The sequence below is a fragment of the Streptomyces canarius genome (assembly GCF_014650735.1).
GTDB lineage: Bacteria > Actinomycetota > Actinomycetes > Streptomycetales > Streptomycetaceae > Streptomyces > Streptomyces olivaceoviridis.
This window is the reverse complement of the sequence record NZ_BMVN01000008.1, coordinates 1-57,671: the sequence shown is the minus strand read 5'-3', so window position 1 is coordinate 57,671 and position 57,671 is coordinate 1. Positions and strand designations below refer to the sequence as shown.

At 73.8% G+C, this 57,671-nt stretch carries 41 protein-coding genes (1 of these 41 running past the window's edge); 30 read left to right on the top strand and 11 right to left on the bottom strand.

Features of this window, described 5'->3' with window-relative positions; genetic code table 11:
* The 4 genes from IE294_RS13870 to IE294_RS13855 form a co-directional block, all read left to right on the top strand.
* On the top strand, positions 1 to 2,236 hold the 3' portion of the coding sequence (locus IE294_RS13870; RefSeq protein ID WP_229917157.1) for a CHAT domain-containing protein. It extends 773 nt beyond the left edge of the window; the window shows 2,236 of its 3,009 coding nt (coding positions 774-3,009); its start codon lies beyond the left edge, outside the window; its stop codon occupies positions 2,234 to 2,236.
* 11 nt (positions 2,237 to 2,247) lie between these two features.
* Positions 2,248 to 2,613 carry a hypothetical protein gene (locus tag IE294_RS13865; RefSeq protein WP_014674449.1) on the top strand — a complete coding sequence of 122 codons (366 nt, stop codon included), beginning with the start codon at positions 2,248 to 2,250 and terminating at the stop codon, positions 2,611 to 2,613.
* Between the two features lie 3 nt (positions 2,614 to 2,616).
* Positions 2,617 to 3,525 (top strand): hypothetical protein, encoded by a 909-nt coding sequence (locus IE294_RS13860; protein WP_189885789.1) that lies wholly within the window; start codon positions 2,617 to 2,619, stop codon positions 3,523 to 3,525.
* A gap of 153 nt (positions 3,526 to 3,678) precedes the next feature.
* Positions 3,679 to 4,206 (top strand): DoxX family protein, encoded by a 528-nt coding sequence (locus IE294_RS13855; RefSeq protein WP_189885787.1) that lies wholly within the window; start codon positions 3,679 to 3,681, stop codon positions 4,204 to 4,206.
* Here IE294_RS13855 and IE294_RS13850 read toward each other — a convergent pair.
* Together IE294_RS13850 and IE294_RS13845 are read right to left on the bottom strand one after the other, a co-directional pair.
* On the bottom strand, positions 4,197 to 4,412 hold the full coding sequence (locus IE294_RS13850; RefSeq protein ID WP_189885785.1) for a hypothetical protein: 216 nt from the start codon (positions 4,410 to 4,412) through the stop codon (positions 4,197 to 4,199). The genes IE294_RS13855 and IE294_RS13850 overlap by 10 nt on opposite strands.
* Positions 4,399 to 5,841 (bottom strand): PspC domain-containing protein, encoded by a 1,443-nt coding sequence (locus tag IE294_RS13845; RefSeq protein ID WP_189885783.1) that lies wholly within the window; start codon positions 5,839 to 5,841, stop codon positions 4,399 to 4,401. The genes IE294_RS13850 and IE294_RS13845 overlap by 14 nt, the downstream gene beginning before the upstream one ends.
* A gap of 221 nt (positions 5,842 to 6,062) precedes the next feature.
* On the opposite strand from IE294_RS13845, the gene IE294_RS13840 reads away from it, so the two are divergent.
* Positions 6,063 to 7,352, top strand: a complete 1,290-nt coding sequence (locus IE294_RS13840) for an ATP-binding protein (RefSeq protein WP_189885781.1) — start codon at positions 6,063 to 6,065, stop codon at positions 7,350 to 7,352.
* Positions 7,349 to 8,089, top strand: a complete 741-nt coding sequence (locus tag IE294_RS13835; RefSeq protein WP_189885779.1) for a LuxR C-terminal-related transcriptional regulator — start codon at positions 7,349 to 7,351, stop codon at positions 8,087 to 8,089. Before IE294_RS13840 ends, IE294_RS13835 begins: the two co-directional genes overlap by 4 nt.
* Before the next feature lie 50 nt (positions 8,090 to 8,139).
* On the opposite strand, the gene IE294_RS13830 is transcribed toward IE294_RS13835, so the two are convergent.
* Positions 8,140 to 9,204, bottom strand: coding sequence for a C40 family peptidase (locus IE294_RS13830; protein WP_189885777.1), 1,065 nt, complete (start codon positions 9,202 to 9,204; stop codon positions 8,140 to 8,142).
* A gap of 579 nt (positions 9,205 to 9,783) precedes the next feature.
* Between IE294_RS13830 and IE294_RS13825 the strand changes: the two genes are divergently transcribed.
* Positions 9,784 to 10,137 (top strand): hypothetical protein, encoded by a 354-nt coding sequence (locus tag IE294_RS13825; RefSeq protein ID WP_014674457.1) that lies wholly within the window; start codon positions 9,784 to 9,786, stop codon positions 10,135 to 10,137.
* A gap of 43 nt (positions 10,138 to 10,180) precedes the next feature.
* Here the strand turns inward: IE294_RS13825 and IE294_RS47545 are convergent, their stop codons facing one another.
* Entirely contained in the window at positions 10,181 to 11,569 is a 1,389-nt protein-coding gene (locus IE294_RS47545; RefSeq protein ID WP_229917156.1) for a C40 family peptidase, read from the bottom strand.
* A gap of 481 nt (positions 11,570 to 12,050) precedes the next feature.
* Between IE294_RS47545 and pcrA the strand changes: the two genes are divergently transcribed.
* A complete protein-coding gene (pcrA, locus tag IE294_RS13810) occupies positions 12,051 to 14,531 on the top strand; it encodes a DNA helicase PcrA (RefSeq protein ID WP_189885775.1) in 2,481 nt (826 codons plus the stop codon).
* A gap of 54 nt (positions 14,532 to 14,585) precedes the next feature.
* Here the strand turns inward: pcrA and IE294_RS13805 are convergent, their stop codons facing one another.
* Both IE294_RS13805 and IE294_RS13800 read right to left on the bottom strand, forming a co-directional pair.
* Positions 14,586 to 16,118, bottom strand: coding sequence for a M23 family metallopeptidase (locus IE294_RS13805; protein WP_189885772.1), 1,533 nt, complete (start codon positions 16,116 to 16,118; stop codon positions 14,586 to 14,588).
* Between the two features lie 308 nt (positions 16,119 to 16,426).
* The gene (locus IE294_RS13800) at positions 16,427 to 17,278 is read right to left on the bottom strand and encodes an esterase/lipase family protein (protein WP_189885770.1); all 852 of its coding nucleotides are present in this window, start codon (positions 17,276 to 17,278) and stop codon (positions 16,427 to 16,429) included.
* A gap of 220 nt (positions 17,279 to 17,498) precedes the next feature.
* Here IE294_RS13800 and icmB point away from each other — a divergent pair, with 220 nt between their 5' ends.
* Positions 17,499 to 17,921: a coenzyme B12-dependent isobutyryl CoA mutase small subunit gene (icmB, locus tag IE294_RS13795; RefSeq protein ID WP_189816521.1), complete on the top strand. Its 423-nt coding sequence runs from the start codon at positions 17,499 to 17,501 to the stop codon at positions 17,919 to 17,921.
* Positions 17,922 to 18,260: 339 nt separating this feature from the next.
* Here the strand turns inward: icmB and IE294_RS13790 are convergent, their stop codons facing one another.
* Positions 18,261 to 20,054 carry a DUF5691 domain-containing protein gene (locus tag IE294_RS13790; protein ID WP_373315818.1) on the bottom strand — a complete coding sequence of 598 codons (1,794 nt, stop codon included), beginning with the start codon at positions 20,052 to 20,054 and terminating at the stop codon, positions 18,261 to 18,263.
* A 62-nt stretch (positions 20,055 to 20,116) separates the two neighbouring features.
* Positions 20,117 to 21,472 carry an SWIM zinc finger family protein gene (locus IE294_RS13785; RefSeq protein WP_189885766.1) on the bottom strand — a complete coding sequence of 452 codons (1,356 nt, stop codon included), beginning with the start codon at positions 21,470 to 21,472 and terminating at the stop codon, positions 20,117 to 20,119.
* Between the two features lie 132 nt (positions 21,473 to 21,604).
* On the opposite strand from IE294_RS13785, the gene IE294_RS13780 reads away from it, so the two are divergent.
* From IE294_RS13780 to sucD, 5 genes are all read left to right on the top strand, one after another.
* Positions 21,605 to 22,735 (top strand): ATP-binding protein, encoded by a 1,131-nt coding sequence (locus tag IE294_RS13780; protein ID WP_103817654.1) that lies wholly within the window; start codon positions 21,605 to 21,607, stop codon positions 22,733 to 22,735.
* Positions 22,732 to 25,323: a DUF5682 family protein gene (locus IE294_RS13775; protein ID WP_189885764.1), complete on the top strand. Its 2,592-nt coding sequence runs from the start codon at positions 22,732 to 22,734 to the stop codon at positions 25,321 to 25,323. Before IE294_RS13780 ends, IE294_RS13775 begins: the two co-directional genes overlap by 4 nt.
* A 161-nt stretch (positions 25,324 to 25,484) precedes the next feature.
* On the top strand, positions 25,485 to 26,597 hold the full coding sequence (locus IE294_RS13770) for a VWA domain-containing protein (RefSeq protein WP_189816554.1): 1,113 nt from the start codon (positions 25,485 to 25,487) through the stop codon (positions 26,595 to 26,597).
* Positions 26,598 to 27,129: 532 nt separating this feature from the next.
* A complete protein-coding gene (sucC, locus tag IE294_RS13765; protein WP_189816526.1) occupies positions 27,130 to 28,308 on the top strand; it encodes an ADP-forming succinate--CoA ligase subunit beta in 1,179 nt (392 codons plus the stop codon).
* Between the two features lie 26 nt (positions 28,309 to 28,334).
* Positions 28,335 to 29,219 carry a succinate--CoA ligase subunit alpha gene (gene sucD, locus IE294_RS13760; RefSeq protein WP_103817658.1) on the top strand — a complete coding sequence of 295 codons (885 nt, stop codon included), beginning with the start codon at positions 28,335 to 28,337 and terminating at the stop codon, positions 29,217 to 29,219.
* A 76-nt stretch (positions 29,220 to 29,295) separates the two neighbouring features.
* On the opposite strand, the gene IE294_RS13755 is transcribed toward sucD, so the two are convergent.
* Positions 29,296 to 30,171 carry a SigE family RNA polymerase sigma factor gene (locus IE294_RS13755; RefSeq protein ID WP_189885762.1) on the bottom strand — a complete coding sequence of 292 codons (876 nt, stop codon included), beginning with the start codon at positions 30,169 to 30,171 and terminating at the stop codon, positions 29,296 to 29,298.
* 96 nt (positions 30,172 to 30,267) lie between these two features.
* Between IE294_RS13755 and IE294_RS50120 the strand changes: the two genes are divergently transcribed.
* Positions 30,268 to 32,433 carry a cell division protein PerM gene (locus IE294_RS50120; protein ID WP_229917155.1) on the top strand — a complete coding sequence of 722 codons (2,166 nt, stop codon included), beginning with the start codon at positions 30,268 to 30,270 and terminating at the stop codon, positions 32,431 to 32,433.
* Between the two features lie 6 nt (positions 32,434 to 32,439).
* Here the strand turns inward: IE294_RS50120 and IE294_RS13745 are convergent, their stop codons facing one another.
* A complete protein-coding gene (locus IE294_RS13745) occupies positions 32,440 to 33,378 on the bottom strand; it encodes a hypothetical protein (protein ID WP_189885760.1) in 939 nt (312 codons plus the stop codon).
* A gap of 295 nt (positions 33,379 to 33,673) precedes the next feature.
* Between IE294_RS13745 and purN the strand changes: the two genes are divergently transcribed.
* From purN to IE294_RS13680, 13 genes are all read left to right on the top strand, one after another.
* On the top strand, positions 33,674 to 34,312 hold the full coding sequence (purN, locus tag IE294_RS13740; RefSeq protein ID WP_189816529.1) for a phosphoribosylglycinamide formyltransferase: 639 nt from the start codon (positions 33,674 to 33,676) through the stop codon (positions 34,310 to 34,312).
* On the top strand, positions 34,309 to 35,871 hold the full coding sequence (gene purH, locus IE294_RS13735) for a bifunctional phosphoribosylaminoimidazolecarboxamide formyltransferase/IMP cyclohydrolase (RefSeq protein WP_189885758.1): 1,563 nt from the start codon (positions 34,309 to 34,311) through the stop codon (positions 35,869 to 35,871). Before purN ends, purH begins: the two co-directional genes overlap by 4 nt.
* A gap of 149 nt (positions 35,872 to 36,020) precedes the next feature.
* Positions 36,021 to 36,962 (top strand): 3-oxoacyl-[acyl-carrier-protein] synthase III C-terminal domain-containing protein, encoded by a 942-nt coding sequence (locus IE294_RS13730; RefSeq protein ID WP_014674478.1) that lies wholly within the window; start codon positions 36,021 to 36,023, stop codon positions 36,960 to 36,962.
* Positions 36,963 to 37,042: 80 nt separating this feature from the next.
* Positions 37,043 to 38,443: a preATP grasp domain-containing protein gene (locus tag IE294_RS13725; RefSeq protein WP_189885756.1), complete on the top strand. Its 1,401-nt coding sequence runs from the start codon at positions 37,043 to 37,045 to the stop codon at positions 38,441 to 38,443.
* 2 nt (positions 38,444 to 38,445) lie between these two features.
* Positions 38,446 to 39,729 (top strand): type III PLP-dependent enzyme, encoded by a 1,284-nt coding sequence (locus IE294_RS13720; protein WP_189885754.1) that lies wholly within the window; start codon positions 38,446 to 38,448, stop codon positions 39,727 to 39,729.
* Between the two features lie 27 nt (positions 39,730 to 39,756).
* On the top strand, positions 39,757 to 40,026 hold the full coding sequence (locus IE294_RS13715) for an acyl carrier protein (RefSeq protein WP_189885752.1): 270 nt from the start codon (positions 39,757 to 39,759) through the stop codon (positions 40,024 to 40,026).
* Between the two features lie 2 nt (positions 40,027 to 40,028).
* Positions 40,029 to 40,907 carry a hypothetical protein gene (locus tag IE294_RS13710; RefSeq protein WP_189885750.1) on the top strand — a complete coding sequence of 293 codons (879 nt, stop codon included), beginning with the start codon at positions 40,029 to 40,031 and terminating at the stop codon, positions 40,905 to 40,907.
* Between the two features lie 7 nt (positions 40,908 to 40,914).
* Complete coding sequence (locus tag IE294_RS13705; RefSeq protein ID WP_189885748.1) at positions 40,915 to 41,643, top strand: hypothetical protein; 729 nt, start codon at positions 40,915 to 40,917, stop codon at positions 41,641 to 41,643.
* Positions 41,640 to 42,800 carry an acyl-CoA dehydrogenase family protein gene (locus tag IE294_RS13700; protein WP_189885746.1) on the top strand — a complete coding sequence of 387 codons (1,161 nt, stop codon included), beginning with the start codon at positions 41,640 to 41,642 and terminating at the stop codon, positions 42,798 to 42,800. Before IE294_RS13705 ends, IE294_RS13700 begins: the two co-directional genes overlap by 4 nt.
* A 2-nt stretch (positions 42,801 to 42,802) precedes the next feature.
* Positions 42,803 to 43,579, top strand: coding sequence for a 4'-phosphopantetheinyl transferase family protein (locus IE294_RS13695; RefSeq protein ID WP_189885744.1), 777 nt, complete (start codon positions 42,803 to 42,805; stop codon positions 43,577 to 43,579).
* 158 nt (positions 43,580 to 43,737) lie between these two features.
* Positions 43,738 to 45,933 carry an MMPL family transporter gene (locus IE294_RS13690; protein WP_189885742.1) on the top strand — a complete coding sequence of 732 codons (2,196 nt, stop codon included), beginning with the start codon at positions 43,738 to 43,740 and terminating at the stop codon, positions 45,931 to 45,933.
* Positions 45,934 to 46,178: 245 nt separating this feature from the next.
* Positions 46,179 to 46,469: a helix-turn-helix domain-containing protein gene (locus IE294_RS13685; RefSeq protein ID WP_189885739.1), complete on the top strand. Its 291-nt coding sequence runs from the start codon at positions 46,179 to 46,181 to the stop codon at positions 46,467 to 46,469.
* Between the two features lie 212 nt (positions 46,470 to 46,681).
* Positions 46,682 to 47,362, top strand: a complete 681-nt coding sequence (locus IE294_RS13680) for an AfsR/SARP family transcriptional regulator (protein ID WP_189886161.1) — start codon at positions 46,682 to 46,684, stop codon at positions 47,360 to 47,362.
* Positions 47,363 to 47,446: 84 nt separating this feature from the next.
* Here IE294_RS13680 and IE294_RS13675 read toward each other — a convergent pair whose 3' ends face one another.
* Complete coding sequence (locus tag IE294_RS13675; protein WP_189885737.1) at positions 47,447 to 54,637, bottom strand: non-ribosomal peptide synthetase; 7,191 nt, start codon at positions 54,635 to 54,637, stop codon at positions 47,447 to 47,449.
* 230 nt (positions 54,638 to 54,867) lie between these two features.
* Here IE294_RS13675 and sbnA point away from each other — a divergent pair, with 230 nt between their 5' ends.
* Together sbnA and IE294_RS13665 are read left to right on the top strand one after the other, a co-directional pair.
* Positions 54,868 to 55,917: a 2,3-diaminopropionate biosynthesis protein SbnA gene (gene sbnA, locus IE294_RS13670; RefSeq protein WP_189885735.1), complete on the top strand. Its 1,050-nt coding sequence runs from the start codon at positions 54,868 to 54,870 to the stop codon at positions 55,915 to 55,917.
* Positions 55,918 to 55,962: 45 nt separating this feature from the next.
* On the top strand, positions 55,963 to 57,671 hold a 1,709-nt coding region (locus tag IE294_RS13665), incomplete at its 3' end, for a condensation domain-containing protein (protein ID WP_189885733.1).

The following is a 57,671-nucleotide window of genomic DNA, read 5'->3' as shown; positions in this document are numbered from 1 at the left end:
GGAACCGGAGCGCAGTCTGCGCCGCGCCGAACTGGGGCAGGTGCTGCGGATGCGGTTCGAGAGCACGGGCGAGCTGACGGACCTCGACGCCTCGGTCACCGAGCTGCGGGCCGCACTCGCGAGCGGGGCACTGGACGCCGAGAGCCGGGCGTCGGTCGCCTCCTTCCTCGGCCTCGCCCAGCTCGACCGGTACGTCCACTCCCAGGACCCCGCCGACCTCGACGCGGCCACGAGCGCCGTCCGGGACGGCTGCGACCCCGCCGTGGCCGCCTCGCCGGCCCACCCCCAGCGGCTGACCAACCTGGCCGCCGTCCTCACCGCGCGATTCGACCGCTACGAGCGCGAGGCCGACCTCGACGAGGCCGTCGAGCACCTGACCTACGCCGTGACCGCCACGCCGCCGGCCCAGCACGACCATCCCGTGATGGCGGTCAAGCTGGCCGTCGCGCTGCGCAGACGCGGCACCCACCAGCGACAGCCCGCGGATCTGCGCCGGGCCGAGGCGCTCCTGCGGCAGATCGCGGACGGCTCCCCGGGCACCGGCCCCACCCCTCAGCTCGCGCGGATGGAGCTGGCGGAGCTGCTGGCGGAGCGGGGCACGCTCTTCGACGACGAGCGGGACATCGCCGACGCCATCGACCAGTACCGCGCCACCGCTCTCACACCCACCGAGGACATCCGCACCCGTCTGCGCTCCGCCTACGGGTGGGGCGTCCACGCGCTCACACTGGGTGACGTGGACCTCGCCCGCGAGGGCTTCCGCCTGGCGCTGACCGACCTGCTGCCCAAGCTGACCGGTCCCGCGCTGGGCCGGGAGTCGCAGGAGACCCGGCTGCGCGAGGTGTCCTCGTTGGCCACCGTCGCCGCGACCGCCTCCGTCATGGCCGGACGGCCCGGGGAAGCACTCGTCCGGCTGGAACAGGGCCGCGGTGTGCTGCTGGCCCAGGCCCTGCGGCTGCGCGGCCGGCACGACGACCTCTCCGCCGCCTCACCCGAGCTCGCCGAACGGTTCGAGCGGGTCTGTGCCGAGCTGGTCGCGCGACGACGCGGCCCCGAGGAACGCAAGGCGGCGGCGGCCGAGTTCGACCAGGTGGTCAGGGACATCCGCACCCTGGAGAAGTGGGAGGACTTCCAGGAGCCGCTCGGCTGGGAGCGGCTGAGCGAGGCCGCGGCAGACGGTCCCGTGGCCGTGGTCAACGTGTCCGCGTGGGGCTGCTTCGTGCTGCTCGTGACCCGGCCGCCCGGCCGACCCGGCCGCGTGGAGACGCTGACGCTCGACGTCACCCAGGACGACATCGACCGACGCGCCGGGGCCTTCCGCACCGCCGTGACCCGGCTGCGGGAAACGACGGGCCGCGAGCGCCTGCGGGCGGACAGGGAACTGAAGGACACGCTGCGCTGGCTGGGGGCCCGCATCGTGTGTCCCGTCCTCGCCCACCTGGACCTGGCCGGACCGGCGGACCCCGGCGTGCCCCCGCCGCGGCTGTGGTGGTGCCCGACCGGGGTGCTGTCCCTCCTCCCGCTGCACGCCGCCGTGCTGGAGGAGGGGCCCGACGGGCCGGTGTACACCCACGACCGGGTCGTCTCCTCCTTCACCCCGACCCTGGGTGCCCTGCTGCACGCCCGCTCCCAGCCGGTCACCGGCGAGAACCCCGCCTCCCTCCTGGCCGTGGCCGTGGACGCCGGCGGCGCGCACCCCCCGCTGGCCGCCCTGGACGACGAACTGGCCGTCACCGGCGGACTGCCGGGCCGCCGGGACGTGCTGCACGGCACCGAGGCCACGCCCCGGGCGGTGCTGGCCGCGCTGCGCGGACACACCCACGCCCACCTGGCCTGCCACGGCGTACGGGACCCCGGGGACCCCGCGCGCAGCCGACTGCTCCTGCACGGCGGGGAACTCACCCTGCGCGAACTGGCGGGGGAACGGCTGACGGACGCCCGATTCGCCTACCTCTCCGCCTGCCACAGCGCCGCACCCGGCGAGGAACTGGCCGACGAGGTCATCTCGGTGGCCTCCGCCTTCCAGCTCTGCGGCTACCGGCAGGTGATCGGAAGCCTGTGGACCGTCGACGACCGGATGGGCCCCCTGCTCGCCGCAGAGGTGTACCGCCATCTCGCCGCCCCCGGCACCCCGCCCGCCGCCGTCGCCCTGCACCGGGCCATCGGTGTGCTGCGGGAGCACCCCCGCTACCGCGATCCGCTGTTCTGGGGCTCGGTCATTCACCACGGACTGTGAGGAGTTGCCCGGTGGACGACGAACGCAGACTCCGCGCCGACTTCTGCGCGGCGCTCGAATGGCTGCCCGAGGAGCAGGAAGCAGCCGCACTCCGCGCCGCCGTGCGGTCCGTGCTCGACGGCACGGCCACGGTACGGCAGGCGATCGACGCCTTGGGCGTGCCGGAGCACGTCCTGACCGGGCCGGAGAGCGCGGTACGCGGCTGGGAACCGGGCGACTCCCTCCTCCCCGGTGCCGTGGCCCGCGCCGGCGGTGAGGTCTACCGCTGCCCCGAAGGCTGGTGCGGGCTGAACGAGCCCCGGCGGCCGAGCGGCACCATCCCGGCCGGCGGGCGCTGCTGGCTGCACGACAGACCGCTGCGCGTCGTGGAGGCATGACCGGTGGCCCCGGTCCTCGACGGACTCGGCGAGAAGCTGGCCGAGAAGTGGCTGACCGCGCTGGCGGCCCCCGGCCTGCTGTTCGTGGGAGCCACCGTCACCGCCGCCGTCCTCGGCCACGCCCACGCACTCGACTGGTCCCTGCTCCGCAGGCGAGTCGGCCACTGGGCGACGACGGCGGGGCACTGGTCCACCGGCGAACAACTCGCCGCCGCGGCGGTCCTCATCCTCGCCGCCGTGGCCGTCGGCACGCTGGTACGGACGTGCGGCGACGGCGCCGTACGGATCTGGACGGGAGACTGGCCCGGCCCGCTCCGACCGCCGGCCCACCGGCTGACCGCCCGCCGCGCACGGCACTGGGACGATCTCCAGACGGACATCGAGCGACTGCGCACCCCCCGTCCCGCCCGCGACCGGACAGCGGACGTCCGCCAGGAGATCGACGCGTTGACCGTCCGCCGTGACCGCATCGCGCTCGCGCGGCCGACGCGCCCCACGTACACCGGCGACCGCCTCGCGGCCACCGTCGTCCGCGTGGACACCCAGTACGGCATCGACCTCGCCGCCTGCTGGCCCCGGCTGTGGATGGTGCTGCCGGAGGACGTGCGGACCGAGCTGCGCACCGTGCGGACCCGCTTCGACACCGCCGTCGTGGGCTCCGTCTGGGCCGCCTGCTACGCCGTGCTCGGGTGCTTCTGGTGGCCGGCCGCCGTGGCCGCCGTCGTGACGGGGCTCCTGGCGCGGCAGCGGGTGTCGCAGGCCGCGGCGGCACTCGCCGAGCACGTGGAGTCCGCGGTCGACGTCCACCTGCGACGACTGGCGGAGGAGATCGGGTTCACCGCACTGGCCGACGGGCCGCCCGACCGCCGCCTGGGCCTCGCCCTGAACCGCATCGCCCGCAAGGCCACGTGAGACCGGTGCGAGGCCCGCGGGAAGCCCGGCCCCGCTGTTCACGTCGACGCCCGAATTCCGGAAAATGGTCCAGGAAAGGATTGAACGGGCTCCCTTCGTCATACGTATGGTCACGTGAGGGGTGCTTCGGCGGGCGAGAGGCGGCTGGCGGCGATGACTCACGGGATGCGGACGGGCATGCACACCACTGGGCTGGACGGCCATCGCACCTGGCGGGAGACCGCCAGCCACTACGCCCTGCTGCCACTGCGCGTCTTCCTGGGCGTCACCTTCATCTACGCCGGTCTGGACAAGCTCACCGACAGCGCGTTCATGAAGTCCGGCGGCACCGGCTCCATCGGCGACACCATGCGCGCGGCCCGCGACTCCGCCGCCATCCCGGCCCTGGTCGACCTGGCCTTGAAGAGCCCGGTCGGCTTCGGCTACGCCATGGCGCTCGGTGAACTGGCCGTCGGCATCGGCGTCCTGCTCGGCCTGTTCGGCCGGCTGGCCGCACTCGGCGGCGCGCTGATCTCCCTCAGCCTCTGGCTGACGGTGAGCTGGGCGACCACCCCCTACTACTACGGCAACGACCTCGCCTACCTGATGGCCTGGCTCCCCCTGGTCCTCGCCGGCACCCCCTACCTCTCCCTCGACGCCGCCTGGCGGGCCCGGCGCCGAATGACCGGCGGCTACCGCTGACCGCCCTCGGCGCCGCCCCGTCTGCGTATGCCCCGGGCCAGCGCCGCCGTGGCGCCGGCCAGGCAGAGCCCGCCCACGACCAGCGGGACGACCGCGAACCACGGTGTCTCCCACAGACCGCCCGCGTCTCCCGCGAACGCCACCGCGGTGGCGGTCAGGAAGAGCCCGGCGACCAGCTTCCCGGGCTGGAACTCATGACGCAGCACGGCTGACCTCCACCTGTCCCACTCCGACGCCGAGCGTCAGATCCAGCGTGCCGCCCTTCCCGGCCCCCTTGGCCGGCATCAGCGTCACCTCCTCGTGCCTTCCGGGCCGCACGTCCACGTCCTTGCCGCTGTCCCCGGGCAACCGGATGTCGCCGACCCCCACATCGATGCTCAGCCGCACCGCCGCGTCCGCCGGCACGATCACCTTCAGCTGTCCCGCGCCCACCCGGACGTCCGTCGCGACCGCCTGCCCCTTGGCCGGGTGCACCCGGGTCAGGTCCAGGGTGCCCCGCCCGGTGCCGAGGTCGTACCCGGACCGCAGTTGGGCCGCCGCGACCGGCTTCCAGGACGTCTCCCGCCAGTCGGTGGTGATGTCGCGGGGCAGCGCCGCCGCCCCCGCGAGCAGCCCCGCCGTGACCAGCGCCAGGAACACCGTGCCGGCCCCGGTGCGGCCCAGGAACGCGCTGAGCGCGATGCCGAGCCCGAACACCGCGAGCGCGCACGCCAGTCCGGTCTGGAGGCTGGTGCCCAGTGGGTGCGTGTCCCAGCCGAGCCCCGTGCCCAGGCCGCCCGCCAGCAGGGCGAGCAGGAACACCCAGCCGCCGATCCAGCGTGGGCCGCGCGGTCTCGGGGGCGCGGCATGCGGCGTCTGTATCGCCCCGGGGTGGGTCCAGGGGTTGGGTACGCCGACGTCCACGACCGAGGTCAGATCGCGCTCGCGGGCGTCGCCGGGCCCCCACAGATAGCCGGTGCCGCCGACATGGGTGCCGTCCTTGACGATCGGGTCCCGCCACCAGGAGGGGTAGGTGGTGACGACCGGCGGCGCCTGGGCCTCCGGCGGGGCGTCGGCCGCGGCCTGCGCGGCCAGGGGGTCGGGGTCGGGGGCGCCGCGGCGCCGCGACCAGTACCCCGCGCCGGCGAGCAGCAGCGAGAGCACCGTGGCGAACGCCAGCACCCCGCCGTTCCTCAGCATGGTCAGGAAGATCCCACAGCCGACCAGGGCGAACAGCACGGCGGCCAGCGCCTGGCCGTCCACCCGGCCCGTGAAGAGCTTGCGCAGCTCGTTCTCCTCCTCGTCCTGGTACGGCACCAGGAGCCAGGCGAAGCCGTAGAAGATGAGGCCCAGACCGCCGGTCGCGGAGAGCACGGCCAGCGTGATCCGGAAGATGACCGGGTCCATGTCGGTGTGCCGGCCGAGTCCCGCGCACACGCCCGCGATCATCTTGTGCCGGCGGTCGCGCCGGAACCGGTCGGGCACCTCGGCTCCCTCCCGCGGCTCCGGCTCGTTCGCGGGGGAGTGGGGGCCGGCGCCGGCCGCTCCCGTCTCGTCCGTCGCGGCGGGCGCGGCATCCGTCGGCCCGGTGCCCGGGGCCGGGCGCGGGCCGGGGCCGGGTCCCGGACCCGTCGCGGCGTGCTCGTGATCCGTCATGCGTCCATGGTGACGGCCCGGCCGCCGCGGCGGCAGTCGGGACGACCCTGGGCCAACCCTGAAATCGGCCCTGAGACGGGGTGGGGAAGCGTTCGAGCGGCACCGGCCGCCGCGCAACGCCCGCCGAACCGACCACCCGGACCGGCCCCGACGGAAGATCAGGGGCGTCTCGGGGGCAGACCCTGATGCCCCCTCCCGCCGCTCGTGTGACCATCGTTGGCATGCCGGAAGCCGCAAGCCTGCCACTCGACGACCCGCGGCCCCCGCGCAAGCTCTACCGCAGCAGCGACGGACGCTGGCTCGGCGGAGTGGCGCGGGGCCTCGCCGGGCATCTCGGGCTGCCCGTCGTGTGGGTGCGGCTCGTCTTCGTCGGCCTGTTCATGGCCGACGGACTCGGAGCGCTGCTGTACGCCGCGTTCTGGTTCTTCGTGCCCCTCGGCGTCGGCGGCGTCGGCGACCAGAAGCCGTCGCTGGTGGGCACGGAGGCCTCGCCGGACGGCCGCCGCAGACTGGTGGCCCGCAAGCCGGACCGGGGACAGATCGTCGCGCTGCTCCTCATGGTCATCGTGTCCGTGGTCTTCGTGGGCAGCGTGAACCTGGGCAGCGCCACCAAGGCGTATCTGGTGCCCGCCGTGCTCGTCGCCGCCGGTGTCGCCCTGGTCTGGCGGCAGGCGGACAACGCCCGCCGGGCCCGCTGGGCCGAGGCCGGCCGCCGGCGCCGCACCCTCACCCTGCTCCGCGCGGCCGGCGGCGTCCTGCTCGTCACGGCCGGTGTCTCCGCCATCTTCGTCCTACAGGGCTCGACCGCCCACCTCGGCGCCGTCCTTCAGGCCGCGCTCGCCGTCCTCGTCGGCATCACCCTGCTCGCCGGCCCCTACCTGGTCCGCATGACCCAGGACCTGTCCGAGGAGCGCCTGATGCGCATCCGCGCCCAGGAACGCGCCGAGGTCGCCGCCCATGTCCACGACTCCGTGCTGCACACCCTCACCCTGATCCAGCGCAACGCCGACAACGCGGGCGAGGTGCGCCGCCTCGCCCGCGCCCAGGAGCGCGACCTGCGCACCTGGCTGTACAAGCCGGAGGGCACCGGCAAGGACGAGGCCGACGAACCGGACACGGTCGCCGAGGCGGTGCGCCGCAACGCCGCCGAGGTGGAGGACAAGCACGGCGTGCCCATCGAGGTCGTGATCGTCGGCGACTGCCCGCTCGACGAGAAGACCGGTGCGCAGATGCAGGCCGCGCGCGAGGCGATGGTGAACGCCGCCAAGTACGGTGGCGAGGGCGGCGCCGTACAGGTCTACGCCGAAGTCGAGGGAAGGACGGTCTTCGTGTCCGTGCGGGACCGCGGCCCCGGGTTCGACCCCGACGCGATACCCGCCGACCGGATGGGTGTCAGAGAATCGATCATCGGCCGCATGGAGCGCAACGGCGGCACGGCCCGGTTGCGGGCGGTGCCGGGCGGCGGCACCGAGGTCGAGCTGGAGATGGAGAGGGCGGAGAAGACGTCATGAGCGACGCGACCGAGGCGAACGGCACGGCGGGAGCGGCGGAGCCGGCCGAGGCCGGCCGGACCGGCGGCGCGGGTGGGCGGCACGTACGGGTGGTGCTGGTGGACGACCACCGTATGTTCCGTACCGGCGTCCAGGCCGAGATCGGCCAGACCGCCGAGACCGGGGTCGAGGTGGTCGGCGAGGCCGCGGACGTCGACCAGGCCGTCGCGGTCATCACCGCCACCCGGCCCGAGGTGGTCCTGCTCGACGTCCACCTGCCGGGCGGCGGCGGGGTCGAAGTGCTGCGCCGGTGCGCTGCGTTGATGGCGGACGCCGAGCAGCCGGTCCGCTTCCTCGCGCTGTCCGTGTCGGACGCGGCGGAGGACGTGATCGGGGTGATCCGCGGCGGCGCCCGCGGCTATGTCACCAAGACCATCACCGGCACCGACCTGGTCGACTCGATCTTCCGTGTCCAGGAGGGCGACGCCGTCTTCTCCCCACGGCTGGCCGGCTTCGTCCTGGACGCCTTCGCCTCCACCGACGCCCCGCCGGTGGACGAGGACCTGGACCGCCTCACCCAGCGGGAACGCGAGGTGTTGCGCCTGATCGCCCGGGGCTACGCCTACAAGGAGATCGCCAAGCAGCTCTTCATCTCGGTGAAGACGGTCGAATCCCATGTCTCGGCGGTCCTGCGCAAGCTCCAGCTGTCCAACCGGCACGAACTGACCCGCTGGGCGACCGCGCGCCGGCTGGTCTGACCCCTACGGCCCCGCCTCCGCCCCGCCCTGTCCCTCCCCGCGGCCGGCCCTCACTCCACCCTTGTCGCCCCCGCGAACGGCATCTGGCCGATCGGAGCGAGACGGACCGGTGCCGACGGGTTGGGGGCGTGGATCATCTGGCCGTTGCCCACATAGATGCCGACGTGACTGATCCCGGAGTAGAAGAACACCAGGTCCCCCGGCTGGAGTTCGGAGCGGGAGATCCGCCGGCCCGCGTCGATCTGGGCGTAGGTGGTGCGGGGCAGGGAGATGCCGGCGGAGCGGTAGGCGGCCTGGACCAGACCCGAGCAGTCGAAGGCGTGCGGGCCGGTGGCGCCCCACACATAGGGGCTGCCGAGCTTGCTGTAGGCGTAGGCGACGGCCGCCGCCGCGCGGGAGGTCGGGGCGGCGGCGGACCCGGGCCGCTCCAGCGGCTGCCGCGCGTCGGCGGCCGACCGGGAGACGCGGGCGCCCGTGCCGTCGGCACCGGTGACCTCGGTCCGCTGCGGCGGAGTCAGCCGCGCCAGCAGCCGCCGGGCCTCGTCCAGCTTGCCGGTGACGGTCCTCTTCCGCCGTCTCAGCTCCGCCTGCCGTGACCGCAGCGACGTCACCTCGACGCGCGCGGCTCCGCGTAACCGCTCGATCTCCCGCAGCTGTTGGCGCACCCGGGAGACCGCGGCGGCCTGCCGGTCACCGGCCCGCTCCGCGAACGCGGCGCCGTCCAGATACCGGTCGGGGTCGCTGGAGAGGGCCAGTTGCCAGGCCGGGGCGATGCCGCCGTCCCGGTACTGCGCCGCGGCGATCGAACCCAGTGCCTCCCGGGCCGAGTTGAGTCTCGTCTGCTTGCGGGCGGTCTCGTCCTGGAGCGCGCTCAGCCGCCGCTGGCCGGCGTCCGCCTCCTCCTTCGCCCCGTTGTACTTCTCGGTGGCGGCCTCGGCCTCCCGGTACAACGTCTCCACCTTGGCCTTCACCTGCGCCGGCGTCAGCTGCGGTTCGGCGTGCCCCGTCCCGTCGAAGGCGGTCGTGGTGGCCGCGCCCGCCAGGGCGAGAGTGGCGACCGTCCGGGCCGTATGGCCGCTGAGCGGGCGTTGCGGGCGCTTGCGGTGCGCTGCCACCTGAACCGTCACGTCCTTCCGTACGACTCGCACGACCGAGCGGTCGGTACGCCCCACGGCGGCCCGCACAGGGGAGCGGGCCGCCGCCGGGCCTTTCTCGGCGGTGGTGTCCGACTGCCGCCCCTGGCCCGGGCGGCGGTGGGGAGCCGGTCACCTGGGGGAGGACGCTAGGCCGGACGGTGACGAGCAGGTAACGCGGTGTACGGAACTGGTTCGGACGGATCGGGACGTGACCGTATGTGGCCGTGCGGGCGGGCTGGAGTCGTCACCTTTACGGAGCGTGCTGACCGAAGAGCGGAAAGGGGGACTGGCGGGAGCCGTGAGGTGCTATGGGGCGCATATATGCAAGATCACGGGACCGGGGCGCCGGGTTGCCGGGGTCGTGGGTGGGCGTGGTGACGGAGGGTCGCGGGGGTTGGTGACGGAGGGTCGCTGGGCTGGGGAGCGAGGAGCGGGGAGCGGGGGCGGGGGCGGACGCTCCGGTGAAGGTTGGGCCGGAAGGCCGGAGGGCCTGGGGAGGGGTGGGTTGGTGGGCCCGGTGACCGGTGGGGCGAAGGGGGCTCGTTAGGCTCCGGCTCCATGGACGTACTCATCCATCTCTTCGTCGGCCTGCACATCATCGGCATCGCCGCGCTGCTCGGCGGTTTCCTCACCCAGATGAAGGCGATGGGCCAGGGCACGGCCCGGTTCGTGCCCGGAATGCTGCACGGCGCGCTGACGATGCTGGTCACCGGCGTGGCCCTGGTCGGCCTGAACCAGGCCGACGACCACCACGTCAACAACATCAAGATCGGCGTGAAGCTCGCCCTGCTGATCGTGATCCTCGGCCTGGTCTATGTGAAGCGCGACGAGGAGCGGATCGACAAGGGCCTCTTCGGGCTGGTCGGCCTGCTGACCACGGCCAACATCTTCATCGCCGTGCTGTGGACCTGATCGCCGTCCTCTCTGCCTGAGCCTCGGGGGAGGGGACTCGGGGTCAGCCCGGCCGCACCACGCTGTGGACGGGCGCCCCGATACCGGAGACCGGTTCCTCGCGGACGTACGCGCCCGGCCTGGGCGCGTGGATCATCATGCCGTCGCCGGTGCAGAGTCCGACGTGGCCGGCGTCGTCGTGGAAGAAGACGAGGTCGCCGGGGCGGGCGTCGGCCGGCGCGACCGGGGTGCCGGAGTCGGCCTGCTCGTGCGCGGTACGCGGGAGGGTGACGCCCGCGGACTTCCAGGCGGCCTGGGTGAGGCCCGCGCAGTCGTAGGAGCCGGGGCCTGCGGCGCCCCACACGCAGGGCTTCCCGACCTGGGCCCGGGCGAAGGTGATGGCCTTCCTGGCCTTGGTCGCGTAGGTGCCGGACGGTGTGGCGGCGGGCGGTGTGGCGGCGGCTGGGGCCGGGGTGGCGGACGGCACGGTGCTGGACGGTACGGCGGTGGTGGCCGTGGTGGTAGCCGCGGTGGTGGCAGGTACGGCGGGGTAAGGCGCAGCCGTAGAAGCCGTGGCGATGGAGGGCGCGGCGGTGGAAGCCGTGCTGGTGGAAGGCGCGGCAGTGGTCTGTGCCGTCCGCTGGGACAGCAGCACGCGCGCGTGTGCGAGCTTTTTCCGCACGGTCGCCTTGGCCGCCTTCGGACCGTTCGCGGCCACTTGCGCCTGACGGTCCGCGGGCGGAGCGGGGATGGTGTCCGGCGCGGACGGGGTGGCGGCCATGTCCAGGGCGGACGGGGTGGCGACCGCGCTCGGAGTGGGCACGGCGACGCCTGTGTCCGGTACGGGCGCGGGAATGGCCGTACCCCCTACAGGGCGGGCCATGACGGTGTCCCCGGCGGGCGACGTCATGGCCGCGCCCCGGGCACCGATCGTTCCGCGCTGGGCCGGGATCATGGTCCGCTGTCCGGCGAGGCCCCGATGCTGGGCGCGGCGGGCGACCTCGTCCCGGAGCCGCTGGAGGCTGTCAGCGGGGCGTCGTGAGGCCGCGGCCGACTCGACCCGCCCGCGTCCCTCGGCGCCCCGATCGGCTCGCTCGGCGCCCCGGTCGGCGCCCCCGTCCCCCCGATCGACCAGCGCAGCGCCCCGGTCCACCAGCCCAGCCCCCCGATCGGCTCGCCCGGCCCCCCGGCCGCCCCGGCCCCCGTTCCTTCCCGCGGCCGTCGTCTCCGTCGCTGCTTCGGCTCGGCGGTAGAAGTCCTCGATCTTGCGTTCGATCTCCTCCTGGCTCGGTCGGCCCGGGGCGGGCGAGGGGGTGGCCTCGGCCGTCTGGGAGAGCACGGCCACGGAGGTGAGTGCGGCGGTGGCGAGGGCGGGGGTGCGGACGCCCGCTCCCTGGGATCCGCCGGGACGCGGCGGGGTTCCGCCGGGGCGCGGCTTGCGGTGCGACGCCAAGGGAGGCGACTCCTTCCGTACTGCCGCCTGCCGGGGTCGGCGGTGGGGTACCCAGGCCTTGGTCAGGGGTCCGGGGAGGGTTCGGGCGGTGCTCGGAAGGGTTGCCCTACGGCGTCGTCCCGGGCGGGAGCGGCCGATTCACCCCAGGATCGGTGGGTCCCCGGCTCCGGGCACCGTGCGGGGCGCGCCGGATTCGGCGGAGGCCGCGCGGCCCGGCGACGTTCGCCGGAGGGGGGTCGTGCGGCCTGACGGAAACCTAGCCAACTCGTGTGTCTTCTGTGAAGGTTGGTGCGCGGTTTGTCCGATACATTTCCGTGACCTTTTCTCCGGGCGTGCAGCGGTTCACGTCGCTGTGACCAGGCGCTTCCGATGCGTGATCGGCGGGTCGGTCCGACCGGCACGAAGATCAACTCGCGCCCGAGCCGCCATGTTCCGGGGACCGCGACCGGTTGTCGGTGGGGCGCCCTAGACTCGTAGAGCGATGAGCAGCCTCTTTGACGACAGCTTCCTGGCGGACCTCCAGACCCCTCGCGGGCACGAGGAGGAACCACCGCCGCCGCCCGAGGACGATCACGCTCCGGAGCCGCTTCCGGACGATCTGTTCGGCGGGAAGTTCGACGTGCCACCGGACCGGGACGCGTACTACCGCGACGGCGCCCCGCGCCCCGCCCTCGACGCGGCGGCACTGCTGGAGGGGCTGAACGAGAACCAGCGCGCCGCGGTCGTGCACGCGGGCTCCCCCCTGCTCATCGTCGCCGGCGCCGGCTCCGGCAAGACCCGCGTGCTGACCCACCGCATCGCCTACCTGCTCGCCGAGCGGAACGTCCACCCGGGCCAGATCCTCGCGATCACCTTCACCAACAAGGCCGCGGGCGAGATGAAGGAGCGCGTCGAGCACCTCGTCGGCCCCCGCGCGAACGCGATGTGGGTGATGACCTTCCACAGCGCGTGCGTGCGCATACTGCGGCGCGAGAGCAAGAAGCTCGGCTTCACCTCGTCGTTCTCGATCTACGACGCCGCCGACAGCAAGCGCCTGATGGCCCTGGTCTGCCGCGACCTGGAGCTCGACCCCAAGCGCTTCCCGCCGAAGTCCTTCAGCGCCAAGATCAGCAACCTGAAGAACGAGCTGATCGACGAGGAGGACTTCGCCGCCCAGGCCACCGACGGCTTCGAGAAGACCCTGGCGCAGGCCTACGCCCTGTACCAGTCGCGGCTGCGCGAGGCGAACGCGCTGGACTTCGACGACCTGATCATGACGACGGTCAACCTGCTGCGCGCCTTCCCGGACGTCGCCGAGCACTACCGCCGACGCTTCCGGCACGTCCTGGTGGACGAGTACCAGGACACCAACCACGCCCAGTACGCGCTCGTGCGGGAACTCGTCGGCACCGGCGAACACGATGAGGACACCCCGCCCGGCGAGTACGACATCCCGCCCGCCGAACTCTGCGTCGTGGGCGACGCCGACCAGTCGATCTACGCCTTCCGGGGTGCGACGATCCGCAACATCCTCCAGTTCGAGGAGGACTACCCGAACGCGACGACGATCCTGCTGGAGCAGAACTACCGCTCCACGCAGACCATCCTGTCCGCCGCCAACGCGGTCATCGAGCGCAACGAGTCCCGCCGCCCGAAGAACCTGTGGACCAACGCCGGTCAGGGCGCCCGGATCGTCGGGTACGTCGCCGACACCGAGCACGACGAGGCCCAGTTCGTCGCCGAGGAGATAGACCGCCTGGTCGACGCGGGTCACGCACGCGCGGGAGACGTCGCCGTCTTCTACCGCACCAACGCCCAGTCCCGTGTGTTCGAAGAGATCTTCATCCGCGTCGGCCTGCCCTACAAGGTCGTCGGCGGTGTCCGCTTCTACGAGCGCAAGGAGGTCCGGGACGTCCTCGCCTACCTGCGTGTCCTCGCCAATCCCGAGGACTCGGTGCCGCTGCGCCGCATCCTCAACGTGCCCAAGCGGGGCATCGGCGAACGCGCGGAGGCGATGGTCGACGCCCTCGCCCAGCGCGAGAAGATCAGTTTCCCGCAGGCCCTGAAGCGGGTGGACGAGGCGTACGGCATGGCCGCGCGCTCCACCAACGCGGTCAAGCGGTTCAACACGCTGATGGAGGACCTGCGGACGATCGTCGAGTCCGGCGCAGGGCCGGCCACCGTGCTGGAGGCCGTCCTCGAACGCACCGGTTACCTGGCCGAGTTGCAGGCCTCCACCGACCCGCAGGACGAGACCCGGATCGAGAACCTCCAGGAACTCGCGGCCGTGGCCCTGGAGTTCGAGCAGGAGCGGGGCGAGGGCGAGCAGGGGACCCTGGCCGACTTCCTGGAGCAGGTCGCCCTGGTCGCCGACTCCGACCAGATCCCGGACGAGGAGGACGGCGACGGCGTCATCACGCTGATGACCCTGCACACCGCCAAGGGCCTGGAGTTCCCGGTCGTGTTCCTGACCGGCATGGAGGACGGCGTCTTCCCGCACATGCGCGCCCTCGGCGAGATCAAGGAGCTGGAGGAGGAGCGGCGCCTGGCGTACGTCGGCATCACGCGCGCGCGGGAGCGGCTCTACCTCACGCGGTCGGCGCTGCGCAGCGCCTGGGGCCAGCCGTCGTACAACCCGCCCTCCCGCTTCCTGGAGGAGATCCCGCCCGCCCACGTGGAGTGGAAGCGGACCGGGGCGGCGGCGCCCATGGCCTCCGGGCCGACGTCCGGGATCGCGGCCTCGCTGTCCTCGACCCGTTCCCGCTCCTCGGCATCCGGCGCGTCCGGGTTCGCCACGCGGCGCACGTCGGAGAAGCCGGTGGTCGCGCTGGCCGTCGGGGACCGGGTCACCCACGACCAGTTCGGGCTCGGCACGGTCGTCGCCGTGAAGGGGACGGGCGCGAACGCGGAGGCGACGATCGACTTCGGCGACGCCAAGCCGAAGCGGCTGCTGCTGCGGTACGCGCCGGTGGAGAGGCTGTAACAGGAGGGAGGGCCCCGCTGGGGAGCGGGGCCCTGGTGTCTGCGTGGGTTGTGCCTACGTGGGATCCAGACCGTGGCTCCGCAGCCACGGCAGCGGGTCCATGGCCGCCCCGCCCGCCGGCCGTACCTCGAAATGCAGGTGCGGACCGGTGGAGTTGCCGGAGTTGCCGGAGTGGCCGATCGGCTCGCCGGCCTTGACGGTCGTACCGGAGGCGACGCTGTAGCTGGAGAGGTGGCAGTACCAGGTCTCCGTGCCGTCCTTCGCCGTCACGATCATCATGTTGCCGTAAGCGCTGTTCCACTTGGTGGTGACGGTGCCGTCGGTGGCGGCCATCACCGTGGTGCCGTAGGAGACCGGGAAGTCGATGCCGGTGTGCACCGACATCCAGTTGATGCCCGCCTGGCCGAAGTAGGCGCTGAGTCCGTGCTGCGCGACCGGCAGCGCGAACTTCGGCCGCAGCCGCTCCTTGAGCGCGGCCTCCGCGGCAGCCTTCTTCTTCTCCAGCTCCTGCTGCGCCTTGAGGTCGATCCGCTCCTGGGTACGGCTCGCCCGGTCGGCGAAGTCGTCGGCGCCCGCGGAGAGCGTCCTGAGCTGGCTGTCCAGCTTGCTGTTGGCGACGGACGGCTTGACCGGCTGCGCGTCCGAGGCGGTGGTGGCGGTGTCCTTGGAGTCGTCGGTCAGTGCGCCGACGGAGGCGGCGGCGATCCCGGCCACCCCCATCACACAGGCCGACGGCACGGCGACGGTCAGCAGCGCGGAGCGCTTGGCGGGCGTACGGCGCCGGGAGCGCGCCCCGCCGCGCGAGCCCGTGCGGGTCGTCGGCGCCGGGGTGACCTCTTCCTGGTCGTCCAGCAGACCGCTCACGGCGGGCAGTTCGCCGGTGGAGTCCGACTCGCCCTCGGCGGCGGGCTGTTCGTCGAAGGCGGTGTCCTCGTACGGCACCTGCTCGAAGGCCGCGGTCGCCTGCGGATCGCCCGCGTGCTCGAACGCGGACTGCGGGTCGCCGACCGCGTGGAAGGTCGCGGTGGCCTGCTGATCGAACGGTTCGCCACCCGGCTCGGACTGCGCCGGCACGCTCTGCCCCGCGGAGTTCCACTGCGTGGCGTCGTACGCGCCCGTGTCGAAGGTCTGGGTGCCCCACTCCCACTGCTGGGTGGGGTCGGCGGCGCCGGACGGGTCCGGCTGCGACCAGGCGCCGGCGTCCCACTGGCCGCTGACGTCGTTCCCGGTGGGCTGTGCGGGGACGGTCCAGGCGGTGCTGTCGTAGACGCCGGAGTCGTAGGCGGCGTAGGGCTGCGCCGCGTACGGGTCGTAGGCCGGGGTCTGGGCGGTGCCGGTCTGCCAGTGCGTGGTGTCGTACGCGCCGGTGGTCTGCTCGCCGCCCGGGAGGCTGCCGAAGAGCGGGTCGGTGTGGAAGGTCGTGGTGCTTCCCGAGTCACCGGCAAAACCGGTGGCGTCGTAACCGCCGTACGTGGTGAGGTCGTCGTAGGGGGCTTCCTGTGCCCCGTACGGCACGTAGTGCGCGGTGGAGGCGTCGGAAGCCGGGGCCGGGGTGGTCATGGTCCCCGACGGGTGACGGTCGTTCACCAACTTCTCTTTCGCCTCGACAACAGGGGCTGCCAGAGCAGTGCGGCGACTGTACCCGGCGGTACCTGGGCGCGACAATCTTCGGCCTGTTTCGCGTGGGCCGGAAACGGGCATTCGGCCGTGTTTCGGGGCTCCAGGACCCGACCTTGGCCTTGCGTTCGAAGAGTGTTCGATGTCGAGCGGTGAGGTGCGGGCTGTGCATCGGTGGTGAATCGGTGATACGTCGGCTGTGCGTCGGGTGGTCTGTCGGCTGTGCGCCGGGGGCCGTCGGCTGTGCGCGGGCCCCGCGCTCCGGTCGCTGCCGGGCCTCAGGCCACCGTCAGGCCGTCGGCGGCCCGGTCCTCCGGGTGCGGGACGTCCAGGGCCTCGCGTATCCCGGCCGCCACGGCGGGATGCACGGGCAGGGCGAGATGGCCGATGCCGGTCACCCGGACGTTCTGCGCGTCCAGGTCCGGGTGCTCCAGGCGGGCCGACTCCAGGGGGACCACCAGCGAGTCCAGGTCGCTCCAGAAGCTCACGAAGCGGGTCCGGCAGCCGGGGGCGGGCCGGGTCAGCTCCTCGATCACCGCGGAGCCCGGCCGCATCTGCCGCACGATCGGGTGCGCGTCCGCCAGCGGCGCCACCCGGGTCCCCGAGTGCGGGGTGCCGAGGGTGACCAGCGTGCGTACCCGCAGGTCACCGCCCAGGCACTGGGTGTAGTAGCGCGCTATCAGGCCCCCGAGGCTGTGCCCGACGATGTCGACCCGGGCACTGCCGGTGCGCTCGCAGATCTCCTCGATGTGCCGGCCGAGCAGCTCGGCCGCGATGCGAATGTCGCAGGTCAGCGGCGAGTAGTTGAGCGACACCACCCGGTGCCTGCCGTGCTGGGCGAGGGTGCGGCGGAGCAGGACGAACACCGAACGGTTGTCGATGAAGCCATGCAGCAGGACGACCGGTGGCGCGGGACGGACCGGCAGCCGGGCGGCGCCGCCCGAGGCGGGCAGGGCGCCGGAGTGCCGCTCCTGGATCAGGCCGGTCGGGTACAGCAGGAGGTGGCCCGCCAGGATCGCCGCCTCCAGGGCCGTCGCCCGCAGCAGCGTCATGGACAGTCCGGCCAGTCTGCCGGGCCACAGGCGGCGGCAGAGCGGGAGGAAGAGCGGCAAAACCCCGGTGACCTTCATGGGCACCTCCTGTCGGCACGCCGGGGGACGGCTCGACCCCCGTGTGCCCTCATGTCCCACCATGTGATTTCCCCCTCGCCGCGCACCGTAAAACTGCCGCTTGCGGGATGCTGGAGATAACGTTCGTTCACTTCGCGACGGTGGCGGAACGCGCCAAAAGTGCGGTACTTGTCGATACGGCGGAAGCGATCGCTTCCGTGGTCGCTTGATGGAGGCAGTGATGGGTGTGGCAGCCGGTCCGATCCGCGTGGTGGTCGCCAAGCCGGGGCTCGACGGCCACGATCGTGGGGCCAAGGTCATCGCGCGCGCCCTGCGCGACGCCGGTATGGAGGTCATCTACACCGGGCTCCACCAGACGCCGGAACAGATCGTCGACACCGCCATCCAGGAGGACGCCGACGCGATCGGCCTGTCCATCCTCTCCGGCGCCCACAACACGCTGTTCGCCGCGGTCATCGACCTGCTCAAGGAGCGCGAGGCCGAGGACATCCTCGTCTTCGGCGGCGGCATCATCCCGGAGGAGGACATCCCGCCGCTGAAGGAGAAGGGCGTGGCGGAGATCTTCACCCCCGGGGCGACGACCGCGTCGATCGTGGAGTGGGTCCGCGAGAACGTCCGCCAGCCGGCGGCGTCGGGGGGCTGACGGCCGCTTCCTGCGGTTACGCGGCTGCTTCCGGGTGCCGAACTGGTCCCGGTGGTCGGGGCCTGCTCCCGCCGGGCAGGGGCTCTCCTCGGGCCGTCACGCGGCTGCTTACGCCCCGCTCGGCGGTTGCCCTCGGCCGGTACGCGGTCGCTCCTCGTCGAGCCGTCGCGCGGCTGCTTCCGGCGCTTCCGCAGCCGCGTGACGCGCGGTACCCGGCTGCTTACACCAGCCCGGTGCTCGGCCGCTTACGCAAGCGCTCGGCTGCCCTCGGCCGTTACGCGGTTGCCCCGCGTCGAGCCGTTACGTGGCTGCCCCCGGCGGCCAGGGTTCTTTCGTGGGTCACGCGGCTGCCTCCCGTGGCTGTGGCGGTGTCTCCGGTGGTGGCGCGGGCGTTCTCGGCGGTGGAGTGTCCGGGGTGGGCGGGGTCAGTTCCCGGGTCATCGCCGCCCGCAGCCGCAGGGTCGTGACCAGCCGCTGGAACGCCTCCGCCCAGTACCCGCCGGCCCCCGGCGCGGCGTCCTCCCGCTCGTCGGGCACCGCCAGCAGCGCCTCCAGCCGGACGGCCTCCGCCGGGTCCAGGCAGCGCTCCGCCAGTCCCATCACCCCGCTGAAGCTCCACGGGTAACTGCCCGCGTCCCGACCGATGTTCAGGGCGTCCACGACCGCCTGGCCCAGCGGGGGAGCCCAGGGGACCGCGCACACCCCGAGCAGCTGGAACGCCTCCGACAGGCCGTGCGTGGCGATGAACCCGGCGACCCACGCGGCCCGTTCCGCCGGATCCAGCGCCGCCAGCAGCTTCGCCCGCTCCGCCAGGGACACCGCGCCCGGCCCATCCGCCTCCGGTGCGGACGGCGAGCCGAGCAGGGCCCGCGACCAGGCGGCGTCCCGCTGCCGTACCGCCGCCCGGCACCAGGCCGCGTGCAGCTCACCCTGCCAGCCGTCCGCCACCGGCAGCGCGACGATCTCCTGGGGCGTGCGCCCGCCGAGCCGCTGTGACCAGGTGCCGAGCGGGGCGGCCTCCACCAACTGGCCCAGCCACCAGGACCGTTCCCCACGCCCCGCGGGCGGTACGGCCACGACACCGTCCCGCTCCATGTCCGCGTCGCATGCGAGCGGTGCCTCCACCGCGATCGCCGGCGCGCTCCCCGTACGGTCCAGGGCCACACACGCCGAGGCCCGTACGGCCATCCGCGCGGCGAGCGCCGAGTCCGGCAGCGCCGAGAGCAGTTCCGCCGCCGTCGCCCGGACGTTGCGGCTGCGGTCGCCCAACGCCTGCTCCAGGAACGGTTCGTCCGCGTCCGACAGCCCCGTGCGCAGCGAGTCGAGGAACATCAGACGGTCCTCCGCCCGCTCCGCCGCCCACGTCGACGCCAGCAACTCACGGCCCAGCGCGGGCGTGCGGACGCGCAGGGCCCCCAGCAGCGCCGCCCGCTCGGCGAACAGCTCCTCCTGCCACAGCCGGCGCACCGCCCCGGCGTCCCCCGGATCGGGCAGCGCCGCGCCGCCGCCGGGGGCCGCGCGCAGGGCGAACCGCCAGTCCGGGTTCAGCCGGGCCAGCCACAGCGCGCGCGGGCCGGCGAAGGCCAGCGCCGCCGGGCGCAGGTCCGTACGGCCCCGGGCCGCGTCCAGCAGTGCGGGCAGCACCTGCGGGGGCGCCGCGTACCCGTGCGCGTTGGCCGCCGCGAGCCACTGGGGGAGCAGCTCCATGAGGTCGGGGGAGCTGCCCCGACGGCTGCCGGCCGCGCCGCCGGACCGGTCGGCCAGCAGGGCGGTGAGTCTGCGGGCCGCCGGTGCGGGCAGGGCGGGGCGCGGATCGGCGGGCGCCGGACCGGGCCGCCGCGCCGCCCGCGCGGGCCGCAGCCCGGCCCGCCGCCGTACGGTCGCCACGGCCGCCGCGTCGAGCAGTGCCACCGGGGCTGGGCGACCCGGCACGACGTGCGCCGGGGCACGCCGGTCGGTGCCGAGGAGCGCGGTGGTGACCAGTTCCTCCCAGGAGGGCGCCGGGGCCTGTGAGGGGTGTGCGGAGGAGTCGGCCGAGTCGTCCGCGGTGTTGACCGGCTCCTCCCGGGAGTGCCCCGGGTCGCCCGCGTCCCCGTCGGCCCGTGTCCCGTCGCTGAGCGGTGCCCCGTGCATCACGTTCCCTTCCCCTTCTTCTTGCCGTCCGCCTTCTGCCCTTCCGTGTGCGCCCGCCGGGATCAGCACAGCGGTACCGCCTCGCCCTCTCCCTCCGCCCAGGCCGTGAGCGGGGTGAAGCCGCGGTGGCCGCACTCGCCGAAGACCGTGACGGGGGCGCCGCCGGACAGGGCGACCAGCCGCCACAGGCCGGGCCGGGAGCGGGCTGCCCGGGTCACCGGCAGGGCCGTGTCCGTGTCCGCGTCGGCCAGTTGCCATCCCTCGCCGTCCGGGACCGGCGTCACCCGGTCCAGGGTCACCGGGACCGCGTCCAGCCACGGGTCGTCGCGCAGGGCCTCGCCGTACCGGGCCGCCGCCTCGGCCGTCGTCACGCCCGGTGGGCGGAACGCGGCCGGGACCGGCGGGGCGAACCGCTCGCCCAGGGCGGCCCGGGACCGGCCGGAGCCCGGGTACGCCGTCAGCTCCGCGTCCAGGACGAGGCCCACCGGCAGCGACAGCTCCGGTGCCCGGCCCGCCGCTCCGTAGGACAGCAGCAGCCGGGTACCGCCGGAGTCGGCGCCGTACAGCCATATCCGGCGCGTCGTCAGTTTCGGGTCCACCGTGTCGTACTGGGCGAGGACCAGCCAGCGGTCGCGCACCGGCGGGCCGTCCGGCGTGGCGGGCAGGCCGAGCCGGGAGCGGACCGTGGCCGCGAGGCCGTCCGGCAGCCGGTCGCGGTGCAGCCAGCCCTGGTCGAGCAGGTGCAGCAGCGCGCACTCCTCCAGCAGCCGCGCCGGCCAGCCCGCGCCGGACGCCGGGACCGCCCCCAGTTCCCGGACCCGCGCGGCCAGTCCTGGCGCCTGGGCGTCGACCATGCGGGCCGCCGTCTCGTCCCACAGGCCGTACCCCGCGTGTTCGGCCGCGGCCAGGCCGCCGCGCAGCAGGTCGGTCAGGCGCTGCTCCAGCTCGCTCGCGCCCGCCGTGACCCGCTCGGCCCGGCGTTCGGCCCGGCGCCGGGCCGCCTCAGGATCGGCGGGCCCGGCGGCCGAACCCGCCTCGGCCCGCGCCCGTTCGACTTCGGCGCGTCCGCGCCGGCCCGCGAGCCACTGCCCGGCCCACTCCGGCGGCTGTGCGGCGGCCGGCACCGCGCCGTCGTCACCCGCCCACAGCAGAAGCAGCCCGAGCGCGTGCTTGCACGGGAACTTACGGCTCGGACAACTGCACTTGTACGCCGGCCCGGCCGCGCCGGCCAGGTCCGCCACCGTCTGGTACGGCCTGCTGCCGCTGCCCTTGCACAGCCCCCACACCGTCCCCTCTCCGCTCCCCGTCCCGGACCACGGCCCGGCCACCGCGAGTTTGCTCCCCGCCTTGCGTGACGCGGCGTCAGGCGCCAGTGCCAGCACCTGGTCCGCGGTCCAGCGCACCCCCTGCTCAGTCATGTCTCCGACGGTAGGTCCCACCACTGACAATCGGCCCGGCGAACGCGTTTGTGCTGGTCAGAGCGATTGTCAGTGGCGTGGTGCACGGTGGATGCCAGATCCGAACCGGCCGAGCTGGAGGGGGCCTCAGCCATGTCTGTGTCCGTGGAACCGACGACCGCCGCACCCGACCGCGACGAGACCGCGCAGGCGCTGCGACCACACGCCGAGCACGCCTTCGCGGCCGAACTCGCCGCGCTCGCCGCCCAGGACGACCGCCCGCGTCCGGCCCGCTGGAAGCTGTCGCCGTGGGCGGTGGCGACGTACCTGCTCGGTGGCACCCTGCCGGACGGCACGGTGATCACACCCAAGTACGTGGGCCCGCGCCGCATCGTCGAGGTCGCCGTCACCACGCTCGCCACCGACCGCGCCCTGCTCCTGCTCGGCGTGCCCGGCACCGCCAAGACCTGGGTGTCGGAACACCTGGCCGCCGCCGTGAGCGGTGACTCGACGCTGCTGGTGCAGGGCACGGCCGGCACCCCGGAGGAGGCGATCCGGTACGGCTGGAACTACGCGCAGCTCCTCGCGCACGGCCCGAGCCGCGACGCGCTCGTGCCCAGCCCCGTCATGCGCGCCATGGCCGAGGGCATGACGGCCCGGGTGGAGGAGCTGACCCGCATCCCGGCCGACGTGCAGGACACGCTCATCACGATCCTGTCCGAGAAGACCCTGCCCATCCCCGAGCTGGGCCAAGAGGTCCAGGCGGTCCGCGGGTTCAACCTCATCGCCACCGCCAACGACCGCGACCGCGGGGTCAACGACCTCTCCAGCGCCCTGCGCCGCCGCTTCAACACCGTCGTGCTGCCGCTGCCGGAGAGCGCCGACGCCGAGGTCGACATCGTCACCCGCCGGGTCGAGCAGCTCGGCCGCTCCCTCGACCTGCCGGCCGCGCCCGACGGGATCGAGGAGATCCGCCGGGTCGTCACCGTCTTCCGCGAGCTGCGCGACGGCATCACCGCCGACGGCCGGACGAAGCTGAAGTCGCCCAGCGGCACGCTGTCCACGGCGGAGGCGATCTCCGTCGTCACGAACGGCCTCGCGCTCGCCACCCACTTCGGCGACGGCGTGCTGCGGCCGGGAGACGTCGCCGCCGGCATCCTCGGCGCCGTCGTCCGGGACCCGGCGGCCGACCGGGTCGTCTGGCAGGAGTACCTGGAGACGGTCGTCCGCGAGCGTGAGGGCTGGACCGACTTCTACCGCGCCTGCCGGGAGGTGAGCGCATGACCGGTACCGGCGGGGGCACGGCGTACGCCTCCGGGCCGCTGCTGCTCGGGGTACGGCACCACGGGCCCGGATCCGCGCGCGCGGTGCGGACCGCGCTGGACGCCGCCCGGCCGGCCGCCGTGCTGATCGAGGGCCCGCCCGAGGCCGACGCGCTGATCCCGCTGGCCGCCGACCCGGGCCTGCGGCCCCCGGTCGCCCTGCTCGCCCACGCCGTGGACGAACCCGGCCGCTCGGCCTTCTGGCCGTTCGCGGGCTTCAGCCCCGAGTGGGTGGCCCTGCGGTGGGCCCTGGAACAGGGCGTCCCGGCCCGCTTCATCGACCTGCCGGCCACGCACACGCTGGCGTGGCAGAAGGAAGCGGACGAGTCCGGTCACGACGACGGCGACGACGGCGACGAAGGTGACGACGCCGGAGAGTCCGGGCCCGCACCCGATCCCGGCTCCGGTCACGGTGACCAGGTCCGTGTGGACCCGCTCGCCGTGCTCGCCGAGGCGGCCGGGTACGACGATCCCGAGCGCTGGTGGGAGGACGTCGTCGAGCACCGGGGGCCGGGCGCCCGCGACCCCTTCGCGCCGTTCGTGGCGGTGGCGGAGGCCATGGCAGCGCTGCGCGAGCGGTACGGCGCCGGCGGGCACCCGCGGGACCTCGTCCGCGAGGCACACATGCGGCTCCGGCTGCGGGACGCGCGCAAGGAGTTCGGGGACGCCGTGGCCGTGGTCTGCGGGGCCTGGCACGTGCCCGCGCTGCGCGAGCGGACCACCGTCACCGCGGACCGGGCGCTGCTCAAGGGGCTGCCCCGGACCAGGACCGATCTGACCTGGGTGCCGTGGACCCACCGCAGGCTGGCCCGGTCCGGCGGCTACGGCGCCGGCATCGACTCGCCCGGTTGGTACGGGCATCTGTTCCACGCGCCCGACCGGCCGGTCGAGCGGTGGTTGACCAAGGTGGCCCGGCTGCTGCGCGCGGAGGACCGGATCGTGTCCTCCGCGCACGTCATCGAGGCCGTACGGCTCGCGGAGACCCTGGCCGCGCTGCGGGGCCGCCCGCTGCCCGGCCTGGGCGAGACGACCGACGCGGTGCGGGCGGTGCTGTGCGACGGCTCGGACGTGCCGCTGGCGCTGGTGCATGACCGGCTGGTGGTCGGGGACGTCCTGGGCGAGGTCCCGGAGTCGGCGCCCGCGGTGCCGTTGCAGCGCGACCTGGCCCGCAAGCAGCGGTCGCTGCGGCTGAAACCCGAGGCGCTGGAGCGCGAGCTGGAGCTGGATCTGCGCGGCGGCACCGACGCCGGCCGCAGCAGGCTGCTGCACCGGCTGCGGCTGCTCGGCGTCGGCTGGGGCGAGCCGGCCCGGTCCCGGGGGAGCACGGGCACGTTCCGGGAGACGTGGCGGCTGCGCTGGGAGCCCGAGCTGTCGGTGCGGGTCGCCGAGGCGGGCGTGTGGGGGACGACCGTCCACGCGGCGGCACGGGCCAAGGCGGAGGCGGACGCGACGGCGGCGCGGGCACTCGCCGACGTCACCGCGCTCGCCGAGCAGTGCCTGCTGGCCGGGCTGCCGGACGCGCTGCCCGTGGTCATGCGGGTGCTCGCCGACCGGGCGGCCCTGGACACCGACGTCGGCCATCTCGCCCAGGCCCTGCCCGCCCTGGTCCGCTCGCTGCGCTACGGCGACGTGCGCGGCACCGACACCGGCGCGCTGGCCGAGGTCGCGGCGGGCCTCGCCGAACGCGTCTTCGTCGGTCTGCCCCCGGCCTGCGTCGCACTCGACACCGACGCGGCGGAGGAGATGCGCGGCCACGTGGACGCCGTGCACACGGCCGTGGGACTCCTGACGGAGAGCCTGACCGGGGTGTCCGCGGAGGCGGCCGACGGGGGTGCCGCCGAACCTACGGGAGGCGGGGACGGCACCGGTGCGGCTGCGACTGCCGGGGCGGTCGGCGAGGGGGTGGGCGCTGCTGCCGGAGGCGGTGGGCTGCGGGGGCGCTGGCGGGCCGTGTTGCGGGTGCTGGCCCTGCGGGACACCGCGCCCGGTGTCATCCGGGGCCGGGCCGTGCGGCTGTTGCTGGACGACGGGGCGCTGGCACCCGAGGAGGCGGCCCGGCTGATGGGGCTCGCGCTGTCGCCGGGCACGCCTCCCGCCGCTGCCGCCGCCTGGGTGGAGGGCTTCGCCGGTGGCGGGGGCGGTTTGCTGCTCGTGCACGACGAGCGGCTGCTCGCCCTGCTGGACACCTGGCTGACCGGGGTTCCGGCGGACGCCTTCACGGACGTACTGCCGCTGCTGCGGCGCACCTTCGCGGCGTACGAGCCGGGGGTGCGCAGAACCCTCGGCGAACTGGTCCGGCGCGGTCCCGGAGGCCGGCCCGGTGAGGACACCGCCCAGGGAGCCACCCTTTTTGGCTTCGCGGCCGAGCCGGACATCGGACGTGCCGATGCCGTGCTCCCGGTCCTGCGGCTGCTGCTCGGCGTGGACACGCGCCTCGACGCGGTGCCCGCCCCGGCGCCCACCCCTCCACCCGGTGTGACGCGCGAAGCGACACACGAGACGGCACCCGATTCCACGCACGACGACAGTCTCACGGGGGTGGGCACATGACGGGCAGGACGGACATGGCGGACAGGTCAGGCAGGTCGGGCAGGTCAGGCAGGACGGCCACGACGGACAGCTCGGCCGCCGCCGCGATCGCCACCGCGGCCGAGTCAACGGTGTCGGCCGCGGCCGTGGACCCCGCGCGGGAGCGGCTGCGGCGGTGGCGGATGGTGCTCGGCGGGGACCAGGCCGACGGCACCGGGTACGCGCTGTCCGGGCGGGACGCGGCGATGGACGGCACGCTGGCCGCGCTCTACGGCAGGGGCGACAAGCCGCAGACGGGCCGGGACCGCTCGGCGGGGCTCGGTGCCTCGGCACCGTCCGTGGCGCGCTGGCTCGGGGACATCCGCCGCTACTTCCCGTCCTCCGTCGTCCAGGTCATGCAGCGCGACGCCATCGACCGCCTCGGCCTCGCGTCCCTGCTGCTGGAGCCGGAGATGCTGGAGGCGGTGGAGGCCGACGTGCACCTGGTCGGCACGTTGCTCTCGCTGCACAAGGCGATGCCGGAGACGACCCGGGAGACGGCCCGCGCGGTCGTGCGCAAGGTGGTGGAGGACCTGGAGAAGCGGCTCGCCACCCGCACCCGGGCCACCCTCACCGGCGCCCTGGACCGCAGTGCCCGCGTCACCCGCCCGCGCCACCACGACATCGACTGGAACCGCACCGTCGCGGCCAACCTCAAGCACTATCTGCCCGAGCACCGCACGGTCGTGCCGGAGCGGCTCATCGGCTACGGGCGGGCCGCGCGGTCGGTGAAGAAGGAGGTCGTGCTCTGCATCGACCAGTCCGGGTCGATGGCGTCGTCCGTGGTGTACGCGTCGGTGTTCGGCGCGGTCCTCGCCTCCATGCGGTCGCTCAGCACCCGGCTGGTCGTCTTCGACACGGCGGTCGTCGATCTCACCGACCAACTGGACGACCCGGTCGACGTGCTCTTCGGCACCCAGCTCGGCGGCGGTACCGACATCAACCGGGCGCTGGCCTACTGCCAGGCGCGGATCACCCGGCCGGCCGAGACCGTCGTCGTGCTGATCAGCGATCTCTTCGAGGGCGGTATCCGCCAGGAGATGCTCAAGCGGGTCGCGGCGATGAAGGCGTCGGGGACGCAGTTCGTGGCGCTGCTCGCGCTGTCGGACGAGGGGGCGCCCGCGTACGACCGCGACCACGCGGCGGCGCTGGCCGCGCTCGGCGCACCGGCCTTCGCCTGCACGCCCGACCTGTTCCCCGAGGTGATGGCCGCCGCGCTGGAGAAACGGCCCCTGCCGATACCGGAGACGGCGTGACACCGGGTCGGAAGGCGCACCGGACAGCGTGGCACCGGACAGCGTGGCATCGGGCGGCGTGACACCGGGCCCGAAGGGGCACCCGACAGCCGGAGTGGGTGGCGCGCACAGCTCCGCGGGGTGGCCGGCCCGGGTGGCCGAAAGCCGTCGGCTCGTCCGGGGGGACCCTCGCGGACGGGGTGCGTGGTCCCCATTGGGGTGGGGATCAAGCGCCCCGGCCCCGGGGCGACCCGGGGCCGCCAGGGGGTCTCACCGGGTCAACCCCAGCCCGGTGAGGCCTCGCACAACGCCCGTACCGCACGCAGAGATGGCACGCTGTGCCAGGGAATCCGGCATCATGTGACAGGTATCACCGCTCAGGTGTGACCCGCGATTTAGAGGGCCCCCGCAAGCAGCGATAACCTGCGAGACGGACATGCCGCGCGCTCGGACACCGTGTGCGCTTCCCTAGTGACAGCGGACGTCACGTTGCCCTTCGCGGCACGCCCACGCATCCAACGAACCGCGAGATCACTGATAGGGACGGAAGCGCGTGGACCTGTTCGAGTACCAGGCGAGGGACCTCTTCGCCAAGCACGATGTACCGGTGCTGGCCGGTGAAGTCATCGACACGCCTGAGGCGGCGCGCGAGATCACCGAGCGGCTCGGCGGCAAGTCCGTCGTCAAGGCGCAGGTGAAGGTCGGTGGTCGCGGCAAGGCCGGCGGCGTCAAGCTGGCCGCCTCCCCGGACGAGGCCGTCGCCCGCGCGACGGACATCCTCGGCATGGACATCAAGGGCCACACGGTCCACAAGGTCATGATCGCCGAGACCGCTCCGGAGATCGTCGAGGAGTACTACGTCTCCTTCCTCCTCGACCGTGCCAACCGCACCTTCCTGTCCATCGCGTCCGTCGAGGGCGGCATGGAGATCGAGGAGGTGGCGGCCACCCGTCCGGAGGCCGTCGCCAAGACCCCGATCAACCCGATCGACGGTGTGGACGAGGCCAAGGCCCGCGAGATCGTGGAGGCCGCCAAGTTCCCGGCCGAGGTCGCGGACAAGGTCGTCAACGTCCTGATCAAGCTGTGGGACACCTTCCTCAAGTCGGACGCCCTCCTCGTCGAGGTCAACCCGCTCGCGAAGGTCGCCTCCGGTGAGGTCATCGCGCTCGACGGCAAGGTGTCGCTCGACGACAACGCCGAGTTCCGTCACCCCGAGTACGAGGCGCTCCACGACAAGGCCGCGGCCAACCCGTTGGAGGCCGCCGCCAAGGAGAAGAACCTCAACTACGTCAAGCTCGACGGTGAGGTCGGCATCATCGGCAACGGCGCCGGTCTCGTCATGAGCACCCTGGACGTCGTCGCGTACGCCGGTGAGAAGCACGGTGGCGTCAAGCCCGCGAACTTCCTGGACATCGGCGGCGGCGCCTCCGCCCAGGTGATGGCGAACGGCCTGGAGATCATCCTGGGCGACCCGGACGTCAAGTCCGTCTTCGTGAACGTCTTCGGTGGCATCACCGCCTGCGACGAGGTCGCCAACGGCATCGTGCAGGCCCTGAAGCTCCTGGAGGACCGCGGCGAGAAGGTCGAGAAGCCGCTCGTCGTCCGCCTCGACGGCAACAACGCCGAGCTGGGCCGGAAGATCCTCACGGACGCCAACCACCCGCTGGTGCAGCGCGTCGACACCATGGACGGCGCGGCCGACAAGGCCGCCGAGCTGGCCGCCGCCAAGTAAGCACGAGGACGAGGACTCAAACCACCATGGCTATCTGGCTCAACAAGGACAGCAAGGTCATCGTCCAGGGCATGACCGGCGCCACCGGCATGAAGCACACCAAGCTCATGCTCGGTGACGGCACGAACGTCGTGGGCGGCGTGAACCCGCGCAAGGCGGGTCAGACCGTGGACTTCGACGGCACCGAGGTACCCGTCTTCGGCACCGTCAAGGAGGCCATCGAGAAGACCGGCGCCAACGTCTCCGTCATCTTCGTGCCGGAGAAGTTCACCAAGGACGCGGTCGTCGAGGCCATCGACGCCGAGATCCCGCTGGCCGTCGTGATCACCGAGGGCATCGCCGTGCACGACACGGCCGCCTTCTGGGCGTACGCCGGCAAGAAGGGCAACAAGACCCGGATCATCGGCCCGAACTGCCCCGGCATCATCACCCCGGGCCAGTCGAACGTCGGCATCATCCCGGGCGACATCACCAAGCCGGGCCGCATCGGCCTGGTGTCGAAGTCCGGCACGCTGACGTACCAGATGATGTACGAGCTGCGCGACATCGGCTTCTCCACCGCTGTCGGCATCGGTGGCGACCCGATCATCGGCACCACGCACATCGACGCCCTGGCCGCGTTCCAGGACGACCCCGACACCGACCTGATCGTGATGATCGGTGAGATCGGTGGCGACGCCGAGGAGCGCGCGGCCGCGTTCATCAAGGAGAACGTGACCAAGCCGGTCGTCGGTTACGTCGCGGGCTTCACCGCGCCCGAGGGCAAGACCATGGGCCACGCCGGCGCCATCGTCTCCGGCTCGTCCGGTACCGCCCAGGCGAAGAAGGAGGCCCTGGAGGCCGCGGGCGTCAAGGTCGGCAAGACCCCGACCGAGACGGCGAAGCTGGCCCGGGAGATCCTGAGCGCCTGACCTCCCCCTCTTCACCGTCGGTAGGCCCGTTCCCCCGCCGGGGCGGGCCTACCGGCGTTTCCTGGAGCGCCACCGCTCACTTCGGCTCCGGTGCCAGCCTCTCCGGCCCGCTCGCCTCCGACCGGTGGAGCTTCGTCCGCAGGTCCTGCTCCTGCCGGGAGAGCGGGCCCAGGCCGGCCGGCGGGGGAACGCCCTGCACCGCCCGGGCGGGTGCGACCGGGGCCTCGTAGCGCGTCGGTGCGGTGCGGAGCGTGAGCGTCGTCGCGCCGATGATCGTCACCGTGAAGGCGATGGCAGCCCGGGTCCAGAAGACGTTCCGGCGTTCGCAGCCGGTCCGTACCGTCGTCGACCTCTCCGCGCGGAGCCGCTCCCTGGAGGACAGTTCGAGCATGCGGCGGTGCAGCGTCTCCGGATCGGCCAGTTCCGGCAGCAGCGCGGCCACCGCCTCCCGGGCGTGGATCAGCCGGTTCGCGGCGGCCGGTGTGCTCGCCTCCGTCTCCGCCGCCGTCTCCGGCAGGTCGAGGCCCACACCGTCGTACAGCACGAGCGTGCGCCGGTACGACGCCGGGAGCCTGAGCAGGGCGTTCAGCAGGGCCTGGTCGGACGGGTCGGCGGGCGGGGGTTCCGGGGAGCGGTAGCGGGGGCGGAAGCGGTGCCAGGGGGAGAGCGCGCAGTCGTACGCGACCGCCCGTACCCAGCCGGCCGGGTCACGGTCCCGGGCCACCTCGGGCCAGCGCTGCCAGGCGAGCTGGAAGGCCCGCTCCACGGATTCGCGGGCAAGTTCCCGGCGCCCGGTGAGCAGATAGGTCTGGCGCACGAGGGCGGGGGCGCAGAAGGCGTACAGCGCGTCGAAGGCCTGAGCGGGGGTCAGCGAGGGGGTCTGTCCGGTCGTCAGGCGCGCCTTGGGCGAACGGTTCTGAGGGGCCGTCGACTCGGAACTCTGTGTCGTCACTATGCACCCTTCTGTACGAAAAAGAACATAAACGTATATTGAGCGACACTTCGGAGGTTCGCCTGTTACGACGGGAAAGCGCGTGTCGTTGGGAGCATGGCGAGCGTGATCCAGATGACCGTTCGCCGCTCCTCGATGTCGCCCGTGGTCAACCGGATGCGCGACCGCTCACCAGGACTCGGCGCGAGCCTGCTGGGCGGTGCCGTCGCGGCCGGACTGGGCCTCGCCTCGTTCGCCGTGCTCGTGATGATGCTGTGGGTCAGCTCGCCCTATCCGGACAGCGGACCGGACGGCGCGCTGCACATCGCCGCCGCCCTGTGGCTGCTGGCGCACGGGGTGGAACTGACCCGCACCGACACGCTCTCCGGCGCGCCCATGCCCGTCGGCGTCACCCCGCTGCTGCTGCTCGCCCTGCCGCTGTGGCTGCTGTACCGGGCGGCGCGGGACGCCACCGACGCGTCCGCCGAACCGGACGGCCCGCCACCGGTGCCGGCGCGTACGGCATGGACGGGTGTGGTCCTCGGCTATCTGGGTGTCGGCGTCGCCGCGGCGCTGTACTGCTCCCGGGGTGAACTGCGCCCGGGGTGGCTCTGGGTGACGGTGTGTCTGCCGCTGGTCGCGGCGGGCGCGGCCGGTGCCGGGGTGTGGTCGGCGTACGGCCGCCCGCGCGAGCCGGTGCTGAGCGCGCTGGTGGTGGTGCCGGGGCCGGTACGGCGGCTGCTGTTCGGCACGGACGAGTGGGCGCGGCTGAGCGCGGCCGTACGCGCCGCCGGTGCCGCGACGACGGTGCTGTTCGGGGGCGGCGCGCTGCTGGTCGCGGTGTCGCTGGTGTGGCACGGCGAGCCCGCGCGGGCCTCCTTCCTCCAGTTGACGGAGGGCTGGACGGGACGGTTCGCCGTACTGCTGCTCGGCATCGCGCTGATCCCCAACGCGGCCGTCTGGGCCGCCTCCTACGCGCTCGGCCCCGGCTTCCTCCTCGGCGCCGGACACCTGGTCCGCCCGCTCGCCTCCGACCCGGCGCCGCTGCTGCCGCCGTTCCCGCTGCTGGCCGCGGTGCCGGAACCGGGCGCCGGTACGCCGGTGAACTGGGCGGCGGGGGTGGTGCCGGCGGTGGCCGGGATGACGGCGGGGTGGTTCGTGGCGCGGGCGGCCGTACGCCGGACGGAGGCCGGGGGACCGGCGCGGGCCCGCTGGTCGGCCGGCCGTACCGCCGGGGTGGTGCTGCTGACGGCACTGGTCTGCGCGGCGGCCCTCGCCCTGCTCGCCGCGCTGGCGGGCGGTCCCCTGGGCGTCGGCGCGCTGTCCCGTCTCGGCCCGGCGTGGTGGCGGACCGGGAGCGCGGCCGGGGCCTGGACGCTGGTGTTCGCCCTGCCGGTGGCCCTGATCGCCCGCGCCTGGCGGCTGCGCACCTGGCTGCGGCGCCACGACGGCCCCACGGCCCAGGCCACGGAGACGGGGGCCACGGCTCTGAAGGGGGCACAGGGCGGCAAGGGGGCGGCGACGCCGGTGGCCGGGGCGAACGGTGGCGTCGCGGTGGTGACTCCGGCGGTCGCCGGGAAGGGTGACGTGGGAGCTGGGATTCCGGTGCCCGCGGCGAAGGCGGTGCGGACGGGAGAGGGAGTGGAGACGGGGGCTGCGGAAGACGCCGGGCCGGCGGCGACCACGGGCCGGGTCACGGGCAAGGCGGCCGGTGAAGCCGGGCGCGGTGAGGGTGGGCCGGCCATGGCCGGCGGCGCTACGGGAAGCGGGGGCGCGGCGGACAGGCCCAAGGTGTGGGGCCGGAGCAAGGACGGCAAGGGGGGTACGACCGCTCGGGCAGGGGCGGTGACCGGTGCGACCGGAGCGGAGGAGGACCGGTACGAGGTCCTTCCCGCCGACGACGCGTTCCCGACCTCGTACCCGGCTCCGGTCCCGGCGCCGGTTCGGAATCCGGTCGCCGAGCCGTTCGCCGCGGGCCGGCACGACGCCGCCCGCGCCTCCCGCTGGGCGGCCCTGAAGCAGACGGCAGGAACCCGGGGGAACGCCCGCGAGACCGACCGCGAGACCGACCGCAGGAACGACCCCGAGGGCGCCGCCCCCGACACCGCACCCCGCCCACGCACGGAACCCCACACCGAGACGCGCCCCGAGAGGCGCCCTGGGGCGCACGCCGGGCCTCGGCCGGAGCCGGACGCCGACCGGCGTCCCGAGTCCCGCCCCGACGCCCGCCCCGACCTCAGCCCGGACCCCGGCCCCGGCCCCCGAGCGGGCTTCTCCGAGTGAGGGTCCTCAGCTGTTCTGCGTGCCCAGCACGCCCCGCAGCTCACGGGGCAGCAGGGTGTCGCAGGACTGCTTGGCCTCATGGGTGAGGGCGTCGTTGACGCAGGTGTAGTAGTCGCGGTAGACGAGCTGGACGGTGAAGGTGGAGGCCACCAGGACCAGTGCCAGCCCCGCTGTGACCAGGCCGCTGACGGCCGCCGTCGTCTGCGGCCGGCCGGCCGGGGCCGCAGGGGCGCCGGGGGCTGCCGGGGCGTCCGGGGACGGTCGGCGCGGCTTGGCGCGCAGGGCGCTGATGCCCCAGTACAGGGCGAGCGCGCCCAGCAGCAGGGCTACGTAGGGCCAGCTGAACAGGGCGAAGAAGACCGCCCACATGCCGGAGAGCAGGGCGTACCGCGCGCGGCGCTGGGCCGGGTCCGTCGGGTCCCAGCGCATGCCGGGGCCGGCCGGTCCGCCGGGGCCCTGCGGGCCGCCGCCCGGGCGCTGGCCGAAGCCGTCGGGGGAGCGGCCGGGCTGCCGGTCACTCCACTGACTGCCCCAAGGAGTGTGGCCACCAGGCCCCTGACCGCCACCAGGTCCCTGCCCGGGAGCCTGGCCCGGCCCCGGGCCGTGGCCCTGACCGTGCCCCTGTCCATGCCCGTGCCCCGTGCCGGACGGACCCCCGTGATGGCGCGGGCGCCACGGCTGGTCCGGAGCACCCTCGGGCGGCGGCGCGAACGGGTTGTCGTCCTGCCGCTCACCACCCGCCCCGGAACCGCCTTGTCCGGAACCGCCCTGCCCGGGACCACCGTGCCCCGAGCCACCCTGCCCGGCGCCCCCTTGGCCGGAACCACCCCGCGGCGACTCCGTGGGCGGCGAGGTCGGGCGCTCCCGCAGCAGTGCGGCGCCACGCTCGCCCCCCTGGGCCGGGCGCGGCGGGAACGTGAGGAGTCGCAGGCTGCGAGCGGGCATCAAAAGAGCGTCTTCCCCTAGGTGGCTACGGCTGTCCGACATGAGCTTCCACCCCGTGAACGCACCGCACGACGACCCGGTTCCCGAGGCTGCTCCTTCGTGTCTCCTTGCGAACGCTACCGTCCGGCCGTCCACCCGCCCCGAGGGCCCCTTCCCGAGTGCCGGTATCGTTGCTGGCGGTCGGCCGCTTCGTAGACTTCCCCGTATCCGGGGGCATGAAGCATTCGTACGACTGTACAAACCGGCTGTACGAAACCGGCCGTACACGGATCGCAACCGCAGAAAGGGCCCCATCGTGGCCGCCACCTCCGCCGGCCCGGCAGTCAAGCGCCTCGTCGTGCTGGTCTCCGGCTCCGGCACCAATCTCCAGGCGCTGCTGGACGAGATCGCCGCCGTCGGCGCCGAGGCGTACGGCGCCCGGGTCGTGGCCGTCGGCGCGGACCGCACCGGCATCGAGGGGCTGGCCCGCGCCGAACGTGCCGGCATCCCCACCTTCGTGTGCAAGGTCAAGGACCACGGCTCCCGGGAGGAGTGGGACGCCGCCCTCGCCGAGGCGGTGGCCGCCCACCGGCCCGACCTCGTCGTCTCCGCCGGCTTCATGAAGATCGTCGGCAAGGAGTTCCTCGCGCGGTTCGGCGGGCGGTTCGTGAACACCCACCCGGCCCTGCTGCCCAGTTTTCCGGGGGCCCACGGAGTCCGTGACGCGCTCGCGTACGGCGCCAGGGTCACCGGCTGCACCGTCCACTTCGTCGACGACGGCGTCGACACCGGCCCGATCATCGCCCAGGGCGTGGTCGAGATCCGGGACGAGGACGACGAGAGCGCGCTGCACGAGCGCATCAAGGAAGTCGAGCGAAGGCTGCTCGTCGAGGTCGTGGGGCGGCTCGCCCGCAACGGCTATCGCATCGAGGGACGAAAGGTAGTTATCCAGTGACCGCCGAGAGCAACAAGCGGGCCATCCGTCGCGCGCTCGTCAGCGTTTATGACAAGACCGGCCTGGAGGAGCTGGCCCGCGGGCTGCACGAGGCCGGTGTGGAGCTGGTCTCCACCGGGTCGACGGCCGGGCGGATCGCCGCCGCCGGCGTCCCCGTCACCAAGGTCGAGGAGCTGACCGGCTTCCCCGAGTGCCTGGACGGCCGGGTGAAGACCCTGCACCCGAAGGTGCACGCCGGCATCCTCGCCGACCTGCGGCTGGACAGCCACCGCGAGCAGCTCGCCGAGCTGGGCGTGGAGCCGTTCGACCTGGTCGTCGTCAACCTCTACCCGTTCCGCGAGACGGTCGCCTCCGGTGCCTCGGACGACGAGTGCGTGGAGCAGATCGACATCGGCGGCCCGTCCATGGTCCGCGCCGCCGCCAAGAACCACCCGTCGGTGGCCGTGGTCACCAGCCCGGAGCGGTACGCCGACGTCCTCGCCGCGGTGAAGGACGGCGGCTTCGACCTCGCCGCCCGCAAGCGGCTGGCCGCCGAGGCCTTCCGGCACACCGCCGAGTACGACATCGCCGTCTCCACCTGGTTCGCCTCCTCCTACGCGCCGGCCGACGACTCGCAGTTCCCGGACTTCATCGCCTCCAGCCTGGAGCGCGCGCACACCCTGCGCTACGGCGAGAACCCGCACCAGCCCGCCGCCCTCTACACCTCCGGCGAGGGCGGGCTCGCGGCGGCCGAGCAGCTGCACGGCAAGGAGATGTCGTACAACAACTACACGGACACGGACGCCGCCCGCCGTGCCGCGTACGACCACGCCGAGCCCTGTGTCGCGATCATCAAGCACGCCAACCCGTGCGGCATCGCGGTCGGCGCGGACGTCGCCGAGGCGCACCGCAAGGCGCACGCCTGCGACCCGCTGTCCGCGTTCGGCGGTGTCATCGCCGTGAACCGGCCGGTCAGCAAGGAGATGGCCGAGCAGGTCGCGGAGATCTTCACCGAGGTCATCGTGGCGCCGGGCTACGAGGAGGGCGCGCTGGAGGCCCTGACCAAGAAGAAGAACATCCGCGTGCTGCGCTGCGCCGACGGCCCGGCCCACCCGGTCGAGGTCAAGCCGATCGACGGCGGCGCGCTGCTCCAGGTCGCCGACCGGCTCCAGGCCGAGGGCGACGACCCGGCCCACTGGACGCTGGCCTCGGGCGAGGCGCTGGACGAGGACGAGCTGGCCCAGCTCGCCTTCGCCTGGAAGGCGTGCCGTGCGGTGAAGTCCAACGCGATCCTGCTCGCCAAGGACGGCGCCTCGGTCGGCGTCGGCATGGGCCAGGTCAACCGCGTCGACTCCTGCAAGCTGGCCGTCGAGCGGGCCGGCGAGGAGCGGGCCCGGGGCGCCTACGCCGCCTCCGACGCCTTCTTCCCCTTCCCGGACGGCCCGCAGATCCTCATCGACGCCGGTGTCCGGGCGATCGTCCAGCCCGGCGGTTCGATCCGGGACGAGCAGGTCGTGGAGGCCGCCAGGAAGGCGGGCGTGACCATGTACTTCACCGGGACGCGCCACTTCTTCCACTGAGCCGCACCCGCTGACCCCGCCGAGTCCCGCCCGTCCCCGACGGGCGGGACTCGGCCGTATCCGGACGCCACTCGTCCGGCACGCCCTCGCCGGCCGCCCGCGGCAACGGTCAGCAATGTTTCAGTCCATCGTCAGTGGTGGACGCGAGGGTGGTGGGCATGACGTCGATCGTGGCAGTCTCCAGCTGCCTTCCCGACACCATCCCGATCGCCCGGTTCCACCGCGAACTCGGGCTGACTGACGTCCAGTTGCGGCGCTACCAGCGCTTCTACGGGCTGTCGGACGTGTGCCGCGACCCGCAGGCCGACGAGACGCGGCTGCTGCTGCGCGCCGTGGCCAAGCTCGCGGAGCTGCGCGGGCAGGAGGAGCGGGTCAGGTACGTGCTCCAGGCGCGCACCATGCCCGCCCCGCTGCCGTACCCGCTGACCTCGCTCGGCCCGGTCCAGGACGAACTGGGGCTGCGCCACGCCACCGCGTTCGTCGTCTCCCAGCACGCCTGCGCCTCGGGCCTGCTCGCCGTCGACCTGGCCGGCACCCTGCTCGCCGCCGACCCCGACCCGGACGCCCTCGCCCTCGTCCTGACCGGCGAGAAGGCCGGCACCGGCCACAACCAGTCCATCCCCGACGTCACCGTCATGGGCGAGGGCACCGCCGCGCTGCTCGTCAGCGCCGACCGCACCGGGCGCAACCGGATGCTCGGCTACGCCGCCCGCACCCACAGCCGGTTCGGCACCGAGTTCATCATGGGCGCCGAGGCCGCCGCCGACTTCCAGGACCGGTACGGGCCCGGCCTGTGCGAGGTCATCGCCGCGGCCCTGGAGGAGGCCGGCTGCACCCTCGACGAGCTGGCCCTCGTCCTGCCGCACAACGTCAACCGGCTGTCCTGGATCGGCGTGTGCCGCACCCTCGGGCTGCCGCTGGAGCGGGTCTTCCTCGACCTGGTGCCGCACACCGGGCACTGCTTCTGCGCCGATCCCTTCATCAACTTGCAGAGAGCCACCGAGGTCGGCCGGCTGCGCCCCGGCGACCGCTATCTGATGACCAGTGTCGGCCTGGGCGCGACCTTCGCCGCCATGGTCTTCGAGCACTGAGCCCGCGAGCCCGCGCCGAGCCCGGTGCGCCCGCGCGGCTCCGCCGGCCGGTGCGCACCCGAGAGAGTCAAGAGGTCGATATGCAATCACCGCCCCCCGGTTTCACCGGCCGGCTCAAGCGTGCCGTCACCGGTGACGCGGGCACCCCGCTGGTGTTCTTCGGCAACTTCGAGGTGGAGAACCAGTGGGCCCTCGGCGAGCCCGCCCTGCCCCGGGTCGCCGCGCACGCCGGCAGCGCCGTCGTCAACCGCATGGACGAGTTCGCGCTGCTGCTCGGCGGCAAGGACGACCACGTGGTGCTGAAGACCGCCGTGGACGACGGTTACCGCGCCTACCTGGAGGGGCTCGGCCTCGCCCTGCCCACCGTGCACGTGGCCGCCGGGCAGGAACCCCGCCGCACCGTCAGCGAGGACGCCCTCGCCGACCCGGACCTGCTGCGCACCCTCACCGCGCTCGCCGCCGACGGCGCCCGGCTGACCGCCCACGGCATCTCCACGGTGGAGGAGGAGCTGTCCGAGCGGACCGGGCTGCGGCTCGCGGCCCCGCCCGCCGACCGCTGCAAACACGTCAACAGCAAGGTCTACAGCCGCCGGCTCGCCGACGAGCTGGGCATCCGGCAGGCGCGCGGCTGGGCCTGCGAGACCCCGGAGGAGCTGGCGGCGGCGGTCGCCGCGGCCGGCGACCTGCTCGCCGCCGGGCACCGGGTCGTGGTCAAGGACGCGTTCGGGGTGTCCGGCAAGGGCATCGTCGTGGTGGACAACGAGCGGACGCTGGCCCGGCTGCACCGCATGGCCGCCGCCCAGGCCGAGCGCACCGCACGGGCCGCCGGCACCGCCGTACGCACCGCGCTGGTCATCGAGGAGTGGGTGGCCAAGCGGGCCGACCTCAACTACCAGTTCACCGTGGGCCGCGACGGCGCCGTGCACTTCGACTTCGTCAAGGAACTGCTCACCGAGGGCGGGGTCCACAAGGGCCACCGCATGCCCGCGCGGCTCACCGAGCGGCAGGTGGCGCAGATCCGCGAGACCGCGCACCGGCTCGGTGAACGCCTCGCCGCGGACGGCTACTTCGGGGTCGTCGGCGTCGACGCGATGGTCGACCCGGACGAGGGCCTCTACCCGGTGGTGGAGATCAACGCCCGGAACAACATGTCCACCTACCAGGCCGTGGTGCACGAGGTCCTGGCCGGGCCGGACGACGTCGCCGTCGCCCGCCACTTCACCGTGCGCCCGCGCCGCCCGCTGCCCTTCGCCGAACTGCGCGAGCTGCTCGGACCGACGCTGCTCACCCAGCCCGGCGGACGCCCGCACGGCCTGTTCGTCAACAACTACGCCACGGTCAACGCCGCAGCCGCCGACGCCGGCGAGAACGGCTTCGAGGGACGGCTGTACGGCGTGCTCCTCGCCGCCTCCGACCCGGAGATCGAGGCCCTCGGCACGGACATCACCCGCCGCCTCGCGGCCCTGACGGAACGGAGCTGACCATGAGCGACGCCTTCGAGGTGCAGGGCCTGAGCGTCAGCCGGCTCGCCGAGGAGTTCGGCACCCCGCTGTACGTGTACGACGGCGCGGAGATCACCGGCCGCTTCCGGGATCTGCGCGCGCGCCTGCACCCCGCCCTGGAGGTCTTCTACTCCCTGAAGGCCAACCCCAACATCTCCGTGTGCGCCCTGCTGCACCGCAGCGGCGCCCGCGCCGAGGTGTCCTCGCTCACCGAGCTGGTCACCGCCCGGCGCGCCGGGGTGGCCCCGCACGACATCATCTTCCTCGGCCCCGGCAAGAGCGCCGCCGAGCTGGCCGCCTGCCTGGACGCGGACATCCACGCCATCGTCTGCGAGAACCTGGACGAACTCGCGCTCATCGACCGGGCGGCCCGCGAGCGGGGCGTCACCGCGCGGGTGATGCTGCGCGTCAACCCGGCCTTCTCCGTGAAGGGTTCGGGCCTGACGATGGGCGGCAAGCCCCGCCAGTTCGGCATGGACGAGGAGCAGCTGCTCGCCGCGGGTCCCGGTCTCGCCGCCCGGTACGACGCCGTACGCCTCATGGGCGTCCAGGTGTACCTGGGCACGCGCATCCTCGGCGAGGACATCGTCGTGGACAACACCCGGCGCATCCTCGACCTCGCCGAGCGGCTCGCGCGGCGGATCGGCTTCCCGCTTCAGACCGTGGACGTCGGCGGGGGCCTCGGCATCGCCTACTTCGACAACGAGAAGGACCTGGACGTCGCCGAGCTGACCACCCGGCTCAACCCGGTCGTGGAGGCCTTCCGCACCCGGCACCCCGACACCCGCATGCTCATGGAGCTGGGCCGGTTCCTGGTCGCCGCGTCCGGCACCTACGTCACCCGGGTCCGCTACACGAAGACCTCGATGGGCGAGAACTTCGCGGTCACCGACGGCGGCACCAACCACCACATGGCGGCGGTCGGCATCGGCTCGTACGTCAAGCGCAACTTCCCGATGGCCGCGCTGGAACGGCTGGACGAGCAGCCCACCGACCCGTGGAACATCACCGGGCCGCTGTGCACCCCGAACGACGTCATCGGCAAGAAGGTGCCCATGCCGCCGCTGCGCGCCGGCGACCTGATCGGCGTGCAGCGCTCCGGCGCCTACGGCCCCACCGCCTCGCCGGTGCACTTCCTCAGCCACGGCTACCCGGCCGAGGTCCTCGTCCTGGACGGCACCGCCCATCTGATCCGGGAACGCGACGACAGCGAGGCGATGCTCGCCCGCCAGCGGCTCTACGACGCCGGTCCCGGCGCCCACTGAACTCCCCACCACCACAAGGAGAACGACATGACCGAGAACACCCTCACCGAGCGCGGCCGTTACCTGGACGCCGTCCGGCAGGGCCTGACCGAGGTGCTGAACAAGGACGTCACCGGCGCCGAGGAGGGCGTCCGGCTCTTCGACGAGCTGGGCCTGGACTCCAGCAGCGCGCTCGAACTGCTCATCACCATCGAGGAGATCCTCGACGTGCAGTTCGACGCCGAGGAACTGGAGATGACGCACTTCGAGACGGTCGGTTCGCTCACCGACTTCGTGGCGGCGGAAGCGGGCGCCTGAGCATGTTCCGCGCGACCGCGCCGGTACGGCCCCCGGCCCCGGCGACCGGCGCCGCGGGCGGTGTGCCGCGGCTGCTGCGGGCCGGCCGGTACGCGCCGGCCGGGCCCGGCACGCCGTACGTGCCGGCCGCCGACCGGGAGGAGTTCTTCCGGCAGCTCGGCGCCCCCCACGGGGTGCCGTTCGACCGCGCCGGATTCGCCGCCGCGCCCCGCCGCACCTCCGTGGAGCTGGCCCGGGGCGCGCTCGCCGGACTGGGGCCGCTGTCCGCCGAGGAGGCACCCGAGGTGGCCGTGGTCGCCTCGGCCGCCCCGGACTTCGAGCACGCCGAGCTGGTCGGGTCCTGCGTGCAGGGCATGCTGCCCGGCGAGCCCCTGACGTTCGGCGTGTCCGACCAGGGCATGCTGGCCCCCTTCAGCGCGCTGCGGGTGGCGCTGGAGTACGCCCGGCGCCTCGCCTTCCGGCGGCTGCTGGTGCTGGCCGTCGACCAGAGCAGCCAGCCGTTCGCGCTGCCGGCGGACCATCCCGCGGCCGTCCGCGCGGACGTGGCGGTGGCGCTGCTGTTCGAGTGGGGCGGCGGCGCGGACCCGGTGCACGGCATGGGGCAGCGGCCCTGGCCGGCGCCTGGGTCCGCGGTGCCGTGGGACGCGGAGCTGCCGCTGGTGGCGGGCGCCGGGGTGCGCACCGCCGTGTCCGGGCTGTGGCCCTGGGCGACCTGGGCCGGCACCGGGCAGCCGGCCACCGCGGTGTGGTCGGCGCTGGCCGGCCTCGCGGGCGGCGGACCGGCCCGGGTGGTCGTGGCCGAGCACGATCCGCAACGCGCGGTGCTGGCGCACTGCACGCTCGACCTCGGGGTGCCGGGGCGGACGACGACGGGGGAGTGAGACGACGATGACGGTTCCGCCCGAGGTGCGGGAGCACGGCGAGCAGGCCCGGACGAGCGCGCGCACAAACGGCCTGGTCCCCGCGCTGACCCTGCTGGTCCGCGCCCTGTCCCCGAAGGTGCCGCCCCGCGGCCCGCGCGGTCACGCGGTGCTGCCGAAGGAACTCCTGGAGGAGTTCGCGGCGGAGGAGGCGGCCACGCGGGAGGCGGCGCGGCCGGAGGCGCCAGGCTCCGCCGGAGCCACAGGGGTTGACGACTCGGGGCCGCTCCCGGGGCTCGCCGTGCTGCGGCCCGTGCCCGGCCGGACGGCCGAGGCCGCCCCGCCCGCGTGGGGGTGGGCCCTGGCCTGGCTGCGGCTCGGCATGTCCGAGCGGCTGCGGGACGCCTGCCTGGCGCACCTGGCGGCCCGGCAGAGCGAGGGCACCTCGCTGCTGATGCAGCAGATGGTGAAGGGCACGCTCGCCGACGTCCTGCTGGAACACCTGGAGATCGAGGGCGTCCTCGACGACCTCGCCAGCGGCCGGACCGGGCCCCTCGGGCCGCTGCGGCCCGCCGACGACGAGCGGCACCTCGCCGGTCTCCAGGAGCAGATCACCCGCGTCGACCGCGCGCTGCTGCGGCTGCTCGGCGCCCACGGCTTCACCGCGGAGGGACCGGGCGCCGCCGCCCACGCCTCCGAACTGCTCGCCGACGCCTACGGCGTGGCCGGCCCCGGCACCGCACGGGAGGGCGCGTGATCAGCCTGCCCGCCTCGCTGGCCACGGCACACCGGGAGGTGGGCCGCTGGGCCGACGACCTCCGGCAGGGCGCCCTGGAGCTGGACCGGGACCCGGACGCCATCCACCGCCACCTGGACCTGCCCGCCGTACGGTTCCTCGCCGGCCACCAGGTGCCGGCCGACTGGGACCGGGAGAGCGCGGCCCCCGGGAGCGGGCCCGCGCACGGGCTGGCCACCCTGGAACGGGTGCTGGTGAGCGAGGAACTCGCCCGCGGCGACGCCGGGATGATGCTGGCGTCGCCGGGTGCGTCGATGTGCGGGGTGCTGCTCGGTGTGCTGGGCTCCCCCGAGCAGCGCGCATGGGTCCACGGCCGGCTCGCCGAGCGTCCCCGCTGGACCTGCTTCGCGCTGACCGAGCCCGAACGGGGCTCGGCCATCGGCGAGATGACGAGCACCCTCACCCCGGCGGGCGACGGCTCGTACGTCCTGGACGGCGAGAAGCGCTACGTCGGCAACGCCGCCCGCGCCGACCTGGGGGCCGTCTTCGCCCGGGTCGCGGGCACCGAGCGGCTGGGCGTGCTGGCGGTGCTGGTCGACACCTCCGACCCGGGCTTCCACGCGGAGCCGCTGCCCACGGTCGGGCTGCGCGGCGCCCAGCTCACCCGGATCCGGCTCGACGGGGTGCGGGTGCCGGCCGAGCGGGTGCTGGGCACGCATCTGCCGCCGACCCGGCGCGGCATGTGGAGCATCGTGCACGTCTTCAACCGGCTGCGGCCGAGCGTCGCCGCCATCGCCCTGGGCATCGCGCGGGCCGCCCACGACTACGTCGGCGAGCACCGGCTGTTGTTGCGCGGTCCGGAGCGGGAGGCGTACGAGGAACTGGGCCGGCGGATCGACGCGGCCCGGTCGCTGACGTACCGGGCGGCCCTCGCGGTGGACCGCAGGCCCTCCGCCGGCCATCTGGCGTCGGCGGCGAAGGCCAGGGCCTGCGAGGTCGCCGAGGAGGTGACGCTGCGCGCCCTGGACTTCTTCGGCCCCGGCGCCCGCATCGACCATCCGCTGCTCGACAAATGGGCCCGGGACGCGCGGGGCGTGGAGTTCATGGAAGGCACCCGGAACATCCAGAAGCTCAACCTGTTCCAGGGGCTCCACACCGGAAAGGTGGGCCGGAACTGACCATGCCGGAACCGACGAACCCGGAACCGGCCGGGAGCACACCGGTATCCGCGTCCGATGCCGACGAGGTGGAGATCTGGCGGATTCCGCTGGACTCCTGGCCGGATCCGGAAGGATATCCGTTGGAACTTGAGGGCGTCCTGGACGACGCCGAGAAGGAACGCGCGCGACGGGGCACGGAACCGGGAATGCGGCGGCGTTTCGTCATCGCGCACGCCGCCCTGCGGATCATCCTCGGGGAACGGCTGGGCCGGGCCCCGGAATCGGTGCGCCTCACCCGGGGCCGCTGGGGAAAACCGCGGCTCGCGCAGGGCGACGGACCGCACTTCAGCCTGTCCCACTCCGGTGAACTGGCCCTGCTCGCCCTCGCCCCGCGGCCGGTGGGCGTCGACGTGGAACGGCCGCGTGCCGGACTGGACCCGGCGCGCCTGGCCGAACGGTTCTTCCCGGCCGAGGAGAGCGCCTGGGTGGCACGCGACGGCCGGCGTGCCTTCGCCCGGTTGTGGACGAGGAAAGAGGCGTGTGTCAAAGCGGCCGGCGGACGGCTCGCCCAGGGAATGGCGCTGCCCGTGGGACGGTTCTCCGGGCAGGCCGCCGTCCGCGATCCCACGGGAGCTCTTCCCGGGATCTGGCGCGTGCAGGACGTACCCCTCACCGGTGCGTATGCGGGGGCCGTCGCCCTGCTCGGCGACGGTCCCTTTTCCGTGTCACTCCGGATGTGGTATCACATCCCGCCAGAACAATCCGGCTCCGTGTGGAACACGTTGGGTGTCAAGTAGAAGAAACTCCCCCCACATCGGAGTACTTGTACCCGTGATCGCGCTCCGGGCCCTCACTAGTTTTCTGTCAGTGAGGAGCGCGCCAATGTACCGGCCGGTGCCCAAACCCCGGCCGTTTCCGTGATCCGGGTATTTCTTTCCAGGAGGGGAGAGCAGACGTGGCAGGCAGGAACCTGATCACCAGGGCCGCCCGGTGGAGCGCCGTCCACCCGTGGTGGGCGATGACGCTCTGGGTGGTGTTCGTGCTCGGTGCCCTGGCGGTCGGCGGTATGACGGGTACCCGGTCCGCCACCGACTCGGATCTGGCCATCGGACAGTCCGGGCGGGCCGCCGCCCTGGCCCGCAGCGGCGGTCTGGAGAGCCGCGCGGTGGAGAACATCCTGGTCACGCCCTACCGGGGCAGCCTGGACCGGGCTGCCGCCGAGCGCGCCTCGGGCGAGGCCGTCAGCGCCCTGAAGGGCGTCGAGGGCGTCGCCGCCGTCGGCCGGCCCGTCTTCGCCCCGGACGGGGCGGCGCTGCTCGTGCCCGTGACCCTGGCCGGTGACCCCCAGACCGCGGCCGACCGGGTGGGACCGCTGCTGGAGAAGGTGGCGAAGGTCCGCGACGCGCACACCGACGTACGCGTCGAACTCGTCGGCGCCGGCTCCATCAAGGCGGGCCTGAACGACATGCTCGACCGGGACCTGGGCAAGGCCACCGTGCTGAGCCTGCCGGTGACGCTGGTCGTGATGGTCTTCGTGTTCGGGGCGATCGTCGCCGCCAGTGTCCCGGTGCTGCTCGGCATCTCCTCGGTGCTCGCCGGGCTCGGCCTGTGGGGCGTGGCCTCGCAGCTGGTGCCCGACCCCGGTCCGGTGACCCACATCATCGTCCTGATGGGCATGGCCATCGGCGTCGACTACTCGCTCTTCTACCTCAAACGGCAGCGCGAGGAACGGGCGTTGGGCGCCGACCACATCGACGCCATCGAGATCGCCGCCGCCACCTCCGGGCACTCGGTGATGATCTCGGGCCTGGTCGTGATGGCGTCCATGGGCGCGCTCTACCTCGCCGGGCACATCGCCTTCGAGTCGATGGCCACGGGCGCGGTGCTGGTGGTGGCCATCGCGATGCTCGCCTCGCTGACCGTGCTGCCGGCCATGCTCTCCAAGTTCGGCCGCTACCTGGACAAGCCGCGGGTGCCGCTGGTGTGGCGGCTCACCCAGAAGGGCGGCGTCAAGCCGCGGCTGTGGTCGGCGATGCTGAAGCCGGCCCTGCGCCACCCGGCGCTGGCGCTGGTCCTCTCCGTCGGCGCGCTGCTCGCCCTCTCCGTGCCCGCCCTGGACCTGCGGCTGAAGGCCACCGGCATCGACGACCTGCCCCGGTCGATCCCCGCGATGCAGGCCAACGAGCGGCTGACGCGGTCCTTCCCGAGCCAGGCGGACACGCACACGGTCGCCGTCCGGGTGCCCGCGGGGCACGGCGCGGAGCTGGCCGAGGGGATCGACTCGCTCGTCACGCGCGTCGGGCACGACGGTCTGTTCGTGCACACCCCGGCCCCCGAGGTGCGGACCTCGCGGGACGGGCTGGTGGCGACGATCGCCGTCGGCACGCGCTTCGACAGCAGTTCGCGGCAGGCGCAGGAGTCCCTGTTCCGGCTGCGCGACGACATCGCCCCGGCCACGGTGGGCCGGATCGAGGGCGCCCGGTACGCGGTGGGCGGCAGCGACGTCGCCTACGACGTGGACTACCGGGCGAACGTCGTCGACAAGATGCCCTGGGTGCTGCTGGTGGCGCTGGTGTTCACCTTCCTGGTGATGGCGGCGGCGTTCCGCTCGCTGATGCTCGCCGCGATCACCGTGGTGCTGAACGTGCTGTCCGCCGTGGCCTCCTTCGGGGTGCTCGCGCTGATCTTCCAGCGGACCTGGGCGGAGGGTCTGCTGGGCTTCGAGTCGACCGGGCGGGTGGTGGCCTGGCTGCCGTTGCTGCTGTTCGTGATCCTGCTGGGTCTGTCGATGGACTACCACGTGTTCGTGATCAGCCGGATCAGGGAGGCGGCGCGCGGCGGGCTCGGCATCCGGGAGGCGGTGGAGCAGGGCATCACCCGCACGGCCGGCGTGGTGACGAGCGCGGCCGTGGTGATGGTCTGTGTGTTCGCCCTGCTGGCCTCGCTCAACTTCATCGAGATGAAGCAGCTTGGGGTGGGCATGGCCTGCGCGGTGCTGCTGGACGCCACGCTCATCCGGATCGTCGTCCTGCCGTCGGTGGTGACGCTGCTCGGCTGGAAGACCTGGTGGCCCTCGCGCCTGGCCCGCCAGGACGAGACACGGCCGGTGCGCGTTCCGGCCACGGTGGCGGGGCGGGCCACGGTGTCGTGAGGCCGGGCGCTCGGCGGTGAGCGCCACGGCCCGGGGCGGCCGGGGAGACGGGTGACTCCGTCTCCCCGGCCGTTTCACGTGGTCCGGGGCGGGCTTGCCGGTGAATTCCGGCGGTGGAGTTCTTTGTCTGCGCCTTCGGTTGCCAGGGCGCTACACTCGGTCCCGCGTTCGACGGAAACAAGCCGACCGACTGTTTCCGGCGCACGCTGACGGGGGAAGCGGGGCGATCACGGGGAGTGGCCCTTATGCACGGTGACGACGGCCTGCCGTCGACTCGTTGGCAGTATCAGCTCGCCCAGGTGGAGTCGCTCTCGGAGCGCGAGAGGCAGGTCTTCTCGTTGCTCGGAGCAGGGTTATCGAATCGCGCGATCGCGGTCAGGTTGCGTGTGACGGAACGCACGGTGAAGGCCCATGTGGCGAGCATCCTGGCGAAGCTGAAAGTGGAATCCCGTCTTCAGGTGGGTCTCGTGGCCCAGGCTCACCTGCTCATGTACGAAGGTACAGTGCCTAACCGGCCAGATATGACTGATAATTGATCAGTTCTGACTCTCGGACGTTTCCCTGTGTCGGGCGCCGCTGATTGCGCCCACCCACGGTTCCGTGACCGCCCCGTGGGTCGCGAGGTGGGGGCTTGTGACCGGTTTTTATGAGTAGGGACGGGAATTTGGTGCACATCTCCATATTGGGTCCGCTGCTGATCGGGGATGGTCAAAGAACCATCGGTGTGCGGGCGAAGAAGATTCGCGTGATGCTGACCATGCTCGCGCTGAATCCTGGTCAAGTCGTCGGTTTCGACGAACTGATCGACGAACTCTGGGGCGAGGCCCCGCTGAAGAACACGCGGAACGCCTTGCAGGCGAATGTGCGGCGCATGCGGAAGTCGTTGGCCGAACTCGGCTTCCCGGACGGGGAGGAGGGACTGATCCGCACCGTCGACAACGGCTACATGCTCGACGTGCCGGAGGAGGCCCTCGACGCCTACCGCTTCCTGCGGCTGGCCGAACAGGGCGCCACCCTGGTCGCCCGGGAGCCGCACGAGTCCATCCGGCTGCTGCGGGAATCCCTCGCCATGTGGCGCGGGCCCGCCCTGCTCGACGTGAGCGACGGACCGCGCTGCCGGGCCGTGGCCCTGCGGCTGGACGAACAGCGCAAGACCGCGCGGGAGGATCTGATCCAGGCGCAACTCCAGGCCGGCGAGGCGGGGGTCGTCGTTGCCGAGCTGAAGCAGCTCCTGGCCCAGTATCCCGAACGCGAGCGGTTCAGCGAGCAGTTGATGATCGCGCTCTACCGGTGCGGACGCCAGTCCGAGGCCGTCGACATCTTCCACCGCACCCGCAAGTGGCTCGACGACGAACTGGGCCTCAAGCCGAGCCAGCGGCTGCACACCCTGTACCAGGCGATCCTGATGCAGGACCCCTCGCTGCTGTGACCGGACGAGGGATGATCGGCTGAACGGACGGACGGAGCGCCGGCGCCACCCAGGCCGCCGGCGCTCTCCCGTGCCCGCGCTCGCTCAGACCTCCCGCAGCGCGCTGTCGATGAGTGCGCCGATCCGCCGTACCGCCGTACCGCCCAGCATCTCCTCGTGCCCGCACGCGACCTCGTGCACGGTGAGCGGGCCGTCCAGGTACGGCCGCCAGCGCGCCGCCAGTTCGCCGGTGGGAGCCGGCTGCCCGTGCGCCGCCACGAACAGCGTCAGCGGGCCGGCGAACCGTCCGGGGGTGAACTCCCGCGCGATGTCGGTGTGGTGGCGCATCACCGTCATGAGCCGCTCCAGGTCCCGGTCCGCGACCGTCACGCCGCGTGCGTGGTGGGCGAGGAAGGCCGACCGGATCTCCTCGTCGGTGGGGTGCGGATCGCCGGGCGCCACCGGGAAGGCGTCGAGGGCCGCCAGGAACGCCACCCGTTCGCCCGCCGCCTGGAGCAGGACGGCCATCTCGTGCGCGACCAGCCCGCCGAACGACCAGCCCAGCAGGTGGTAGGGCCCGTGCGGCCGTACCCGCCGCACCCGTTCCACATACGCCGCCGCCAGCTCCCGCACGTCCGCCGGCCGGTCCCAGGCACCCGGCTCCGCCGCGACACCGTCGGACTGGAGTGCGTACACCGGCCGGTCCGGGTCGAGACGCGCGGCCAGCTCCGCGAACGGCAGCCCGAAGCCGACCCCGCCGTGCACGCAGAACAGCGGCGCGGCCGTGCCCTGCGGCCGGATCTCCAGCAGCGGTACGGCGACCGCCTCCCGGGCCCCGGCCGGGGTCGCGACCGCCGCCAGGGCCGCCACCGTGCGGTGCGCGAAGACATCGGACAGGGCGAGCGTCAGCCCGGCCTTGGCGGCCCGGCCGACCACCTCCACCGACCGCAGACTGTCCCCGCCCAGCGCGAAGAAGTCCCCGTCGGCACCGACCTCGTCCAGCCCCAGCACCTCGCAGAACACCTCCGCGAGCGCCCGCTCGGCCGGGGTGCGCGGGGCCTGCCCGGTGACGGCGGGCGCCGGGGCGCCGGGCGCGGGCAGGGCCCGGACGTCGAGCTTGCCGTTCGGGGTCAGCGGCAGCGCGGGCAGCGACACCAGCGCGGTCGGCACCATGTGCGCGGGCAGCGACTCGGCGAGGTACGCGGTCAGCACGGGCACGTCGACGGCGGCCACACCCGGTACCGGCACCACGTACCCGGTCAGCCGGCCGCCGCCGTCCGCCGGGGTCAGCACCACGGCGGCCTGCGCGATCACCGGGTGCCGGGTGAGCGCGGACTCGATCTCCCCCGGCTCGATCCGGAAGCCGCGCAGCTTGATCTGCTGGTCGGCGCGGCCCACGTAGTCCAGCTCGCCGTCCGCGCGCCGGCGCACCAGGTCCCCGGTGCGGTACATGCGGGTGCCGGGCGGCCCGTAGGGGTCGGCGACGAACCATTCCGCCGTGGTGGCCGGGCGGCCCCGGTAGCCCTGGGCCAGACCCGCGCCCGCGATGTACAGCTCGCCGGTGATCCCGTCCGGCACCGGCGCGAGGGCCGTGTCCAGGACGTACACGCGGACGTTGGGCAGGGGCCGGCCGATCGGCGGCCGGCCGCCGTCCGGGGCGAGCGGGGCGCTGAGGGTGGCGGCCACCGTGATCTCGGTCGGGCCGTAGGCGTTGCGCAGCGTCACCCGGGCCGCGGTGCGCTCCACGACGGCGGGCGGGCAGGCCTCCCCGCCGACCATCAGGCACAGGTCCGCGGGCAGGGCGGCCGGTTCCGGGAAGCGGCCGACGACGGTCGGCGGCAGCAGCGCGTGGGTGATCCGCTCCTCGGTGAGCAGGCCGGCGAGCAGCGGAGCGGACAGCCGGCTCTCGGCGGTGGCCGGCACCAGGGTGCCGCCGGAGAACAGCGAGGCGGCCAGCTCCCACACGGTCGCGTCGAAACTGAACGAGGCGAACTGGAGCACCCGGGTGTCCGGCCCGGTCCCCAGCTCCTCGCGGTGGTGGGCGACCAGGTGGGCCGCGCCCGCGTGCGGTACCGCCACCCCCTTGGGCCGACCGGTCGACCCGGACGTGTAGATGACGTACGCGGTGTCCCGCGCCGACAGCGGGCGTGTCCGCTCGCCGTCGGTGACGTCGGCGCCGGACAGGCCGGCGACGAGGTCCGCGGTGGCCGGGTCGTCCAGCACCACCCGGGCCGTGCCGTCCGGCACCCGGCCGGCGGACTCACCGGCGGTGAGGACGGCGGCCGGGGCCGCGTCGCCGAGCATGTACGCGATGCGCTCGGCCGGGTAGTCCGGGTCGACGGGCAGATAGGCCGCGCCGGTCTTCAGCACCGCCAGCAGCGCCGTCACGGCGAGCGGGGAGCGGGGCAGGACCAGCGCGACCACTTCACCCGGGCCGGCCCCGTGGCCGAGCAGCAGCCGGGCGAGCCGGTTGGCGTCCGCGTTCAGCCGCCCGTACGACACCTCCGCCCCGCCGGGCACCGCCAGCGCCGCACGGTCCGGTGCCGCCGCCGCGTGCGCCTCGAACAGCGCCGGGAGCGTCAGCTCCGGACGGGGGCGGGACGGGCCGTGCCCCCCGGCCAGCAGGGCGCGCCGCTCCTCGGGGGTGAGCAGGGCGAGGGCACCGATCGGCGCGCCGGGGGTGCGGGCCGCGTCGGCGAGGAGCACGGCCAGGGCACCGGCGAGGCGGTCCGCCGTGGCCCCGGTGAACAGGTCCGTGCTGTACTCCAGGCGGATGTCGAGCCCGGCGGGGCCGCCGTCGGTGCCACGGCGCTCCGTCACCTCGAAGGCCAGGTCGAACTTGGCCGTGCGGGAGGGCACCGGCTCCACGGTGGCCGTCAGGTCCGGCAGCGCGGGCAGCGGGTCGTCGCCCGGGGTGACGGAGAGCACCACCTGCACCAGCGGGTGCCGGGCCAGCGACCGCTGCGGCTTCAGCTCCTCGACGAGATGCTCGAACGGCAGCTCGGCGTGCGCGTACGCGGTCAGGTCCGTCTCCCGCACCCGCTCCAGCAGCGCCGCGAACGACGGGTCGCCGGAGGTGTCGGTGCGCAGCACCAGCGTGTTGACGAAGCAGCCGACCAGATCGCGCACCGCCTCGTCGGTCCGCCCGGCGACCGGGCTGCCCAGCGGGATGTCGGTGCCCGCGCCGAGCCGGGTCAGGACGGCCGCGAGACCCGCCTGGACGGCCATGAACAGGCTGGCACCGGCGTCCTGGGCCAGCGCGGCGAGCCGGGCGTGGGCGTCGGCGGGCAGCGTACGGGTGACCGCGGCGCCGCGCTGTGCGGACCGGGCCGGCCGGGAGAAGTCGGCCGGCAGCTGAAGCTCCTGCGGCATGCCCGCCAACACCTTGGTCCAGTGGGCGAGTTCGGCGGACAGCAGGCTGTCCGGGTCGTCCTTGGCGCCGAGCAGCACGCGCTGCCAGCGGGCGTGGTCGGCGTACCGCACGGGCAGCGGCGGCCAGTTCGGGGCGCGACCGGCCCGACGGGCCGCGTAGGCGGCGGTGAGGTCACGGGCGAGCGGCCCGAACGACCACCCGTCGGCGGCTATGTGATGCAGGGTCAGCGCCAGTACGTGCGTGTCGTCGCCGAGCGCGAACAGGCGTGCCCGCACCGGGACCCGGGCGGCCAGGTCGAACGGCTCGGCCGCCTCGGCGGCCAGCGCACCGGCCAGGGCGTCCTCGTCCGGCACCGGTACGACCTCAAGGCGGGCGTCCGCCTCCTCCGGAGCGAGCACCAGCGGCGCCGCCCCGGCGTCGGCCGCCACGAACAGCGTGCGCAGCGTCTCGTGCCGGGCGACCACATCCGCCACCGCCGCGCCCAGCGCCCCGGTGTCGAGCGGGCCGGACAGCCGTACCGCCAGCGGGATGTTGTAGCCGGCCCCCGCGCCCATCCGGTCGAGGAACCACAGGCGTTCCTGCGCGTACGACAGGACGTCCGGCGCCTCCGGGCGCGCCGCCGCGCGCAGCGCGGGCCGCGGCGCCGGGCTCCGCGTGCTCTTGTCGTCCCCGGCCAGGGCGCGTGCCAGTGCCTCGGCGGAGCGGGCGTCGAACAGCGTGCGCAGCGGGACCTCGGTCCCCAGCTCGGCCCGCAGCCGGTTGGCGACCCGGATCGCGGACAGCGAGTGGCCGCCGAGCGCGAAGAAGTCGTCGTCGGCCCCCACCCGGTCCAGACCCAGCACCTCGGCGAAGACCGCGCACAGCAGTTCCTCGCGCGCTCCGGACGGCGGCCGGCCCGTGCCCGCCCGCCGCTCGGCCGGGGCGGGCAGTGCCTTGCGGTCGACCTTGCCGTTGGGTGTCAGCGGCAGCTCGTCCAGGAAGACGTACACGGCAGGGACCATGTGCGTGGGCAACACCGCGGACGCGCGCTCCCGCAGCCGGTCGCGGTCGGTCCCTGCCGGTACGACATGGGCGACCAGGCGGGTGTCCCCGCTCCGGTCGGTGCGGGCGGTGACGACCGCCCGCTCGACGCCGGGCTGTGCGCCCAGCACGGACTCGATCTCGCCGAGTTCGATGCGGTGCCCGCGGATCTTCACCTGGTGGTCGGTGCGGCCCCCGTACTCCAGGGCCGTGCCGTCCGGCGACCAGCGCACCACGTCACCGGTGCGGTACATGCGGGTGCCGGGCGGCCCGAACGGATCGGCCGTGAACCGCTCGGCGGTCAGGCCCGGGCGGTTCAGGTAGCCACGGGCGAGACCGGCGCCGGCGAGGTACAGCTCGCCGAAACAGCCGTCGGGCACCGGGCGCAGCGCCGCGTCCAGGACGTAGGCCCGGGTGTTGGCGATGGGGCGGCCGATGGGCGGCGGGCCGGACGGCACCGGGGGCAGGGGCGCCGCCGTCGACCAGATCGTCGTCTCCGTCGGACCGTACACATTGGTGACCGACGCGCAGTGCGCGGTCAGCGAACGGGCCAGGGGTTCGGGCAGCGCCTCACCGCCGACGAGGGCCCGCAGCTCGGCGAGGGCCTGGGCGTGAGAGCCGGCGAGGGCCTGCCACAGGCTCGGCGTGGCCTGGAGCAGGGTGGCACCGCAGTCCCTGATCAGCGTCGCCAGGGCGGCCGGGTCGCGGACCGTCTCCCGGTCGGCGACGACCAGTTCGGCGCCCGCCGCGAGCGGTACGAACAGCTCCAGGTTGGCGATGTCGAACCCGAACGTCGTCACCGCGAGGAACCGGTCCGCCGCCGTCACCGCACAGCGCCGGCCCATGTCCGCGACCAGGTTCACGAGCGCGCCGTGCGGAACGACCACACCCTTCGGCCGGCCGGTCGAGCCGGAGGTGTGGATGACGTAGGCCGGGTGGTCGGCATGGGGAGGGAGGGGTGCGGGGTCCGCGGGGCCGGCGGGAGAGGGCGGGGGCGTGGCCGGGGCCGCGGGGGGCGTCGGGTGTGCGGTCGGTGCCGTGGTGGCTGACGGCGGTGGGGTGGCCGGGTGGGTGGCGGGCGGTGTTTCGGGGTGCGCCGGGTGGGTGGGCAGTGGGTCCTCGTCCAGCACCCACAAGGGCCCCGTGAGCGGCGTGCCCATCGTGTCCAGCAAGGGGCGGATCCGGTGGTGGGTGAGGGTGACCACCGGCGTGGCGTCCGCCAGCATGAGGCGCAGGCGCTCCGCCGGGTGGTCCGGGTCGAGCGGCAGGTAGGCCGCGCCCGCCTTCAGCACGGCCAGCGCCGCCACCACCAGATCGGCCGACCGGTCCAGCGCGAGCCCGACCAGCCGCTCCGGACCGGCGCCCGCCGCCCGCAGCGCCGCCGCCAGCCGGTCCGCCCGCTCGTGCAGCTCCCGGTACGTCAGCCGCTCGGTGCCGCAGCGCAGCGCCGGGGCGTCGGGCGTGCCCGCGGCCCACCGCGTGAGCAGCGGTGCCAGCCACGGCCCCGGCACCGGCTCCTCCGTGCGGTTGCGGTCCGTCAGGACGCGGCCCGCCTCCCCGGCGTCCAGCAGGTCCAGCCGGCCGCACGGCTCGTCCGGCCGGCGCACCGTCTCCTCCAGCAGCCGGACGAGACACCGCCCGACGCGGCGCGCCTCGGCCTCCGGGACGAGCGCCGGCAGATGGTCGACGGCCAGCTCGAACGGCTCACCGGGGAACACGGTCACGGTCAGCGGGTAGTGGGTGGCGGAGCGGATGTCCACGCCGGTCACCCGGGGTCCCGACAGGGCCGGTTCCGCATCCGGCCCGCCCATCGGATAGTTCTGGAACAGCAGCACCGTGTCGAACAGCTCACCGCGCACCGCCGTCCCCTGCTGGATCTCCGCCAGCGGCAGGTGCTCGTGCGCCAGCAGCCCCGTCCGCGCCCGCTGTACCCGCTCGAACAGCTCCGCCGGGGTCAGCCGGGCGGTCACGTCGGCGCGTACCGGCAGCGTGTTGGCGAACAGGCCCACCATCCGCTCGACGTCCGGCAACTGCGCCGGCCTGCCGGAGGCGACGGTTCCGAACACCACCGTGTCCTGCCCGGTCAGCCGGGACAGCAGCAGCGCCCAGCAGCCCTGCACCACCGCGCCGACCGTCAGCCCCCGGGACCGGGCGAAGCCGGCCAGCGCGGAGGAGACCCCGGGCGGCACGTCGACGGTGACCCGCCGCGGCAGCCCGGTACTCCCGCCGGCCCCCGCGGTCGTGGCTCCGCCGGTGTCCCCGCCCCCCGGCACCAGCCGCGTCGGCTCCGTCACCCCGTCCAGGGCCCGGCGCCACGCCTCCCGGGCCGTCTCCTCGTCCTGCCTGCCCAGCCAGGCGAGGTAGGCCTGGTACGGCGGGGCCGCCGGCCGGTCCGGCAGCGTGCCGCCGTCCCGGAACCGCACGAAGGTCTCGGCGAGTTCACGGGTGAGGGTGGCCATCGACCAGCCGTCCACCAGGATGTGGTGGACCGTCCACAGCAGCCGGGCCCGTCCGTCGTCCGCCCGCAGCAGCAGGAAGCGGTGCAGCGGTGGCCGGGCCAGGTCGAAGCGGCGCAGCCGCTCCTCGCCGGTGGCCCGGTCGAACCCGGCGGCGGGCAGCTGCCGCTGCGACCACGGCAGCTCCACCGACCGGGGCAGCACCTGGACGGCCTCGCCGCTCCTGCGGTGCCGGAAGCACGCCGCCAGATTCGGGTACCGGTCGAGCAGCGCGCCCGCGGCGCCCCGCAGCGCCTCCGCGTCCGCGTCGGTCACGTCCGCGAGGTCGAGCACCAGTTGCAGCGCGTACACGTCCGTGGCGTCCCGGTCGTACGCGGACAGGAACAGCAGCCCCTGTTGCAGCGGCGACAGCGGGAGGACTTCACTGATGGCGGATTGCCGGTTCAAGCCGTGCTCCTCACGGAAGAGCGGGGATGAGCGCGGGAACATTTCCGGCCCGCACGATTCCAACCGGACGACGATTTCACGAGCACACTGACGAACAACTGACCGCCAGCTGACACCTCGCGGGCGCGCCGACATGGCCGGAAACCGTCAGCAAACCGTCAGTCCACGGTCAGTGCACGTCGACAGGCTTGCCGGCGAGGCCCATTCGCCGCCGAAGGCCAGGAGTGCCAGTGCCGGTCATCACCGCGTCGCACGAATTCGAAGTCAGCGACCTTTTCGTGAATCTTCAGCCGCTGTTCGGGCGCCGCCTGTTCCTGAAGATCGAGGGATTCAACTTCGCCGGATCCATCAAACTCAAGGCCGCCCGCGAGATGGTCGCCCAGGCGGAGGCCGCGGGCCGGCTCCGCCCGGGTTCCACCCTCGTGGAGTCCTCGTCCGGCAACACGGGCGTCGCGCTCGCCCTGCTCGCGGCGAGCCGCGGCTACCGCTTCCTGTGCGTGACCGACACCCGCTGCAACGCGGTGACCCGGCGCACCATGGAGTCCCTCGGCGCCGAGGTCCACGTCGTCACCGAACCGCACGAGACCGAGGGCTTCCTCGGCGCGCGGATCCGCCACGTCAAGGCACTGCTCGCCGCCGACGACTCCCGGGTGTGGCTGAACCAGTACCTCAGCCCCGGCAACTGGATGGCCCACTACCGCACCACGGCCCCCGCCATCGCCCGCCAGTTCCCCGACCTGAACGTGCTGTTCGTCGGCGCCGGCACCACCGGCACCCTGATGGGCTGCGCCCGCTGGTTCCGGGAACGCCGGCCCTCGGTGCGGGTGGTGGCCGTCGACAGCATCGGCTCCGTCACCTTCGGCGGACCGGCCGGCACCCGGCACATCCCCGGCCTCGGCACCAGCGTGCGGCCGGCGCTGCTCGACGAGAGCCTGGTCGACGCCGTGGTGCACGTGCCCGAGGCGGCCACCGTGCGGACCTGCCGGACGCTGATGCGGCACGGCTTCCCCGTCGGCGGCTCCACCGGGACCGCGGTGACCGGCGCCCTGCGCTGGCTGGAGGAGCACTACGGCGACGGGGCCGGCGGGGTCCGCGAGCAGATCACCGCGGTCACCATCTCGCCCGACCTGGGCGACCGCTACATGGAGACCGTCTACCACGACGAGTGGGTGCGCGGTGCCTTCGGCCCCGGCCCGCTGACCGGGCCGGCGGCGGACCGGACCGGCCGGGACGGCACGGGCGAGCTGACGCCGGCCGCCGCTGCCGCCGCCGCGGACTGAACGGGCCGGTCGGGGCTGACTTCGAGAATGACGGAGAGCAAAGCGATGACGACAAACCGAGGCGCCGTCCTCCCGCTCACCGCGGCGCAGGCCGAGATCTGGTTCGACGAGCAGTTCGCCACCGGACCGCTCGGCTACAACATGGCCGACTACATCGACCTGCGCGGCCCGCTCGACACCGGGCTGCTGGAGCGGGCGCTGCACCGCCTGGGACACGAGGCCGAGGGACTGCGCGTGCAGTTCGTGGAGGAGGCGGGCGCCCCCGGCCAGATCATCCGGCCGCTCGCCCGGCTCCCGCTGCGGAAACTCGACTTCAGCGACGGACCCGACCCGCTCGGCGCCGCCGGGCGCTGGATGCGCGCCGACCACGCCGACCCGCTCCGGATCACCGACTTCCCGCTGTTCCGGGGCGCGCTGCTCACCCTCGGCCCCGAGCACCACCTGCTCTACCTGTGCATGCACCACATCCTGGCCGACGGCTTCAGCCGCGCCCTGCTCTACCCGAAGCTCGCCGCCCTCTACACGCGGCTGGCCGCCGGCGAGGACGACGCGGCCCTGGACGCCGACTCCATCCCCGCCTTCCACCAGTTGCTGGACGGCGAACGCCGCTACCTGGAGTCCCCGCACGTCGACCGCGACCGCGCGTACTGGACCGGCCGCCTCACCGCCTCCGGCGACGGCCCGGCACCCGAACTCGTCTCGCTCTCCGACCGCGACCCGGCCCCCGGCCGCAGCGCCCTGCGCCACACCACCCGGCTCAGCCCCGAGGCCACCGGGGCGCTGCGGGACCTCGCCCGGACCGGCAAGGTCACCCTGCCCGTCCTCATGGTCGGCGCCATGGCCGCCTACACCCAGCGGGTCACCGGAGTCACCGAGCCGCTGCTCACCCTCCCGGTCACCGGCCGTACCGGCGCGGTCGCCCGCGAGATCCCCGGCATGCTCGCCAACTACCTGCCGCTCGCCGTGCGCGTCCGTCCCGAACTGACGGCCCCGCAGCTGCTGCGGCGGGCCTGGACCGAGGTGTCCGGCGCCCTGAAGCACCAGCGGTACCGCGCGGACAGGATCCGCCGCGACATCGGCCTGCGCACCGACGACCGGCGCGTCTTCGGCCCCTTCATCAACGTCCTCAACCAGGACCCGGCGCTGGCCTTCGGCGACTGCCCGGGCACGGTCGTCAACCTGTCCACCGGCATCGTCAACGACCTCATCGTGACCGTCCTCAACACCGTCGACGGCACGATGGAGATCCACCTCGACGGCAACCCGGAGCTGTACACCGACGCCGAACTCGCCGCCCACCTGGCCCGGTTCGAGGCGTTCCTGGCCGACCTCGCCGCGCTCCCCGCCGACCAGCCCCTCGCCCGCCTCGGCCTGCGCGCGCCCGGCGAGCCGGTCGGCCTGCTGGGCACCTGGGACCCGGAGGCCGAGCGTGCAAGGTACGAGGGCCTGGTCGAGCGGGTGCGCGCGGTGGCCGCCCGCACCCCGGACGCCGTCGCCGTCACCGACGGCACGGGCAGTGTCACCTACCGGGAGCTGCTGACCCGGGCCGCCGGCGTCGCCGCCCGTCTGACCGCCGCCGGGTTCCGTCCCGGCTCGGTGGCGGCGATGCTCGCCGACCCCGGGGTGCCGTTCGTGGCCGGTGTGCTCGCCGTACTCGCCGCCGGCGGGGCGTATCTGCCGCTGGACCCGGCGGCCCCGGCGGCCCGCAACGCGTCCCTGCTCGCCGACAGCGGCGCCCGCCACCTCCTCACCGG

Bases quoted from the DNA above. Each gene is read 5' to 3' on its own strand.
- IE294_RS13855 (WP_189885787.1), top strand. From the start codon at position 3,679: ATGACTCACGGGATGCGGACGGGCATGCACACCACTGGGCTGGACGGC.
- IE294_RS13845 (WP_189885783.1), bottom strand. From the start codon at position 5,841: ATGACGGATCACGAGCACGCCGCGACGGGTCCGGGACCCGGCCCCGGC.
- IE294_RS13840 (WP_189885781.1), top strand. From the start codon at position 6,063: ATGCCGGAAGCCGCAAGCCTGCCACTCGACGACCCGCGGCCCCCGCGC.
- IE294_RS13835 (WP_189885779.1), top strand. From the start codon at position 7,349: ATGAGCGACGCGACCGAGGCGAACGGCACGGCGGGAGCGGCGGAGCCG.
- IE294_RS13825 (WP_014674457.1), top strand. From the start codon at position 9,784: ATGGACGTACTCATCCATCTCTTCGTCGGCCTGCACATCATCGGCATC.
- pcrA (WP_189885775.1), top strand. From the start codon at position 12,051: ATGAGCAGCCTCTTTGACGACAGCTTCCTGGCGGACCTCCAGACCCCT.
- IE294_RS13800 (WP_189885770.1), bottom strand. From the start codon at position 17,278: ATGAAGGTCACCGGGGTTTTGCCGCTCTTCCTCCCGCTCTGCCGCCGC.
- icmB (WP_189816521.1), top strand. From the start codon at position 17,499: ATGGGTGTGGCAGCCGGTCCGATCCGCGTGGTGGTCGCCAAGCCGGGG.
- IE294_RS13790 (WP_373315818.1), bottom strand. From the start codon at position 20,054: ATGCACGGGGCACCGCTCAGCGACGGGACACGGGCCGACGGGGACGCG.
- IE294_RS13785 (WP_189885766.1), bottom strand. From the start codon at position 21,472: ATGACTGAGCAGGGGGTGCGCTGGACCGCGGACCAGGTGCTGGCACTG.
- IE294_RS13780 (WP_103817654.1), top strand. From the start codon at position 21,605: ATGTCTGTGTCCGTGGAACCGACGACCGCCGCACCCGACCGCGACGAG.
- IE294_RS13775 (WP_189885764.1), top strand. From the start codon at position 22,732: ATGACCGGTACCGGCGGGGGCACGGCGTACGCCTCCGGGCCGCTGCTG.
- IE294_RS13770 (WP_189816554.1), top strand. From the start codon at position 25,485: ATGGTGCTCGGCGGGGACCAGGCCGACGGCACCGGGTACGCGCTGTCC.
- sucD (WP_103817658.1), top strand. From the start codon at position 28,335: ATGGCTATCTGGCTCAACAAGGACAGCAAGGTCATCGTCCAGGGCATG.
- IE294_RS50120 (WP_229917155.1), top strand. From the start codon at position 30,268: ATGGCGAGCGTGATCCAGATGACCGTTCGCCGCTCCTCGATGTCGCCC.
- IE294_RS13745 (WP_189885760.1), bottom strand. From the start codon at position 33,378: ATGCCCGCTCGCAGCCTGCGACTCCTCACGTTCCCGCCGCGCCCGGCC.
- IE294_RS13725 (WP_189885756.1), top strand. From the start codon at position 37,043: ATGCAATCACCGCCCCCCGGTTTCACCGGCCGGCTCAAGCGTGCCGTC.
- IE294_RS13720 (WP_189885754.1), top strand. From the start codon at position 38,446: ATGAGCGACGCCTTCGAGGTGCAGGGCCTGAGCGTCAGCCGGCTCGCC.
- IE294_RS13715 (WP_189885752.1), top strand. From the start codon at position 39,757: ATGACCGAGAACACCCTCACCGAGCGCGGCCGTTACCTGGACGCCGTC.
- IE294_RS13710 (WP_189885750.1), top strand. From the start codon at position 40,029: ATGTTCCGCGCGACCGCGCCGGTACGGCCCCCGGCCCCGGCGACCGGC.
- IE294_RS13705 (WP_189885748.1), top strand. From the start codon at position 40,915: ATGACGGTTCCGCCCGAGGTGCGGGAGCACGGCGAGCAGGCCCGGACG.
- IE294_RS13695 (WP_189885744.1), top strand. From the start codon at position 42,803: ATGCCGGAACCGACGAACCCGGAACCGGCCGGGAGCACACCGGTATCC.
- IE294_RS13685 (WP_189885739.1), top strand. From the start codon at position 46,179: ATGCACGGTGACGACGGCCTGCCGTCGACTCGTTGGCAGTATCAGCTC.
- IE294_RS13680 (WP_189886161.1), top strand. From the start codon at position 46,682: ATGCTGACCATGCTCGCGCTGAATCCTGGTCAAGTCGTCGGTTTCGAC.